This window comes from Bradyrhizobium sp. CCBAU 11434, assembly GCF_028128895.1.
GTDB lineage: Bacteria > Pseudomonadota > Alphaproteobacteria > Rhizobiales > Xanthobacteraceae > Bradyrhizobium > Bradyrhizobium zhengyangense.
This window is the reverse complement of sequence record NZ_LBJX01000102.1, coordinates 112,624-167,507: the sequence shown is the minus strand read 5'-3', so window position 1 is coordinate 167,507 and position 54,884 is coordinate 112,624. Positions and strand designations below refer to the sequence as shown.

The following is a 54,884-nucleotide window of genomic DNA, read 5'->3' as shown; positions in this document are numbered from 1 at the left end:
TTCGGCATGGCGTTCGCGCAACTGACCCTGCCGGCACTGCTGATCGTCTGCGGCGTGCTGCTGACGGCCTGCAACACAACGATGTCCTACGCCTATCACGCCTACCAGACCGAGGTGTTCCCGACCCAGATCCGGGCGCGGGCGTCCGGCCTCGTCTATTCCATGAGCCGCCTCTCCGCGACCTTCTCGGGCTTCATCGTCGCCTACATGCTGAAGGAGGCCGGCGTCATCGGCGTGTTCGGCCTGATCACTGTGGCGATGCTGATCGTGGTGATCGCGATGGCGCTGTTCGGCCCTGATGTCCGCGGCAAGGCGCTGGACACGGTGTAGGCCCGGCTGCGCCGATAGCCGGTTTGTGACCGAAAGAGAGATTGTCGTCATTCAACTATAGGTGTAATCTCACCTGAGAATTACTTCGGATACTGAACTATTATTTTAGAACGACTCTGTTTTGGCAGGTGATTGCTCTGCGCGTCTCACATCGGCCCCGAATCGGTCAATAGCCCAGACCATTCTGTGATCAAGTTTTCGATCTAAGATTGCAACCGTCGGCCTGTTTGGCCGACCAATGAAAGACGTTTGTCAAAATCAATTGGCGGAGACGAACACATGCCGGCTGACCGCAAATGGGTTGAGAGAAATCTCGGGTTCGATCCGATCACCACACCGCCGCCGCGCGAGACCTTCACAGTCAAGCGCATCGCGGATGCCGCCGTGAAGAAGACCGCGAAGGTCGCCCCCGAAGACTTCCAGCGCGAGATCATCGATTTCGACTCCGAAGGCCCCGAAGGCCGCGAGTTCATGGCCTTTTCGACTTCGACGGGGCTGTCGCGCTTCACCGACATTCCCTGGCCCAGGGGGCTTGCGCCGCAGACGGGGCCGAAGCCGGGCAATGGCAAGGGGCCGCTGCCGCGCGCCGACGTGCTGGTCGTGACCTGGACCGTCGACGAAGGTCACGCAACCAGCCGCGTGCTGACGCCGGGCAAGGATTCGCACAACGACTACGTGCCCTACACGCACAATTACGCGGCTATCTCGAAGAAGATGCGCAACGGCTGCCCTGCCAAGGAGCTGAAGCGGCTGGGCGCCTTCTGGACCACGACGATCGGCAAGAAGAAGGTCGTGGTGTTCAAATCCGACTCGCACATGTCGCAGGACGGCCCGCAGCTGCCGAACATCGACGTCTGGCGCCAGATCATCACCGAGGTGCAGCCGACGCTCGTGATCACCACGGGCACGGCCGGCGGCATCGGCAAACAGGTCGAGGTCGGCGACGTCATCGTCAGCCCAATCGTGCGTTTCGACTGCCTCTCGAAGTTCAAGAAGCAGCCGTTTGCGCAGGCGCACTACTCCAGCAAGCCGGCCAAGACGTCGAAATTTGCGAGCGCCAAGACGCTGTTCAAGGCCAATGCAGGGCAATTGCCGAAGGACAATGCGCGGCCGCCGAAGATCTTCGTGGTCAAGCCGAGCGAGCTGTCATCGTCCGTGGTGACCACCGATTTCTTCGGCTTCGACACCTCGGACAATCACTTCAAGCTCCAGGGCCTCGGCGACGTCTCCGAGATGGGCGATGCCGTCCTCGGCCTCGTCGCGCAGGAGATGGGCGACAAGGCGCCGCGCTGGCTCGCGATCCGCAACGTCTCCGACCCGCAGATCAAGGCCGAGGGCACGCTGAAGCAGCAGGAGCAGGTCGCCGCCCAGATCTACAAAGGGTTCGGCCGCTGGAGCACGGTCTGTAGCGCCATCGCCTGCTGGGCGAGTATCGTGGCGGAGCCATAGGGTATGATCCGGACCCGCAGGGCCGCGTTAGCGCAAAGTGTGACGCGGTTTTCCCTCGCGACAGACGCGGAACGCGTCTGCGCGGAGATCATGCCCAAAATATAAAGCCGCGGAAGCTGGCAGGTCAGCCTCCCTTGCCGAAGTGGCCGGGGGTGTCTACCTCTCGCTGAGTGTTTCGTGAGAGGTTCCCATGCTGGATGCCGCCGTCAAGGCGCTGTCGCAAATGATGTCGCCGCCGATGCGTTCGATCCTGTGGCGGTCGATCGGGCTCGCGCTGGTGCTGATCGTGGTGCTTGCGATCGGGTTGCAGCGGCTGCTGACCTGGTTTGCGACCTATGGCGAGGTCTGGCTCGAGGGGCTGCTTGGGCCGAGCTGGCACTCGTCACTGGAGGTGCTGGCTTGGATCATCTCGATTGCGGCCGGTTTCGGCGTCGTGTTCGGCAGCGTGTTCCTGATGCCCGCGATCACCTCGCTGGTGGCAAGCTTCTTCGTCGATGACGTCGCCGACATCGTCGAGCGTGAATATTATCCGGCCGAGCGGCCGGGCACGGCATTGCCGTTCAAGCAGGCGATCCTCGAAGGCATCAAGACCGCGCTGCTCACCATCCTGGTCTATCTCGCCGCTTTACCGCTGGTGTTTCTGGCCGGCGCCGGTTTCCTGGTCTTCTTCCTCGCTGCCGCCTGGCTATTGGGCCGCGAATATTTCGAGCTCGCTGCGATGCGCTTCCGCTCGCCGGAGGATGCGAAAGCGATGCGGCGCGATAATGCCGCGACGATCTTCACCGCCGGCCTCTTCATCGCCGCCTTCGTCTCGATTCCGGTCGTGAACCTGGCGACGCCTATTTTCGGCATGGCCTTCATGGTGCACATGCACAAGCGCCTGTCAGGCCCGCGGCCCGAGCTGATCGAGCCGGCGCGGCAGATGCGGTGAGCCCGATCAGCTCACCTGCACGCCGCATTTGCGCAGCACCCTCTTGGCGAAACCGAACGGCGCCGGCGTAAACGGACCCGGCGGGGCTCGGGTGATCAATGCGATGAAGCCGAGCCCGGCCACTGCCAGCCAGAAGCACAGCCAGAAACCATCGATATAGGCGAGCACATTGGCTTCGCGCGCGACGAAGCTTGCTAGCGTACCGACCGCGCGCGCCTGCGCTGAGCCGGCGCCGTGGGCGGCAAAGTGATCGGCGAGCTGCTTCAGCGCGCGCACCACATTGACGTCGCCGACTTCCAGGTTCTGGCCGATATAGAAGGAATGCACCTGCTCGCGGACGCGCAGCCAGGTTCCCATCAGCGCCACGCCGATCTCGGCGCCGCCGAGCCGCATGATCTGGATATAGGCTGCAAAGGCCGTGGCACGGCTGGGGTCGGAATTCGACAACAACGTGATGATGAGCGGCAGCAGCGTCAGCGACTGCGCGACCGCTTGAAGCAGAACGATGCCGATGAAATCCTCGCGCGCCCAATCGTGGGTGAGCTGAGTCCCCCAGAGATTGGCCGCAGCAAAGCAGGTAAATCCAACGACCACCACCGTCCGCGTGTCGAAATGCCGGAGCAGCCAGATCGAGATCGGCACCAGTACGGACATCGGCAACGCGCCAAAGGTGAGCAGCAGCCAGCCGCTCTGCTCCGGCCTGAGCTGACCGACGGCGCCGAGGAAATTCGGTACCAGCGACGCGTTGGATAGGCTGGTCAGCGTGTAGAGCAGGATCAGGATCAACGCCAAGCCTACATTGCGCGAGAACAGCACGTTCACATGCGCCCAGGGCTGCGCGACCCACGACTCGTTGACAAGGAAGGCCACGAACAGCACGCCGCCTCCGACCAGCAGCGCCATCACCGTGCCGGAGCCGAGCCAATCCAGGCGATTGCCCTGATCGAGCCCGGCATAGATCATTCCGACGGAGGCTCCTAGCAGCAACATGCCACCCCAATCGGCCGCCCGCAGCAGCGCGCGATTGACCGGCTCGCTCGGTGTTCCCAGATAGACCATCAGGCCCATCAGCGGCGCGATCACGACGCCCTGCCAATACAGCCATTGCCAGCCGAGATGCTCGACATAGAAGCCGACCAATGAGGACGATGAGTCCAATGCAAATCCGACGCGGATCGAATAGAGCGCAATCGCCGGCAGCCACCAGCGGATCGGCAGATTGCGGAACACGATCATCAGCGTCGCCGGCACGAAGGTGCCGAGCAAGAGGCCATGCACGACGCTGAGCGCGATCAGCGTCGGATAATCGCGCACGAAAGGAATGGTCAGCGAGACGAGCGCGTAGACGAGACTGGGAATGCCGAGCACGCGGCGCAAGCCGAACACGGTGGCAAGCCACGCCACCGCCGGGGCGATGAAGATCTGCGAGCCGATGCCGGCGGTGGAGAGCCACGCACCTTCGTCGAACGAGAGCCCGAACGCGCCGCGCAGGTCTGGCAGGCCGACGGTGGTCAGCCGGCTGTCGAAATTGGCGAGGAACGAGCCGAGCAGCACGGAAGCGACGGCAAACAAAGGCTGTCGCGCGACCCCGCCGCGCGAGATCGGTCCGTGGCCGGCATCGTCATTTGCCGCCATTCGCGCCCTTCGTGTCGATTCTGGTGACGACCGACATCCCCGGCACAAGGCGCGTCAGCAGCGGCTGATTGTCGTCGAACTGGATGCGGACGGGAATGCGCTGCACCACCTTGGTGAAATTGCCGGTGGCATTGTCAGGCGGCAGCAGCGCGACCTGCGCGCCCGTCGCGGGCGCGATGCGCTCGACCTTGCCGCGCAGCTTCTCGCGCGGAAAACTGTCGACGGTGATCTCGACCGGCTGCCCGGGCTGGACATGCGTCAGCTGGGTCTCCTTGTAATTTGCGATCACATAGACCTTCGGCAGCGGTACGACGTTGATGAGGTTGGTGCCGATATTGACGTAATCGCCCGGCTGCACCTGGCGCTCGCCGACGACGCCGTCGAACGGCGCCGTGATCCTGGTATAGCCGAGCTTGAGCCTGGCGCTTGCCAGCGTTGCCTTGGTGGCATCGAGATCGGCCGCACGCTGCTTCTTGGTGCCTTGCAGAACCTCGAGCTGGTGCTGCTGGGCGGCGATCACGGCGCGGCTGGCGCGCACGTCGGCCTGCGCCTTGGCAAGGCCCGCAACCGCCTGCTCGAGCCGCTGCCGGGTGCCGGCTTCGGTCTGCGACAGCGATTGCTGGCGCTCCTGTTCCTGCTTGGCCTCGACCTCCAGGGCTTCCGCCGACAGGCGCGCGGCCTCGGCCTGCGCGATGGTCGCATATTGCAACTCGATCTGGTTGGCGAGATTGTCGAGCACAGCCTGCGCGGCGGCCACCGCGGCCTCGGATTGCGCGACCTGGGCCTCATAATCGGCGGGATCGATCTGGATCAGCAGATCGCCTGATTTGACGCGCTGGAAATCGTCGACCGCGACGGTCAGTACCTCGCCGGAGACGCGGCTGGAGAGACGGGTCAGGTCGGCGCGGACATAGGCGTCATTGGTGGTCTGGATCACTTCATTGCCAACCCATTCGTCGAAGCGCAGCGTCGCCAGCGCGACAAAGGCGAGAGCGACGATCACGGCAAACAGCGGGATTGCGAGCCGGCTCCAGAGCGAAGTTGCAGGCCGCTGCGTTGGCTTGGATGCGACAGGCGGTGTCGGCGACGAAACTTGTTCCTGTTGACTCACGATAACCTCAAAGCCGGCTTCGCTCTTACGATCGTCATTTCGGGGCGATGCGCAGCATCGTACCCGGAATCTCGAGATCCCGGGTTCGCCTCTTCGAGGCGCCCCGGGATGACTTGGCTGTCGCTCACACCGTCTTCTCCGGCCACCGGCAGAGATCGTTGATCAGGCATACCTCGCAGCGCGGCTTCCGCGCGAGGCAGGTATAGCGGCCGTGCAGGATCAGCCAATGATGGGCATGTAGCATGAACTCGGCCGGGATCACCTTTTCGAGCCCGAGCTCGACCTCGAGCGGCGTCTTGCCCGGCGCGAGGGCGGTGCGGTTGCCGACGCGGAAGACATGCGTGTCGACCGCCATGGTGTGCTCGCCGAAGGCCATGTTGAGCACGACATTGGCGGTCTTGCGTCCCGCGCCCGGCAGCGACTCGATCTCGGCACGCGTGCGCGGCACCTCGCCGCCGAAATCGCTGAGCACTTTGGCCGACAGCGCGATCACGTTCTTGGCCTTGGTGCGGTAGAGGCCGATGGTCTTGATGTAGTCACGCAGACGCTCTTCGCCGAGGTCGAGCATTTTTTGCGGCGTATCGGCGACCTCGAACAAGGCGCGCGTCGCCTTGTTGACGCCGGCGTCCGTCGCCTGTGCCGACAGCACCACGGCCACCAGCAGAGTGAACGGGTTGACGTGCTCGAGCTCGCCTTTCGGCTCGGGATTGGCCGCGCGGAATCGGCTGAAGACCTCGCGAACCTCTGCCGGCGTCCAGGGTTTTGTAGCCTTGAGCGACCTCTTCGCGGGCTTGGGCCTCGCGCCGGCTGCCTTTGCCTTTTTCTTCGGCACCGCCGCTTCGCGCAGGGCCGGCTTGCGGGTGATTTTCGCCATGATCGGGATATACTGAGGGACGATGAGCACAGGCAACGAAATTGAGCGGGCAGAATCTGAAGGTCATGCCGAGCAGCAGATCTTCTCGGCGCTGCTGACGCCGCACCGCTCGCTGAACCGCACCGGCTTCCTCGCCGTGATGCTGTTCCTGAGCGTCGTCAGCTTCGTCACCGGAATTGTCTTCCTGATGAAGGGCGCCTGGCCGGTGCTCGGCTTTTTCGGCCTCGACGTGCTCGTGGTGTGGTGGGCGTTCAAGGTCAATTTCCGCACGGGGCGGGCCCGCGAGGAAATCACGGTCACGACATCTGAACTGCGCGTGCGGCGCGTCAGCCATCACGGGCAGGTCGCCGAATGGACCTTCAATCCGCTCTGGGTCCGCCTCGACATGGAGGTCGACGAGGATTTTGGCATCGAGCATCTCTACCTGATCTCGCGCGGCCACCAGATCCGGATCGCGCGTTTTTTGGGACCGGATGAAAAGGCAAGTTTTTACAAAGGGTTGATTGAAGCCTTAAACGCCGCCAAACGCGGCCCGACCTACAATCCGGTGACCTGACGCGCGGTCGGAAATCGGGTGGTTTCGACGCCTCCCCGCGCCTACATTTCCGGTCATGATGACACTCGCCATACATGACCAGCGCCTGGCCAAGCCGGGCCCCCAGAACGCCGCGCTGCGCGACTACGATTCCGTGCGCCGGGCCATCGCGTTCATCTCGGAGAACTGGCGCGCGCAGCCGACCATCGAGGCGATGGCCGATGCGGCCGGCGTCACACCGGATGAGCTGCACCATCTGTTCCGCCGCTGGGCCTCGATCACGCCGAAGGCCTTCATGCAGGCGCTGACCCTCGACCACGCCAAGGGACTCTTGCGGGACTCCGCAAGCATCCTCGATGCGGCGCTCGACTCAGGACTTTCAGGGCCGGGCCGTCTGCACGATCTCTTCGTCACCCACGAAGCGATGTCGCCGGGCGAATGGAAGAACGGCGGCGCGGGGCTGACCTTGCGCTATGGCTTCCATCCGTCTCCCTTCGGGACGGCCATCGTGATCGCGACCGATCGTGGCCTGTCGGGTCTCGCCTTCGCCGATCACGGCGAGGAGAAGGCCGCGCTCGCCGACATGACGCGGCGCTGGGCCAACGCGACCTATGTGGAGGATCACGAAGGCACTGCGCCGCTCGCAGCACGCATCTTCGACACGAAACTGTGGCGGCCGGATCAGCCGCTGCGCGTGGTGATGATCGGCACCGATTTCGAGGTGCGGGTCTGGGAGACGCTGCTGAAGATCCCGATGGGCCGCGCGGTGTCCTATTCGGACATCGCCTGCAACATCAACAGCCCGAAGGCCTCGCGCGCCGTCGGCGCTGCCGTCGGCAAGAACCCGGTGTCCTTCGTCGTGCCCTGCCACCGCGCGCTCGGCAAGAGCGGCACGCTGACGGGCTATCATTGGGGTATCACCCGCAAGCAGGCGATGCTGGGCTGGGAAGCCGGGCAGCTGGGGATGCAATAGGAGCTACGAACGCCACTATCGTAGGGTGGGCAAAGGCGCAACGCGCCGTGCCCATGATCTCTCTGAAATGGCGACAGGTGGTGGGCACGCTTCGCTTCGCGCACCCTACGAGACCTTCGTCAACCCGCCAGATCCAGCTTCGACGCGACCGTCGAATCCGCGTTGAGCCGGTAGATGATCGGCACGCCGGTCGCGAGCTCGCGCTTCAAAATGCCTTCGGGCGACAGCTTCTCCAGCACCATGATCAAGGCACGCAGCGAATTGCCGTGGGCCGCAACCAGCGTGCGCTTCCCGTTGAGCACGCCGGGCAGGATTTCCTGCACGTAATAGGGCAGTGCACGCGCCAGCGTGTCCTTGAGGCTTTCGCCGCCGGGCGGCGGCACGTCGTAGGAGCGGCGCCAGACATGCACCTGCTCCTCGCCCCACTTCTTGCGGGCGTCGTCCTTGTTGAGCCCGGAGAGGTCGCCATAGTCGCGCTCGTTCAGCGCGAGATCCTTTGACGTGGGCAAACCGGTCTGGCCGAGCTCGGTGAGAATGAGATCGAGCGTGTGCTGTGCGCGCGTCAGCACTGAGGTGAAGGCGACGTCGAACACCAGGCCCTGGGCCTTCAACTTGCGGCCGGCCTCCTTGGCTTCCGCGACACCCTGCTCGGTGAGATCGGGATCCTTCCAGCCCGTGAACAGGTTCTTCAGATTCCATTCGCTCTGGCCGTGGCGCACGAGCACGAGAAGACGTTCGCTCATTGAGTGCTTTCCGTTTGGTTCTTCTAGATGTCTGCGAGGCCGAGCACGTCGGCCATGGAGTAATGCCCCGGCTTCTTGCCATGCGCCCAGAGCGCCGCCTTCAGCGCGCCGTGCGCGAACAGCATGCGGTCTTCGGCGAGATGCGACAATGTCAGACGCTCGAACGGGCCGAGAAAGGTGACGCTGTGCTCGCCGGCGACGGTGCCGCCGCGCAAGGACGCAAAGCCGATCGCGCCCGGCTTGCGCGCGCCGGTGATGCCGTCGCGGCCACGTTCCGCGTTCTCCTCGAGCGAAATGCCGCGACCGGCGGCTGCGGCCTGGCCCAGCATCAGCGCGGTGCCGGAGGGCGCATCGACCTTCATGCGGTGATGGGTCTCGACGATCTCGATGTCAAAACTTTCGTCGAGCGCCTTGGCGACGCGCTTGACCACGGCGGCGAGCAAATTGACGCCCAGGCTCATATTGCCCGACTGCACCACGACCGCGCGATTGGTGACGCTCTTGATCACGGCGTTGTCGGACGCCGACAGCCCGGTGGTGCCGATGACATGGACCAGCCCACGCTCAGCCGCGATCGCGACATTAGCGATGGTCGCGGCCGGCACGGTGAAATCCAGAATGCCATCGGCATCTTTCGACATCGCCCAGAGATCGGCGGACAACTTGATACCGTTGGCCGGGAGCCCTGCGAGCACACCGGCATCCTTGCCTAAGAGCTCCGAGCCCGGCGCCTCCAGCGCGCCAGCCAATACCGCGCCTTTGCTGTCGGCAATCGCCCGCGTCAGGGCGCGGCCCATCCGGCCGCCGGCTCCCGCAACAATCAAGCGCATGTCTGACATGGTGTGATCCTCTCAGGCGCCGTTGTAGCGGCGGGATGCAGTTCCGGCAACCGAGGGGGATCAAAGGCCGTCATTCCGGGGCGCCCGAAGGCGAACTCTGGTGCGCAATTGCGCACCTGAGAATCTCGAGATTCCTGGCTCGATGCTGCGCATCACCCCTGAATGACAGAGCGTCTCAACCGTCCGCCGGCTGCGGACCGTCATAGCCCTCGATGATGATGAGGTCGGCAATCGAGTGCGGCTGGCGCACCTTGATGTTGGCCTGGTATTCCGGCGAATTGTAACAGGCGATCGCGGTTTGATAATCAGGGAATTCGATCACGACGTTGCGGGTACGGCTGGCGCCTTCGACTGTTGTGAACTTGCCGCCGCGGATGACGAAACGGCCACCCCACTTCTTGAAGATCGGACCGTTGGCGACGGCATAGGGCTTGTAGCCCTCGTCATTGTTCACGTCGACGCGTCCGATCCAGTAGCCTTTTGCCATTGTTCTTCTCCTTTTTTGATTTGTTTGATCAGCCGAGTGCCTGCGCGATCTCGGCCTGGATCGCTTCAGCGATCGCCTTGGGATCGGAGGCTTCCACCACCGGCCGCCCGACGACGAGATAATCGGCGCCCGCGGCAATTGCGCGGCCGGGCGTCATGATGCGCTTCTGATCGCCTGACGCCGCTCCCGCCGGACGGATGCCTGGTGTGACGAGGTTCATCTGCTGGCCGACGATCTTGCGCAAGGCGCCGGCCTCCTCGGGCGAGGACACGAGACCGTCGATGCCGAGCGCCTGCGCCTGCCGTGCGCGCGCCTCGACCAGCTCGGAGACACCGAGCCGGAAGCCTGCCGCATGCAGATCGTCGTCATTGTAGGAGGTCAGTACCGTCACCGCGAGAAGCTTCAGCTTCGAAGAGCCGCGACCCTCGACGGCGCCCTTCATCGTCTGCGGATAGGCATGTACGGTGAGGAAGGTCGCGCCCAGCCTGGTGATGCTCTCGACGCCTTGTGAGACCGTGTTGCCGATGTCGTGCAGCTTGAGATCGAGAAAGACCTTCTTGCCGCTGTCAGCAAGCTTGGTAACCAGCGGCAGGCCGCCGGCATAAGCAAGGCGATAGCCGATCTTGTAGAATGTGACGCTGTTGCCGAGCCTGGTGACCATCGCCTCCGCGGCATCGACGCTGGGCAAATCGAGCGCAACGATCAGGCGGTCTTTCGGGGCAATTTCGGCTGGCCTCATGTCACCTCACATCATGCGTTGGGAAATGTCGATCAACTGCCGCACCATCTGCTTCAGCCCGTCGCTATCGGCCTGGCTCTTGAGCCTGTCCATATCGTCATAGGCCTGGTCGGCAAAGGCGAGCGTGAACTGGCTGGCGATCACATTGGCGTGGCACGACGTCAAAATCAGCCGCAATGCCTGCAGCGCGCGGGCGGCGCCAAGGCGGCTCTGCGAAGCACCGGCGAGCGCGAAGGCGCGGTTGCGGAAGACGTCTCCGCGTGCCTCGTGCGGATCCTGCACGCGGCTGACCCAGTCGATCGCGTTTTTCAGCAGCGGCGGCACGGAGGCGTTGTATTCGGGCGAGACGAACAGCACGCCGTGATGCGCGCCGATCATGCGCTTGAGGTTGATGGCGTGCTTGGGCACGCCTGACTTGGCCTGGAGATCGCCGTCGTAGATCGGCAGCGGAAAATCGGCGAGCGAGATGCGGGTGATTTCGACGCCGGCCTGCGCGAATTCATAAGCGGCGACCGCCGCCAGCTTCACATTGTGCGAGCCGGTGCGCAGCGAGCCGGGAATGACCAGGATCTTCGGGGCTGACATCCTCTTCCATACGTTCGGCGAAACGAGCCCGCCGCGTAAAGGAAGACGCCAGCGGAATTAGTACTTGCGATACACCCAGACGCGGGCCGGCGGAAGGTTCATCCAGATCCGTTCCGAAGCCTCTGTGGACACGCCGGGCAGCGATTTCGGGATCGGCGGCACCACCGCATAGGTGAACTGAACGAAGGGGGCGCCGGGCGCGAGCGCCGTGAAGGCATCGCGAATCAGCCGCAGGCGCGTCAGCATCGGTTTTGTGACCAGCGGCAGGCCGGAGACCACCGCGCTGGCCGGCGCGCTCAGCACATTCCAGAGCGTGTCGCGCAGGCGATAGGCATCGCCCTGCACCACCTTGGCCTGCGGATAGCGGTCGCGCAAAAGCGCGCAGAAGCCGGGATTGTATTCGACGAGGACGAGGCGCTTTTGATCGACGCCGCGCTCGACCAGCGCCGAGGTGATGGCGCCCGTGCCGGGTCCGAGCTCGACCACCGGGGCATCCGAATTGACGTCGACGTAATGCGCCATGGTCCGCGCGAGCAGCTTGCCCGACGGCATCACCGCGCCCATGTGGAGGGGCTTTTCGATCCACGATCTGAGGAAGCGCACCTCGTCATCGAGACGGGGCTTCTTCAACGCACGCGCGGACGACGGCAATGGCATGTCTGGACCGGACGGGACGAGACCGCGTGAGCGCGGCGTGTCAGAAAATGGTCATAAAGACGTATAGGCCGAAGTCGATACGGTCAAGCCGCGTCAGTTCGCCCGATTACCGAAGAAATCCTTGACCTTGGCGAAGAAGCCCTCGGATTCCGGCTGGGTGTTGCCGGAGGAGAGTTTTTCGAACTCGGCCAGCAATTCCTGCTGCTTCTTGGTGAGATTCTGCGGGGTCTCGACCACGACCTGGACATACATGTCACCCATCTGGCGCGAGCGCAGCACCGGCATACCCTTTGATGCGATGCGGAATCGGCGGGCGGACTGGGTTCCGGCGGGCACCTTCACCTTGGCCTTGCCCTTGTCGATGGTGGGCACCTCGAATTCGCCGCCGAGCGCGGCCGTGACCATCGAGATCGGCACGCGGCAATGCAGATCGGCGCCGTCGCGCTGGAAGAACTGGTGCTGGGCCAGCGACAGGAAGATGTAGAGGTCGCCGGGCGGACCGCCGCGGACGCCGGCCTCGCCCTCGCCGGCGAGCCGGATCCGGGTGCCGTCCTCGACGCCCTGTGGAATGTTGACCGACAGCGTTCGCTCGCGCGTGACGCGGCCCTGGCCCGAGCAGGACGGGCAGGCATCCTCGATCATCTGGCCGCGGCCCTGACAGCCGGGGCAGGTGCGCTCGAGGGTGAAGAAGCCCTGCGACTGCCGCACGCGGCCGGCGCCGCCGCAGGTCGAGCAGGTCTTCGGCTTGGTGCCGGCCTTGGCGCCGATACCCGAGCAGGCCTCGCAGGTGACCGAGACCGGAATCTCGATCTGCGCGGTCTTGCCGCCAAAGGCCTCCTCGAGGGTGATTTCCATGTTGTAGCGCAGATCGGCACCGCGCTCGCGGCCGCCGCGGCCGCGCTGCCCGGCCATGCCGAACAGATCTTCGAAAATGTCGGAGAAGGAGGATGCGAAGCCCGCGCCGAAACCGGCGCCGCCGCCGGGACCGCCCTGCTCGAACGCAGCATGGCCGAAACGGTCATAGGCCGCGCGCTTGTCCTTGTCCTTCAGGACTTCATAGGCCTCGTTGATTTCCTTGAACTTGACCTCGCTGGTCTCATCCCCGGGATTGCGGTCGGGATGGAATTTCATCGCCAGCTTGCGAAACGACGATTTCAGCTTGCCCTCGTCGGCCGTGCGTTCGACTTCGAGGGTTTCGTAGTAGCAGCGCTTGGTGGACGTGGACATGTCTGACTCAGGTCTATCCGATCGCGATTCAAGTCGAAGCGAAACAACGTCGCCACACGACGACATAGGCAGCCTTCCGCATCACTGCAGCGGGCTGCATGGCAGCGTTGAGCATAACGGCTGGGAATTGATTGATCGTAACGGGACTGACTCCAAAAGAGTTGCCGCCCGTCGAGCCCGACACGAAGGCCTCCCCCCTGAAGGGGGAGGCCTTGAGAGCGTGTGGGGTCCAAGCCGTCCGCATCATGACCCTCTTGGGGCTTATGCGGACTTCTTGTTGTTCTTGTCGTCGTCGACCTCGGTGAATTCCGCGTCGACGACGTCATCCTTCGCAGCGTCCTTGGCCGCATCGGCCTCGGCCTGCTGCTTGTACATGGCCTCGCCGAGCTTCATCGACGCCTGAGCCAGCGTGTTGGTCTTGGCCTTGATCGCCTCGGCATCGCTGCCCTTCAGCGCTTCCTTGAGGTCGCTGACGGCGTCCTCGATGGCGCGGCGCTCGGTCTCGGAGACCTTCGAACCGTGCTCGGCCAGCGCCTTCTCGGTGGAGTGCACCAGCGCGTCGGCATGGTTCTTGGCATCGACCGCCTCACGGCGCTGCTTGTCGGCCGCGGCATTGGCCTCGGCGTCCTTGACCATCTTGTCGATGTCGGCTTCCGACAGACCGCCTGAGGCCTGGATGCGGATCTGCTGCTCCTTGCCGGTAGCCTTGTCCTTGGCCGAGACGTTGACGATGCCGTTGGCGTCGATGTCGAAGGTCACCTCGATCTGCGGCATGCCGCGCGGAGCCGGCGGAATGCCCATCAGGTCGAACTGGCCGAGCATCTTGTTGTCGGCCGCCATTTCACGCTCGCCCTGGAAGACGCGGATGGTGACCGCGTTCTGATTGTCCTCGGCGGTCGAGAACACCTGGCTCTTCTTGGTCGGGATCGTGGTGTTGCGGTCGATGATGCGGGTGAACACGCCGCCCAGCGTCTCGATGCCCAGCGACAGCGGGGTCACGTCGAGCAGCAGCACGTCCTTGACGTCGCCCTGGAGCACGCCGGCCTGGATCGCGGCACCGATCGCCACGACTTCGTCCGGGTTGACGCCCTTGTGCGGCTCCTTGCCGAACAGCTGCTTCACGACTTCCTGGACCTTCGGCATGCGCGACATGCCGCCGACCAGAACGACTTCACCGATCTCACCGGCAGTGACGCCGGCGTCCTTCAGCGCCTTGCGGCAGGGCTCGACGGTCTTCTGGACGAGGTCGTCGACCAGCGCTTCGAACTTGGCGCGGGTAAGCTTCATCGTCAGATGCTTCGGGCCGGTCTGGTCCGCGGTGATGAAGGGCAGGTTGATCTCGGTCTGCGTCGTCGACGACAGCTCGATCTTGGCCTTTTCAGCGGCTTCCTTCAGGCGCTGCAACGCGAGCTTGTCGTTGCGCAGGTTGATGCCCTGCTCCTTCTGGAACTCGTCCGCGAGGTAGCCCACGAGGCGCATGTCGAAGTCTTCGCCGCCGAGGAAGGTGTCGCCGTTGGTCGACTTCACCTCGAACACGCCGTCGCCGATTTCGAGAATGGAAATATCGAACGTGCCGCCGCCGAGGTCGTACACGGCGATCGTGCCGGCCTTGGTCTTGTCGAGGCCATAGGCGAGCGCGGCCGCGGTCGGCTCGTTGATGATGCGCAGCACTTCAAGGCCCGCGATCTTGCCGGCGTCCTTGGTGGCCTGGCGCTGGGCGTCGTTGAAGTAAGCGGGAACGGTGATGACCGCCTGGTCGACCTTCTGGCCGAGATGGGCTTCCGCGGTCTCCTTCATCTTCTGCAAGATGAACGCCGAGACCTGCGAGGGCGAGTAGGTCTGGCCGTCGGCCTCGACCCAGGCATCGCCGTTGGAAGCCTTCACGATCTTGTACGGAACGAGCTTCTTGTCCTTCTCGACCATGGGGTCGTCGTAGCGGCGGCCGATGAGGCGCTTCACTGCGAAGAACGTACGCTCTGGATTGGTCACGGCCTGACGCTTGGCAGGCTGGCCGACGAGGCGCTCACCGTCGTCAGTCACGGCGACGATCGAAGGCGTCGTGCGCATGCCTTCGGAATTCTCGATGACTTTGGCGTTCTTGCCATCCATTACGGCGACGCACGAATTCGTGGTGCCGAGGTCGATCCCAATGACCTTTCCCATGGTCCTGATATCCTTCTTTTTGCGGCAGGTTGGCTGGGCCCAGAAGGCACCCGAACCGAAACCCCCTAAGATCAAACATTCGCGATATTGCGATGGTTGAGGCTCATATAGGAGGGGGGGAGGGGCCCGCAAGGACCGAACGCAACTTTGGGCCGTGAAAACATTGGGTTTTGGAAGATCGTATCCGGGCTCAACCGCACTTGCGGGTGAGGAAATATTAACAGGTTCGGCGATCGAGCGGCCGCCCGCCGCGATCCGCGGCCCGGCCCTGTTACCGCCGCGCCAAACCCGCTAAAAGGCGGCCGGCCGGACGGTCTCGCCATGGGGCTGCTTCGCGCGACAAAGCGCCCGAGGGCCGACCATCGTACGGCCTCAATGTGAACCAATCAGAGTGCCCATGAAGCTGATCCGCCCCCTCGCCGCACTCGTCCTCCTCGTCGCTTCGGCGCTTCCGGCGCTTGCCGCCGACGCCGTTTACCCGCCGGGACTGCGCCTCGGCATGGTGCCTCTGGTCGGCCTCAGCAAGGCCAAGACCTTCCCGGGCTTCGAGAACGAGGACGGCAGCGTCAAGGTGCTGATCACCGAGCTGCCGCCGGCGGCCTATAACGAGGTCGTCAGTGCGTTCAACGCCAATCCGGCCGGCACCAACGGCGTCAAGCCGGACAAGATCGAGACGTCGGCAGGCCTTGCGTATTTTACCACCGAAGGCGCCAAGGTTGGCGACACGCTGGTGAAGCGCTATTCGATGATCGTGCCGGGCACCGGCTTCTCCGGCTATGTCGCGGTGCAAATTCCCGAGAACGCTGCGAAGATCTACACAGACGAAGCGGTGCGGCAGATGTTTGCGACCGCCACTATCCGCAAGGAGGTGTCGGTCGACGAGCAGATCGGGCTGCTGCCGTTCAAGATCACCGATCTCGCCGGCTTCAAGGACGTCCGTACGCTGGTGCCGGGCTCGAGCATCATCCTGGCCGACGGCAGCGAGAGCTCGGGCTATGAATCCAAGCCATTCATCATCCTCGGCCTGATCGGCGCCACCCCGCAAGCCGCCGACGACCGCGCCCGCTTCGCCCAGGAGGCGGCCCTTCAGATTCCGGGTTTGCGCGAAACCAAAATCACCATGTCGGAGCCGATCCGCATCAACAGCCAGCCCGGCTTCGAGACCCGGATCGACGGCGTCAGCGGCAAGGACAAGACCCCGGTCACGGTGGTGCAGTGGATCCGCTTCGGCGGCGGCACCTCGCTGCGCATCATCGCCAGCGCCCCGCGCGACCAGTGGTCCGATGCCTTCACCCGTTTCCGCGCCGTGCGCGACGGCATCCAGCCGAAGGGTTAGGCGCGCTCGTCCAACAAACTCGGTGTCGCCCCGGCGAAGGCCGGGGCCCATAACCACAGGGAGCGGTTATGGCGCGAAGTGGTAACTCCGAGTCTTCGCCAAACTATTACTGCGGCGTATGGGTCCCGGCCCCCCCGTGCGCAATTGCGCACTAGGCCGGGACGACAGTGATGCCGGGGCTAACAGCCCAACCAATCACCAAACCCGGCTGCATTTTCGGGCTTTCGTTCGTACACGAACGGAACTAGGCTTCCCTCCATTGGATCAGCTTGAGATCATCCTGGAGGGGAGGCGGACGATGCTTAATCGACGACAGATCTTGGCCGCGATGGGAACGACGGCGCTTGCGAGCCTCGCTCCATCGGCACTGTTCGCAGCAGCTGCGATCAAGCCGGACGACTCTTCCGCGCTGCTCGTGATCGACGTGCAGAATTGCTTCCTGCCCGGCGGCAGCCTCGCGGTGAAGGAAGGCGAGCAGGTCGTGCCCGTCATCAACAAGATGGCGAAAGCGTTCTCGAACGTGGTGATGACGCAGGACTGGCACACGCCCGGCCACGTCTCGTTCGCATCAGTGCATTCGGGCAAGAAGCCGTTCGAGACCATCGACCTGCCCTATGGCAAGCAGGTGCTGTGGCCCGACCATTGCGTGCAGGGCACCGACGGCGCCTCGCTGTCGAAGGATCTCTCGATCCCGCAGGCCGAGCTCATCATCCGCAAGGGTTTTCACAAGGACGTCGACAGCTATTCGGCCTTCCTCGAAGCCGACGGCAAGACGACGACTGGCCTTGCTGCGTATCTGAAGTCGCGCAAGATCAAGCGCGTCTTCGTTGCGGGTCTCGCGACGGATTTCTGTGTCGCCTGGACCGCGCTCGATGCGCGCAAGGCAGGCTTTGAAGTCTATGTCGTGGAAGACGCCTGCCGCGGCATCGATACGCAGGGCTCGCTGGCAAAGGCCTGGGCCGACATGGCCAAGGCCGGCGTGAAGCGGATTCAGTCTACGGATATCGCGGTCAGCGCGTAAGGCGCACACGCCGGACCTTGAGGAGACTCGCGCAAGCGCGCTCCTCAAAATCGCTCAGTTCGATTCGTTGCTGTTCGCCGCAGGCGCAGCCTTCGCGCCGCCCTTGGCGACGCCGACCAGCGCCGGGCGCAGCACGCGCTCGCCGATGGTGTAGCCGGCCTGCATGACCTGCACGACGGTGCCCGCGGGCACCGATGCGTCGGGCACTTCGTACATCGCCTGCTGGAAGTTCGGATCGAACTTCTGGCCCAAGGGATCGAACTTCTTCACGCCGTGCTTTTCCAGCGCACTGAGCAGCGATCGCTCGGTGAGTTCGACGCCTTCGATCAGCGCGGTCAGGCCGGGATCGGCGGTGGCACGCGCTTCAGCCGGAACGGCGTCGAGCGCGCGCTGGAGGTTGTCGGCGATGTCGAGCACGTCGCGGGCAAAGCCGGTGACACCGTAGAGCTTGGAATCGGCGACTTCCTTGGCGGTACGCTTGCGCAAATTCTCCATCTCGGCGAGCGTCCGCAGCATGCGGTCGCGCGCCTCGGCGGCTTCCTTCTGCAACAGCTCGACCGAACCCGGCTCGGGATCGTCGGGCATGATGTAGGGCTTCGACACCACGGGCTCGCCGGTCGGCGCGGCCGTGTCTTCGGGTTGCCGGGTTGGATCGGTCATCGGCTGCTTCTCGAACTCGCTCAGGGGGAGGTTTTCTGGCCCGGATATCGTGCTTCGGGCGCCGAAAATCAAGCGCCCGTGATCGGCTCAAATGCCGGTCAGCCCCCTACTAGCCTCCCAGCAGGCGACTGACGATGCGGGCGGCGTAGTCCACAGTCGGGATCACGCGGGCATAATTCAGCCGCGTCGGCCCGATCACGCCCAAAACGCCGACGATGCGGCCGGCGGCATCCCGATAGGGCGAGATGATGGTGGAGGAGCCCGATAGCGAAAACAGCTTGTTCTCGCTGCCGATGAAGATCCTGACACCTTCAGCGGTTTCGGCGCGCCCGAGCAGGTCGATCACGCCACGCTTGGTCTCGAGATCGTCGAACAGCAGCCTGACACGCTCGAGATCCTCCAGCGCATGCAGATCTTCCAGCAGATTGGCGTGGCCGCGGACGATGAGCTGGCGGTCCTCATTCTCGCCGCCCGACCAGCTCGCGATGCCGGCCGAAATGACCTTTTGCGTCAGCTGATCGAGCTCGGCGCGGGCCTCGCCAAGCGCGGTTTCGAGCTCCAGCCGCGCCTCTGCCAGCGTCCGGCCGCGGATCCGGGCGTTGAGGAAATTGCCGGCCTCCGTGAGCGCAGAGGATGGAACTCCGGGCGGCAGGGTCAACACGCGGTTTTCGACCTGACCATCCTCGCCGACCAGGATCACCAACGCCTTTTCGGGTTCCAGCCTAACGAATTCGATGTGTTTCAGCCGCGCATTTGATTTTGGCGTCAGCACGACGGCGGCGGCGCGCGTGAGACCGGACAGCCGCGTCAGCGCTTCCGACAGCGCCGCCTCGACGGATTGGGCGTGGCCGACGGTCGCGAGCTGGCTCTGGATCGACTGCCGCTCGGCCTCGTTGAGGTCGCCGACCTGCATCAGGGCGTCGACAAAGAAGCGCAGGCCGAGTTCCGTCGGCAACCTTCCGGCCGAGGTGTGCGGCGCATAGATCAGGCCGAGCTGTTCCAGATCGGCCATGACATTGCGGACCGAGGCCGGCGACAGCGGCATCGCGATCAGGCGCGAGATGTTGCGCGAGCCGACCGGCTCACCGGTCGCGAGATAGCTTTCGACAATTTGTCGAAAGATGTCGCGGGAACGCTCGTTGAGCTGGGCGAGGCCTGCGCGCGGCGCGATCAGATGGATCGGATCGTGATGGGCCACAGACGGCAACTCCTCTCAGATGCTTGTAATTTGGCCATCCAGGACGGTTCTGACAAGCGCGGCGTTTGCGGGGTCGATATCAGGGGGTGAAAAAGCCTTGCTGCCCACCCTGACCCCACCTACAAGCACCGCGAACAGCCCTACCCCATGAGTTCTGGAGGATTTCCCATGCGGCCAAGCCGCCGTGCGCCCGACGAATTGCGCCCCGTGACGCTGGAGCGCGGCGTGGTCAAATATGCGGAAGGCTCCTGCCTCGTGAAATTCGGCGACACCCATGTGCTGGTCACCGCCACGCTGGAAGATCGCCTGCCGCCATGGCTGAAGGGCCAGGGCCGCGGCTGGGTCACCGCCGAGTATGGCATGCTGCCGCGCGCGACCTCCGAACGCACCCGCCGCGAAGCCGCCGCCGGCAAGCAGAGCGGCCGCACCGTCGAGATCCAGCGCCTGATCGGCCGCTCGTTGCGCACCATCGTCGACCTCGAAGCGCTCGGCGAACGCCAGATCACGGTCGATTGCGACGTGCTCCAGGCCGACGGCGGCACCCGCACGGCGTCGATCACCGGCGCCTGGGTCGCGCTGGCCGACTGCATCGCTTGGATGAAGGCGCGCAACATGGTCAAGGCCAACGTGATGCGCGACAACGTCGCCGCGATCTCCTGCGGCATCTACAACGGCACGCCGGTGCTCGATCTCGACTACGCCGAGGATTCGGAAGCCGAGACCGACGCCAATTTCGTCATGACCGGCGATGGCCGCATCGTCGAGGTGCAGGGCACCGCAGAACGCGAGCCGTTCACGCAGGACGAGTTCCTGAAGCTGATCGCGCTGGCGCAGAAGGGCATCGCGCGTCTGGTGGACTTGCAGAAACTGGCTGTCGCGTAGTCAATAGACCCATGCACCGCCGAATCACCGGAAAGCTCGTCATCGCGACCCACAATCCCGGCAAGCTCGCCGAGATGAAGGAGCTGCTCGCGCCTCACGGCATCGAGGTGGTGTCGGCCGGTGAACTCGGATTGGGCGAGCCCGACGAGACCGGCAACGACTTCCGCAGCAATGCCGCGATCAAGGCGATCGCGGCGGCGCAGGCGACCGGGCTGCCGTCCTTCGCCGACGATTCCGGCATCGTGGTCGACGCGCTCGACGGCGCGCCTGGCATCTACAGCGCGCGCTGGGCCGGTCCAAACAAAGACTTCGCCGCCGCGATGGCGCAGATCGAGCGTCTGTTGCAGGAGCGCGGTGCCATCAAGCCGGACAAGCGCAAAGCCCATTTCGTCTCCGCACTCTGCGTCGCCTGGCCGGACAATCATCTCGAAGAGGTCGAGGCGCGCGTCGACGGCACGCTGGTGTGGCCGCCGCGCGGCACTGCCGGCTTCGGTTACGATCCGATGTTCCTGCCCGACGGTCACATCAGAACCTTCGGCGAGATGGAAAGCATCGAGAAGCACGGCCTGCCGCCGCTCGGCCTCGGCCTGTCGCACCGCGCCCGTGCCTTCGTGAAACTGGCGGAGATCTGCCTTGAGCCGCGCTAACAAGGATGCGTTCGGCGTCTACGTGCACTGGCCGTTCTGCCTGTCGAAGTGCCCCTATTGCGACTTCAACAGCCATGTCCGCCACGCCGCGATCGACGAGGCACGCTTTGCTTCGGCCTTCGCCCGCGAGATCGCGACGACCGCCGCGCGCGCACCCGGACGCGAGGTAACCTCGATCTTCCTCGGCGGCGGCACGCCGTCACTGATGCAGCCTTCGACCGTCGGCGCCGTGCTCGACGCGATCGGCAAGCACTGGACGGTGGCAAGCGATGTCGAAGTCACGCTGGAGGCCAATCCGACCAGTGTCGAAGCTACGCGCTTTGCCGGCTATCGCGCCGCCGGCGTCAACCGCGTCTCGCTCGGCGTGCAGGCGCTCGACGATGCCTCGCTGAAAGCGCTGGGCCGCATGCACAGCGCGCGAGAGGCGCTCGATGCCGTCGCGATCGCGCGCCGCTCGTTCGACCGTTACTCGTTCGATTTGATCTATGCCCGTCCCGACCAGACACCGGCGATGTGGGCGGACGAACTGCGCCTCGCGATCGATGAGGCGGCCGAACATTTGTCGCTCTACCAATTGACGATCGAGGAAGGCACGCCGTTCTTCGGCCTGCACCAGGCCGGCAAATTGAAGACGCCGAATGAAGCCGTGGCGCGCGCGCTCTACGACGTCACGCAGGAAACCTGCGACAAGCTCGGGCTGCCCGCCTACGAGATTTCCAACCACGCACGGCGCGGCGCCGAGTGCCGGCACAATCTGGTCTACTGGCGCGGCGAGGAATATGCCGGCATCGGCCCCGGCGCCCACGGCCGTCTCGACATCGAGGGCGTGCGCCATGCCACCGCCACCGAGAAGCGCCCGGAAGCCTGGCTGATGCGCGTCGAGACCAATGGCGACGGAATCGTCACCGACGATCTCCTCAACAGCGAAGAGCGCGCCGACGAATTCCTACTGATGGGATTGCGCTTGGCCGAGGGTATCGATCCCGAGCGCTACAAGGCGCTCTCCGGCCGCCCGCTCGACCCCAAACGTATCGCGCTGCTGCGTGAGGAGGGCGCGATCACGGTCGATGCGACGGGCCGCCTGCGCGTGACCAGCAGCGGATTCCCGGTGCTCGATGCGGTGGTCGCCGATCTCGCGGCGTAGCGAGATCTCGTAGGGTGGGGCAAAGGCGCACTTGCGCCGTGCCCACGATCTCTCTCGATCACGGAAAATGCGTGGGCACGCTACGCTTTGCCCGCCCCACGGCACCGTCGTCCTGAGCTACGCCCCAAAACTCTTCGGCGAGCCCGCGACCGCGACACCGCCACCTGTCGTCACCTTCATCACCGCAAGTCCGCGCTCATTGGTGCCGTCGGCGCGGAAGCGGAACAGGCCGTCGATGCCGGCAAAGCCTGAGGGGTTGGTGAGCACATCGGACGAGAAGCGCGTGGTGCCTTGCGTGCGCGCGAGCGCAGCAACGAGCGCGACCGCGTCATAAGCGAGCGTCGCGGTGCGGATCGGATCGGCGCCGTATTTGGTGCGATAGCGGCCGGAGAACGCGCGAAAACCCGCCGGATCGGGCGCGGCGTAGAGGCCGCCTTGCAAGTTTGGGCTGGCATAGACACGCGGACTGTCCCACAGGCCGGTGCCGAGCAGCTGGATGTTGCGCAAATTGGCGCCGGCCGCGGTCATCGCATCGGCGACCGCAACGACGGAATCGCCGTCATCGGCAATGAACAGCGCATCCGCACTGCCGAGCTGCTGCGCCACCGATCGCGCCGGCGTCGCACGATCGGCGCCGTATTTCTCGAACGCGACGACGCGGCCGCCACGCCGCGGCACGGCTGCCTTCACCGCGGCTTCGACGACATTGCCATAGGCATTATCAGGCACCAGCACGGCGACGGAGCGTTTGCCGATGCTGGCTGAGTATTCGATGATGCGATTGACGTCGGACTCCGGCAGGAAGCTCAGCAGATAGACGCCGCGGCCGGCAATGCTCGAATCGGTCGAGAACGCGATCACCGAAATGCCGCGCGTGCGCGCGACCTGCGCCACCGCCGGCACCGACTGCGCGAACAGCGGCCCCAGAATGATCTCGGCGCCTTCATCCACCGCCTGCTGCGCGCCGGCTTGCGCGCCCTGCGGGCTGCCATTGTCGTCCTTGATCAGCAGCTGGATGTTCGGGTTCTGGAACTCGGCCAGCGCCATCTCGGCGGCATTGCGCATGGATTGCGCGGCAAGCCCGGCATTGCCGGCGGCCGAGAGCGGCAGAATCACGGCAACCTTCACGCCGCCGGTGCCGGCGGTGGTCGCCTGCTGCGGCGGACCAGCCGGCTGGGCGGGCGGCGGCGAGGAGCTGGAGAAGGGATTGGAGAACTGGCTGAGGCTCTGCTGCACACCGGCGCAGGCGGACAGCAGGGGCGTGCCGAGCAGCAGGCCAAGCGCACTCCGCCGGGTCGCCCCTGACATCAGGCGCCCCGGGACGGGAGACTTCAGATCACGCGGGCCCACCATCTCAGCTTCTCTTCTGACCGGCCGCATTGCGCCAGTCACAACATTCTTTCCGCGACACAAGCCGCGGATTCAGGCATATTGTCGGCAAATAGTTAACCAAAACAAAAGGATAATGACCGCTTAACGCGACCGTCGTCCTGTCCTGGCTTGCTGTCCGCCGTCCGTCACGAAAGCATCAAGGCGCCGTTTCCGCCGTGAATATGGCGCTGACGCTCCACTCCCTCTGGAATGTGATGCCGGATGGATCACATTCCAGTCCTTCCTCGCCCCGCTTCAATATCCTGGCCAGGCATGATCTTTTTCGAGGGGCCGGTTCCCAGCCCCTGACATCATGCCTAAGTTCATCTCATTATGCGCGCAAAGCCGGCCCCGATAAATACGACTGAAGCCACGGACGCCGCCTCGCGCGGGTTCTCCATCGATGCCCACCGGCTCGTGGCGCCGAAACTCGCGGCCGGCCTCTATCTGGTCGCGACCCCCATCGGCAATCTCGGTGACATCACGCTGCGCGCCCTGCAGACGCTGGCCGCCGTCGAAATCATCGCCTGCGAGGACACAAGGATCACGCGGCGCCTGACCGAGCGCTACGACATCGCGGCGCAGCTCAAGCCGTATCACGAGCACAATGCGGAGGCCGCGCGGCCCAAGATCCTCGAGGCGCTCGCGGCCGGCGGCTCGGTCGCGCTGGTGTCGGACGCCGGCACGCCGCTGATTTCCGATCCTGGCTACAAGCTGGTGCGCGAGGTCTGCGCCGCGGGCCATGCGGTCTATGCCCTGCCCGGCCCGTCCTCGGTGCTGGCGGCGCTGTCCGTCGCCGCGCTGCCGACCGATCGCTTCTTCTTCGAAGGTTTTCTGCCGTCCAAGTCCGCCGCGCGAAAATCGCGCCTGGCCGAGCTCGCCCGCATCGATGCGACGCTGGTGATGTTCGAATCCGGCAATCGTGTGCAGGATACGCTCGCCGAGCTCGCCGAGATCATGGGCACGCGCGAGGCCGCGATCTGCCGCGAGCTGACCAAACTGCACGAGGAGATTTCACGCGCGACGCTGAGCGAGCTCGCGCGCGAGGCGGACACGCTGGAGACGCGCGGCGAATTCGTGCTGGTGATCGCTCCGCCCGCCGCCGATGCCGATGTGCTGACAGCGGATGCGCTGGACGATCTCCTGCGCACGCAGCTTTCCACGAACAGCGTCAAGGACGCGGTCGCGCATGCCGTCGCACTCTCGGGCCGGCCGCGCCGCGAGGTCTATGCCCGCGCACTCGAACTCGCCAAAGATTTGCGGGGCGGCGATGGCGAAGACTAAAGCGCCGGCCGAACCGAAGATCGCCTCGCCCGAGCGCGTCGCCGCGTTTCGCACCGGCATCTCCGCCGAGAGCCGCGCCGCTGCCTATCTGATGGCGAAAGGCTACCGCATCCTCGCCAAACGCTACCGCACGGCGCATGGCGAGATCGACCTCGTTGCGCGCCGCCGCAACCTGATCGCCTTCGTCGAGGTCAAGGCGCGCGCCAGCCTCGACGAGGCCGCCTATGCGGTGACGCCGCGCCAGCAGCAACGCATCATCGATGCCGCGCAGGGCTGGCTGATAGCGCATCCCGAGCATGCGGAATTCGAATTGCGATTCGACGCCATGCTGATTGCGCCGCGCTCACTTCCACGCCATGTGTTGGCGGCATTCGACGCCTCGACCTGAAAGGCAGACCATGAAACTGAACATCGCCGTCCAGATGGACCCCATCGCCCGCATCAACATCAAGGGCGACTCCACCTTTGCGCTGCTTCTGGAGGCGCAGAAGCGCGGCCACGGCCTGTCCTATTACACCCCCGACAAGCTCTCGATGGTCGGCGAGGAGATCGTGGCGCCGGTCCAGCTGCTGACGGTGCGCGACGAGCCCGGTGATCACTTCACCCTCGGCGAGCCAAGGCGCGAGGCACTGAACGGCTTTGACGTGGTGCTGCTGCGCCAGGACCCGCCGTTCGATCTCGCCTACATCACCTCGACGCATCTGCTCGAACGCATCCATCCGAAGACGCTGGTCGTCAACGATCCCGCCTCGGTGCGCAACGCGCCGGAAAAACTGTTCGTGATGAACTTTCCGCAGCTGATGCCGCCGACCCTGATCTCGCGCGATCTCGACGAGATCAACGCGTTCCGCGACAAGCATGGGGCCGTGGTGATGAAGCCGCTGCACGGCCATGGCGGCGCCGCGGTATTCCGCGTGATGCCGCAGGACATGAATTTCGGCTCGCTCTACGACATGTTCTCGGTGACGTTTAAAGAGGCCTGGGTGATCCAGCAGTTCATCCCCGAGGTGAAGCACGGCGACAAGCGCATCATCCTGGTCGATGGCGAGTTCGCCGGCGCCGTGAACCGCGTGCCTGCGGCCGACGACCTCCGCTCCAACATGGTGCGCGGCGGCGCGGCCAAGGAGACCGAGCTGACGCCGCGCGAGCGCGAGATTTGCGCCACCGTTGGACCTGCGCTGCGCGAACGCGGCCTGCTCTTCGTTGGGATCGACGTCATCAACGGCAACCTCACCGAGATCAACGTCACCTCGCCCACCGGCATCCGCGCCATTGCACGACTTGGCGGGCCTGACGTCGCGGCCAAGATCTGGGACGTGATCGAGCGGAAGCGGGCGAAGTAGGGGTTGCGTCACGCGCTCTGCCAAGAGAGCGCGCGATCTCTCCCAGTGTCCCGGCGCACCGCGCGCAATTGCGCGCTAGGCCGGGACGACACTGATGATGTGGTGCGCTGCGTCTTATCTCACTACCAAGATCAGGCGCCTCCCGGCCACCCCTCCACTAACCACCCGTTCACCATGACGCCCCGCGTTATCATCCGGACGCGGGAGCGCACCCGCGTGTTTCTACGGGGCCAACGGCCGAGCGACTAACGCGGCATTCACCATCTGCCCAAAACTCGCTTCGTCACTGCCCATCACACTCGGCCTCGCAACACCCCTTATACTTTTACTCCCTACTCATCGATGCGGGGGAACCCGCCACGTGCGGTTCGAGTGCCCCGCGTAAGAGTAGAAGCGTATGAACACCGCACGCATTGTCGTTCTCGTCATTGCGCTCGGCGCCGGCGGCGTCGCTGCGTATCTCGCCAGCGGTTACGACAACAAGCCCGCACCCGTCGCCCAGGTGGTCGAGAAGCTGCCGACGGTCGAGGTGCTCGTCGCCAAATCCGACATCCAGCTCGGCCAGGCCGTGAAGGCCGAGGATCTGCTATGGCAGACCTGGCCGCAAGCGACCGCCAGCAGCGCCTTCATTCGCCGCGACAGCCGGCCCGACGCACAGACCCAGATCGCCGGCTCGATCGCGCGCGTGCCGTTGATGCAGGGCGAGCCGATCCGCGAGCAGAAGCTCGTCAAGGCCGACGGCTCCGGCTTCATGGCCGCGATCCTGCCGTCCGGCATGCGGGCCGTTTCCACCGAAATCTCGGCCGAGACCGGCGCCGGCGGCTTCATCCTGCCGAACGACCGCGTCGACATCGTCCTGACGCGTCGCCTGAAGAATCCCGATGGCCCCAACGGCCAGACCGGCGGCAATGACCTGATCCTGTCGGAAGTCGTCCTGACCAACATCCGCGTGCTCGCGATTGATCAGGCGCCGAAGGAAAAGGACGGCCAGAACGCCGTGCTCGGCAAGACCGTCACGCTCGAGCTCCGGCCCGACCAGGTCGCGACGCTCTCGGCCTCGCGCCAGGGTGGCACGCTGACACTCGCACTGCGCAGCATTGCCGATGCCAGCGCCTCCGACGGTGGACCGGAAGAGCAGGCACTCAAGCAGCGCCAGACCGGCGTGAACGTGATTCGCTACGGCGTACAGGCGCGACAGCTGACGTCACAGAAGTGATGGGGACATGATGAACTACGGGGATGATCGGACGGGCGTGCGCATTCGGGGGAAGCGCGCAAGCTCGTTCTGGGCAGGGGCCATGTTGCTGCTGGGGCTGGTCGCAGCTCCCGATCTCGTCCGCGCCGCGGATGCACCGGTCGGAGACCAGGCGCCGATGCAGGCGCCGGACCTCGGCGTGGCGCCTGTTGCAACCATCGCGCCGGCCAGGATGCGCTCGCTGTCGCTTGGCGTCGGTAAGTCGGTCGTGATCGACCTGCCGCGCGAGGTGAAGGACGTGCTGGTGGCCGATCCCAAGATCGCCAATGCGGTGATCCGCTCGTCGCAGCGCGCCTATATCATCGGCGCCCAGGTCGGCCAGACCAACGTGGTGTTCTTCACCGCCGACGGCCAGCAGGTCGCCTCCTACGACATCGCGGTGAAGCGCGATCTCAACGGCATGCGCACGGCGCTGCGCCAGTCCCTGCCCGGCGTGCAGATCGAAGGCATCGGCGACAGCGTGATGCTGACCGGCTCGGTGTCGAGCCCGGTCGAGGCCCAGCAGGCCGGCGACGTCGCCGCCAAGCTCGTCGGAGGCCCCGACAAGGTGGTCAACAACATCATCGTGCGCGGCCGTGACCAGGTGATGCTGAAAGTCGTGGTCGGCGAAGTTCGCCGCGACATCGTCAAGCAATTGGGCGTCGACCTCAGCGCCAGCCTGAATGCCGGCACCGCGGTCGTGAACTTCAACAATTCGAACCCGTTCTCGGTCTCCGGCGGCCCGCTGGTTAGCAGCAACGGGCTCGGCGTCACCGGCCTCGCCAAGGGCGTTGCCACCGTCAACGCCACCATGCGCGCGATGGAAACCGCGGGTGTGATGCGCACGCTGGCCGAGCCGAGCCTGACCGCCATCTCGGGTGAATCCGCGACCTTCGTCGCCGGCGGCGAATTCCCGATCCCCGGGGGCTATGCCTGCGATCCGGTCACCCATGTCTGTACCACCCAGGTCACCTACAAGAAGTTCGGCATCTCCCTGAACTTCACCCCGGTCGTGCTGAGCGAAGGACGCATCAGCCTGCGCGTGATGACCGAGGTCTCGGAGCTGTCGAATACGAACTCGATCACATTGACCCAGGCGGTGTCCGCGACCTCCAACAACTCGATCACCATCCCCTCGCTCCAAACCCGCCGCGCCGAGACCACGCTGGAAATCCCGTCGGGCGGCTCGATGGCGATGGCCGGCCTGATCCAGCAGCAGACAAAGCAGGCGATCAACGGCCTGCCCGGCCTCGACCAGGTGCCGATCCTCGGCGCGCTGTTCCGCAGCCAGGACTTCGTCAACAACGAGACCGAGCTGATGGTCATCGTGACGCCCTATGTGGTGCGCGCGGTCGCCCAGAAGGAATTGTCGCGGCCCGACGACGGTTTTGCGCCCTCCTCGGATGCGCAATCGGCGCTGCTCGGGCGCATGAACCGGCTCTACGGCATCGCGCGCCGCGTCGATCCGATCGACGGCGACAGGGGCGATTTCGGCTTCATCATCGACTGACACCAACGGTTTTGGGGACCGGGGCGAGAAACGGGCAAGAGGGGACCAGGCGATGACGAGGACAGCAGATCGACGTCGCAATTTGCGCATCGCGCTCGCGCTGACGGGGCTCTCCGTCATGCTCGGGGCCTGCAACACCACAGGCGACGTCGTCACCACCCAGACGGTGCCGACCGACTACCGCATGCGTCATCCGATCGCGGTGCAGGAAGGCAAGCGCTCGATCGTGATCTTCGTCGGCAAGTCGCGCGGTGGTCTGTCGGCCGCGCAGCACGCCGACGTGATGGGGATTGCCCAGGACTGGGTCCGCGAAGGTACCGGCTCGGTCGTCGTCGACGTGCCGATCGACACTGCAAATTCGCGCGCGGCCGCTGCGACCTATCACGAGATCCGCGGCGTTCTGGGCAGCGGCGGCGTGCCGTCGCGCGCCATCGTGCAGCATCCCTATCGCCCCGAGGATCCCGGCCTGCTGCCGACCATCCGCCTGAGCTATTCCAAGATCACTGCGGTCGCCGGCCCCTGCGGGCTGTGGCCCGAAGATGTGGGGCCGTCGATCCTCGATCCCGGCTACAACGAGAACCGGCCCTACTTCAATCTCGGCTGTGCCAGCCAGCGCAACCTCGCGGCCATGATCGACAACCCCGCCGATCTCGAGCAGCCGCGCGCGGAGACGCCGGTCTATACGGCACGGCGCGACATCGCTTTCGACCGCTACCGCAAGGGCAATCCAACCGCGACCACCTATCCCGAGGCTGACAAGGCCAAACTCAGCGAAATAGGCAAATGACGGGCATCGACGACGAAGAAGCGGGTGATCCGCAGCACCCCGACGAACACATTGCGCCGGTTCCCCGCATCTCGGTGCAGGCCTTTTGCGAGACCGAGAGGACGCTCGCCGCGGTGACCGCGGCCGGCCAGGATCGCCGTCTCGCCAAGGCGCATCTCACCGCCAAGAGCGGCGGACTTGCCGCGGCCATCGAAGTCTATGACACGATGCCGACGCCGAACGTCATCGTGCTCGAATCCGACGGCACGCGCGATATCCTCGAAGGTCTCGACGACCTCGCCGGCGTCTGCGATCCCGGCACGCGCGTGGTCGTGATCGGCAATCCCGGCGATACCGCGCCCTATCGTGAGCTGGTGCGGCGCGGCGTCAACGACTACGTGGTCGGCCCGGTCGAGACCATCGACGTGGTGCGCTCGATCTGCAGCCTGTTCTCGGCCTCGGAAGCCATCATCACCGGCCGCATCATCGCGGTGGTCGGCGCCAAGGGCGGCGTCGGCGCGTCCACGGTCGCGCACAACGTGGCCTGGACCATCGCGCGCGACCTCGCGCTCGATTCCGTCGTGATCGATCTCGACCTCGCCTTCGGCACCGCCGGCCTCGACTACAACCAGGATCCGGCGCAGGGCATCGCCAATGCGGTGCTGTCGCAGGACCGGCCGGACACGGCGCTGATGGAGCGCCTGCTCGCCAAATGCACCGAGCACCTCAGCCTGCTTGCGGCACCCGCGACGCTGGATCGCGTCTATGATTTCGGCGCGGAAGCGTTCGATGCGATCTTCGACACGCTGCGCATGACCACGCCCTGCATCGTGCTCGACGTGCCGCATCAATGGTCGGCCTGGACCAAGCGCGCGCTGGTCAACGCCGACGACATCGTCATCGTGGCCGAGCCTGATCTCGCCAATCTGCGCAACACCAAGAACATGCTGACGGTGCTGAAAACGGCGCGGCCGAACGACCGGCCGCCGCTCTACTGCATCAACCAGGTCGGCATGCACAAGCGGGCCGAGATCGAGGTCAAGGCGTTCGCCAAGACCATGGAAAGCCAGCCGCTCGCGGTGATTCCGTTCGACTCGAAACTGTTCTCGACCGCGGCCAACAATGGCCAGATGATCGCGGAGGTCTCCAAGAGCCACCGCACCACCGAGCTGTTCCAGAACATGGCCAACCGGCTCGCCGGGCGCGGCGAGGTGAAAAAACCGAAGCGCTCGCTGCTCGGACCGCTGCTGAAGCGGCTGAAGGGCAAGACGGGGCGCGGATCCGCGCCGCATCGCAAGGCGTCGTAAACAGCCGGCAACGGCGGTGGATTATTTCTCCGCCCGCTGCTGCTGCTTCTTCGCCAGCAGCTGCCGCAGCGCCGTGATCTTGGCCGCGGCCTGGTCGGGAGGCAAATCTGCCTTCACGAGGATTTCAGCCTCGGTCTCGCGGCCCTGCAATCCCAACACCAGCGCGAGATTGGCACGGATCCGCGCATTGCTCTGATTGCGTTGATAGGCGCGGCCGAGCACCTGTTCGGCCTTCGGCAGATTGTTCTGCAGCATGTATGACAGGCCGAGATTGGACAGCACCGTCGGCTCCTCGGGCACGATCTTCAGTGCCGTGGCGTAATATTGCTGCGCTTCCTCGTTGCGGCCGAGCTGGTCGAGCGCCGCGCCCTGCGCCGACAGGATTCGCCAATCGGGATCCTCGGGCGTATGCGCGCGGCCCAGCACGTCAAAAGCCTGCTGGAAATTTCCATTGTCGGCGAGCGCACGGCCGTAACCGGCGAGCAGCGCCTTGTTGCTGGGATGGGCGAGCACGGCCTGCTCGAACACGGCGACCGCCTGGGCGTGCTGGCCGCCGTCACGCAGCGCCTTGCCATATTCGAGGACGATATTGGGATCGTTCGGCTTGGCACGATAGCGCTCGCGCAAGGCGCCCATATCCGGCTTGCCATCGGCCGCGGCGACAGGCTCGGACCGGCCGCCGAGCGCGCCGGTCACGTCGTCCAGGCTCGTGGTCTGGCAGCCGCCGAGGGCAAGCACCGCGAGCGCGGGAAGCAGGAATCTCGCCGGGGACGAGGCAAGGGACGAACGCTTGGACATACTCTGATCACCGCCGGCGGACTGATCAGAGATGCTTTGCCGATTAACGCTAAAGTCCGGTTAAGGACGCGTCCTTATGTGACCTAGTCGGTAAATTCCGCACCGAATTCGCAGCCGATGCGCCAGCGCAGGCGGCATTGGCGGGAGTAATCCGGCGCGAAGATGATGGTGAACTGCGGCGGCACTTCCAGGAATTCCGCCACCACTTTCACGCCCCCGTCCGAGATATCGGTGATCGTGCAGTCCCGCGGCAGCGAGCCCGCGCCAAGATGAATCTTGGCCAGCCGGCTGCACACCCGTCGTTCGCTTCTGCGGCGATTTGCAAGCATTTGAATTGTTCACCCGTTAGATCACGGCCCATCCCGCACCTCTAGGAGTAGCGGACATTCGTTGGGATGTGCTGAGGAGAGCCGTTCGCATTCGAGGCGTAGTCGAAGCTTAGTGTCCTGGTCCCGTTTACCTGATGTTAGGAACCGCCGGGGCCCTCATCCATGTTCCCGTATTGTTCTTGTCAAATCAGTCCCGCTCTGCTACCCCTAATTGTGCAAGGGGGGCAGCATGGTCCAGCGGGTTTCGACAGTCGCCTTTGAGGGAATCGAGGCCCGCGCGGTCGATGTGCAGGTGCAGGTCGCGCCGGGTCTGCCGGCCTTTGCCATCGTCGGCCTGCCGGACAAGGCGGTGTCGGAGGCGCGCGAGCGCGTCCGATCGGCGCTGATCGCTTCGGGGCTGGCGCTGCCGGCGCGTCGGATCACCGTCAATCTCGCACCCGCCGACGTCCCGAAGGAAGGCAGCCATTACGACCTGCCGATCGCGCTCGGACTGATGGCGGCGATTGGTGCGATCCCGCCGGATGCGCTGACCGGCTTCACCGTGCTCGGTGAGCTCGGCCTCGACGGCTCGATCGCACCAGTCGCTGGCGTATTGCCCGCCGCGATCGGCGCCAACACGCGCGAGGAAGGCTTGATCTGCCCCGCCGCCTGCGGCTCTGAGGCAGCTTGGGCGAGCCCCGACATCCAGATCGTCGCCGCGCACTCGCTGATTCAGATCGCCAACCATTTCAAGGGCTCGCAGGTGCTGTCGCGGCCCCTGCCGAAAGTGCATGAAGCCGCAAGCTCGCTGCTCGATTTGCGCGACATCAAGGGCCAGGAAAGCGCCAAGCGCGCGCTGGAGATCGCAGCCGCGGGCGGACATCACCTCTTGATGATCGGCGCGCCCGGTGCCGGCAAATCAATGCTGGCCGCGCGCCTGCCCTCGATCCTGCCGCCGCTATCGCCCGGCGAACTGCTCGAGGTCTCGATGATCGCCTCCGTCGCCGGCGAGATCGAGGGCGGCGCGCTGACATCGCGGCGGCCGTTCCGCTCGCCGCATCATTCCGCCAGCATGGCCGCACTCACCGGCGGCGGCGCGCGCGCAAAGCCCGGCGAGATCTCGCTGGCGCATCAGGGCGTGTTGTTCCTCGACGAGCTGCCCGAGTTCGATCCGCGCGTGCTGGATTCGCTGCGCCAGCCCTTGGAGAATGGCGAGGTGTCGGTGTCGCGCGCCAATCACCGCGTCACCTACCCTGCCCGCTTCATGCTGGTCGCCGCGATGAATCCCTGCCGCTGCGGCAATGCGTTCGAGCCCGGCTATGCCTGCAAGCGCGGCCGCATCGACCGCTGCACCGGCGATTATCAGGCGCGCATCTCCGGCCCGCTGATGGATCGCATCGACCTGCGCATCGAAGTCCCTGCTGTCACCGCAGCCGATCTGATCCTGCCGCCAGCGACCGAAGGCTCCGCTGAAGTCGCCGCGCGCGTGGCGGCGGCGCGCGATATCCAGCTCGCGCGTTACGCGGAGGCGGGCCTGCCGCAGGTCCGCACCAATGCCGAAGCGCCGGCCGCGGTGCTCGAGGACATCGCCAAGCCCGACGCGCAGGGGCAGAAACTGCTGCGCGATGCTGCCGAGACCATGCGGCTGTCGGCGCGCGGCTATCACCGGGTGCTGCGGGTGGCACGCACGCTCGCCGACCTCGATGGCGCGGACAGGATCGGCCGGCTGCATCTCGCCGAAGCGCTGTCGTACCGCGCACTCGCGGAGGATGTGCGCCAGCTCGCCTGATCATCCCGCGCATCAACCCGGTGGTAACGAGTTTCCTTTACGCTCTGCAAACCATAAGGCCCATCAGTTCCATCAGGGCCTGGCGAGTAGCGTGTCATGTTGCGTTTCAAGATCCTGGCCTCAGTGGTTCCCCTGTTGGCGGCTGCGGTGTTCGCCCGCAGCGAGATCGGATCGGTCTCGCAGCCCTGCATCGCCCTCGGCGACACCTCGGTCGAGCTGACCTCCCTGTTCTGGACCGCCGGCGTCCATGTCGCCTTCACCGACGATCTGTCGCGCGCCACGGTCCGGGTTCAGATCACCGATGACCCAGATACTGCGGACTTCGCGGTCGTGGACGATGGTCTCGGTTCTGAGCCCGATTCCTGCCAGGCCAATCCAGCGAACCGCCTCATCACCATCGCAGCGCAACCTGTCGATGGTGGCCCGGTGATCTATCTTTCCACTGACGGCCCGGCCGATTACCGCATCTTTGTCCGCTCGAAGACGTTCTCGCCGCGCGAGGCCGCAGCCCTGATCGTCGGTGCTCATGGCGACCACAAGTGGCCCCTCCAGGCCGCCTCGCTCTGACGCATTAATACCTCGTCAACCCTGTTTCGAGGCCACCTCGAAGCCTCAAGCTGTTCGCAAGGTCGGCAGGACATCGTCGCGCACGGCGGTGGCAGGTTTCGGGCAAGAGTCGGGGTCGGTGGCGATGGATCGGACGTTCCGGATCAAGGTGCGCATGCGCCGCTTCAGGCGCCGCCACCCGAAGGTCGCCTTTGCCATCCGCTCCTTCATGATCTTCTCGGCCACGTTCGGCGGCGCCTATGGCTTCGTCACCGGCAGCCGCGCGCCGAATTCCGGCTACGATCCCAACGCGTTTGCGATCGGTGCGAGCTTCCTCTTCGCGCTGGCTTGCCTTGGGCTTGCCACGCTGAGCATGCGGCTGCGTTTCGTTGCCAGGCGGATGCGCAAGCTCGCCGCTCACAACGAGGCGCTGATCGACCGCAATTGGGAGCTGAAGGAAGCCGAAGAGCGCGCCCGCAGCCTGTTCGAATCACAGGGCGACCTCATCGTGCTGCGCGATCATCAGGGTCGTATCACCTTCGCCAACGACGCCTATTGCGCGCTGGCCGGGCAGGCGCGCAGCGCACTGGTCGGCACGCGGTTCGATTTCGACGTGCTGGAGCAGGGCGACAGCGCGCGCGAAGCGAGCGGCACGCGCATCCATGACCAGAAGATATCAACTCCGCTCGGCGCGCGCTGGATCGCCTGGCGCGAGGGCCTTGTCCGGCACGATGCCGGTCGGCCCGCCGAGCTGCAAAGCGTCGGACGCGACGTCACCGACCGCACCGAGACCGAGCGTGCGCTGTCGGATGCGCGCGACCAGGCCGATGCCGCCAATCGCGCCAAGTCGCGCTTCCTCGCGATGGCCTCGCACGAGATCCGCACACCGCTCAACGGCATCATCGGCATGGGCGGACTCCTGCTCGACACCAATTTGACGCCGGAGCAGACGACCTACGCCAGGGCGGTGAAAACATCGGGCGAAGCGCTGATGGCGCTGATCGAAGAGCTGCTCGACTATTCCAAGATCGAGGCCGGCAAGCTCGATCTCGAGCAGCGTCCCTTTGCACTCTCGACCCTGATCGAGGAAGTTACCGAACTGCTGGCGCCGCGCGCGCAGGCCAAGAAACTCGAGATCGCGGCTTATGTTGACGAGCGGCTGCCGCTTGAAGTCAGCGGCGATGCCGCACGGCTGCGCCAGGTGCTGCTTAATCTTGCCGGCAATGCCATCAAGTTCACCGTATCAGGCGGCGTAGCGCTGATCGTCGAGCCCGGCATCTGGCCGAACGAGATCAGCTTCCTGGTCCGCGACACCGGCATCGGCATTGCGCCCGAGGCGCAATCGCGCATCTTCCGCGAATTCGAGCAGGCCGACGACCGCGTTGCCCGCACCTACGGCGGCACCGGGCTTGGCCTTGCCATCAGCGAGCGCATCGTCAAGCGCATGGGCGGCCGTATCACGCTGGAGAGCGCGCCCGGCAAGGGCTCGACCTTCGAGGTCGCCATTCCGCTCGCGCCCTCGCAAGGCGAGGCCGGACAAACGGCATTTCCGAGCCCTGATCTATCAGGCAAATCCATCCTGCTGATCGCCGACGGCATCGAAGCGTCCCTGATCGCGCGGCGGCTGGAGCGCTGGGGCGGCCAGACCTGCCTGGTCGCAGACGCAGCGGTGGCCGAAGCGCTGCTGCCGGAGCGCTCCTGGCATGCGGTGCTGGTCGACCATGCGCTCGGCGCGACCATTGCCGATCGCGTGGGCGAAGCCGCCCGCGCCCATGCGACGCAGCGCCTCGTGCTGCTGACACCGAGCTCGCGTCACGAAGGACTCTCGCCTGCTTTCACCGGCTTCCTGGTCAAGCCATTGCGTGCAGCCTCGCTCGCCGCGCGCCTCGCGCTGACGCCGGAGGTCGCATCACCCGATCTCGCACCCGAGCCCGTCGAGCCGACGGCAGTCAGAGCGCCCACGCACGGCCTCTCGATCCTTGTCGCCGAGGACAATGAGATCAACGCGCTGCTGATGCGGTCGCTGCTGACCAAGCTCGGCCACCGTGTCGTCATCGCGGTTCATGGCGAAGCGGCCTTGGAATCCTGGCTTGCGGCCAGCTCTGCCGGCACGCCTTATGACCTGGTGTTGATGGACATCCAGATGCCGCAGCTCGACGGCATCGAGGCAACCAAACGCATCCGTGCCCATGAGGCCGTGAGCGGCGGCCATCACACGCCGATCCTCGCTCTCACCGCGAACACGCTGGTGGAAGATCGCTACGCCTGCTTCGAGGCAGGCATGAACGGATTTCTGATCAAGCCGCTCGATCGCGAGAAGCTGGACGAGGCGCTCGCGGGCTTGGCGGCGGCACGGCAGCTGGCGGTGTAGCCCGCGCTCTCTCCCCGTGGTGACGGGCGCGCCTTGCCCGGCCGACAATCTGCAATTGAAATCGAACCTGCTGTGCGTCATCATCCTGCGGGGGCTCGGTTTCCGTAGAGGATATCGCGCATGAATGTGCTTTGCCGCCTCTTCGTCATTGTCCTTCTCGCCGCTAGCGCCCAGGCTGCCGTCGCAGCGGATACGACGGAGCTCATCGCCTCGCTAAAGCAGGGCGGCTACGTTCTGGTGTTTCGGCACACCGCGACCGACGACAGCCAGAAGGACGTCTATCCCTTCAAGTTCGACGACATGAGTGCCCAGCGCCAGCTGAGTGAAAAGGGCAGGGATATGGCGCGTCAGATCGGGGTGGCAATCCGGGAACGCGCGATTCCGATCGGGAATGTCTACACAAGCCGCCTGAACCGCGCGATCGAAGCCGGCAAGCTGATCACCGGCAAGGAAGGCCAGGCAGTCGACGCATTGACGGACAGCAGCAACGCCAGCGCATCGGGAATGGCAAACCCCAGTGCCGCGAACACAAAGGCTGGAGCGGCCGTGCGCCAGCTCGTCGATCAATCGCCGGCATCAGGCACGAACACCGTCCTCGTCACGCACAAGACGAACCTTGCCGATGCCTTCGGCAAGGACGCCGGAGACGTTCAGGAAGGCGAAGCCTTTGTCTACAAGGCCAGCGGCTCCGGACCCGCGACTTTCGTGGCCCGCATCAAAGCCGCGGATTGGACGGCGAAGGCCGGCCAATGATGGGCGGCGAAGCTACAGCCTTCTGAGCGCCACGCTCTCCACCGCGTGATCCGCGGCCTTCTTCAGGATCAGCGTCGCCCGCGGGCGCGTCGGCAAGATGTTGTCCTCGAGATTGGCGAGGTTGGTCCGCTCCCAGATCGCGGTGGCGGTGGCGATCGCCTCCTCGTCCGACAACAGCGCATAGCGGTTGAAGTAGGACTTTGGATTGGTGAACGCGGTGTCGCGCAGTGCCAGGAAGCGCTTGATGTACCAGTGCCGCAGCGCCTCTTCGTCGGCGTCGATATAGACCGAGAAGTCGAAGAAGTCGGAGACGACGGGCACCGCCTTGCCGTCACGCGGCAGCTTGCCGGTCTGCAAGACATTGACGCCCTCGACGATCAAAATGTCGGGCTGGTCGATCTCGGCCCATTCATTCGGCACGATATCGTAGGTCAGATGCGAATAAACCGGCGAGCGCACGTGCCGGCGGCCCGACTTGATGTCGGACAGAAAGTTGAGCAGCAGCTGCAGGTCGTAGCTCTCCGGAAAACCCTTCTTCTGCAAAATGCCTTGCTGCTCGAGCAGCGCCTTCGGGTAGAGGAATCCGTCGGTGGTGATCAGATCGACTTTCGGACGCGGCGACCAGCGCGCCAGCAGCGCCTGCAGCACGCGGGCTGTGGTCGACTTCCCGACCGCGACGGAACCGGCAACGCCGATGATGTAGGGCACCTTGCGGTCGCGGATATTGAGGAACTGCCGCTCGGCGTAATACAGGCGCTGCATCGCATCGACATAGATCGAGAGCAGGCGCGACAGCGGCAGATAGATGTCCTCGACTTCCTTGAGATCGAGACGGTCGTGCAGCGAACGCAGCCGGTCGAACTCGCCCGGCTCCAGCGTCATCGGCGTATCGTCGCGCAACCGCGCCCATTCTTCGCGCGTATAGACGCGGTACGGATTATATAGCTGCTCGGGTGCGCGGATATCCATGACGCGACCTTTCCGTTGGGACTCTTTAGTTGAGCATGATCTTTTCGGAAAACCGCTTCACACTTTTCCGGATCATGCTCCTAACCCTTACGCGACGCTTTCTCTTCCAACCCAGACATGTTCGTACGCTTGTCGAGGGCGGCTTCCACCTCTTCCAACTTTACGCCGCGCGCCTTGAGCAGCACAAGGAAGTGATAGAGCAGGTCGGCACTCTCGGCGATCAGATGCGCGCGATCGTTTTCGACTGCTGCGATTACGGTTTCGACTGCTTCCTCACCGAACTTCTTGGCGCAATGTTCGGCACCCTTGTCGAGAAGCTTGCGGGTATAGGAGGCCTCTCCACCGGAGGCCGCGCGGGCGTCGATGGTCTCGGCGAGGTCATGGATCGTGAAACGCGGCATCGGAATTACTCAGAAACATATCCGGCCAGACAGGCCTTTTCCCACCGGCCAGTGTAGCATTTTTACGAACGGGAGTCGTCAGGCATCCATGCGCATGGGCAAGCCCCGCCGCGTCATGTGCTCCTTGGCTTCACGGATGGTGAATTCCCCGAAATGGAAGATGGAGGCGGCCAGCACGGCCGTGGCGTGCCCGTCGCGAATACCCTCGACGAGGTGATCGAGATTGCCGACGCCGCCCGAGGCGATCACGGGAACGGGAACGCTGTCGGCAATCGCCCGGGTCAGCGGGATGTCAAAACCCTGCCTGGTGCCGTCGCGATCCATCGAGGTGAGCAGGATCTCACCAGCGCCGAGCGAAACCACTTCCTGGGCGTATTCGACGGCGTCGATGCCGGTCGAGTTGCGGCCGCCATGGGTAAAGATCTCCCAGCGGTCGCCGCCCGGGCGCTTGACCCGCTTGGCGTCGATCGCGACCACAACGCACTGCTCGCCGAATTTTTCGGCGGCTTCCTTGACGAACTCGCGCCGCGACACCGCAGCGCTGTTGATCGAGACCTTGTCCGCGCCGGCGCGCAGCAGCGTCTTGATGTCGTTGACCTCACGCACACCGCCGCCGACGGTGACAGGCATGAAGCAGGCTTCCGCCGTGCGCCGGACGACATCCAGCATGATGCCGCGATTCTCATGGGTCGCGGTGATGTCGAGGAAGGTCAGCTCGTCGGCGCCGGCGGCGTCGTAGGCAATCGCGGCCTCGACGGGATCGCCGGCATCGCGCAGATCGACGAAATTGACGCCCTTGACGACGCGGCCGTCCTTGACGTCGAGACAGGGAATCACGCGCACCTTGAACATGTGTCAGCTCCTGGGCGCGTTGCGGATCAAGGCGAGGGCGGCGGCGGGATCGAGCCGGCCGTCATAGAGCGCGCGGCCGGCGATCGCGCCGGCGAGCTTTTTCGCACGCGGCGTCAGCATCGCCTTGACGTCCTCGATCGAGGCGAGACCGCCCGAGGCGATCACGGGAATCGAGATCGCATCCGCCAACGCGATGGTCGCGTCCAGGTTCAGGCCCTTGAGCAGGCCGTCGCGCGCGATGTCGGTGAAGATGATTGCGGCGACGCCGGCATCCTCGAACCGCTGCGCGATTTCCAGCACCGTCACCTGCGAAGTCTCGGCCCAGCCTTCGACCGCAACCTTGCCGTCGCGGGCGTCGAGCCCGACAGCGACGCGGCCGGGGAATTTCTTCGCCGCCGCCTTCACGAGCTCCGGATCGCGCACCGCAGCGGTGCCGATGATGACGCGGGTGATACCTTTTTCCAGCCAGGCTTCGACGGTTTTGAGATCGCGAATGCCGCCGCCGAGCTGCACCGGGATCTTGATCGTCTTCAGCATCGCTTCGACGGCCTGCGCATTGACCGGCTTTCCGGCAAAGGCGCCGTCGAGGTCGACGACGTGGAGATATTCAAAACCCTGCGTGACAAAGCTCTGCGCTTGCGCCGCGGGATCGAGATTGAAGACAGTGGCGCGCGCCATGTCGCCTTGCTCGAGGCGCACGCACTGGCCGTTCTTGAGGTCGATGGCAGGAAAGAGGATCACGGTTTCCATCGCAAAAAGTTCGAGATCAGGGCCAGCCCAAAACGCTGGCTCTTCTCGGGGTGAAACTGCGTGCCGATGGCGGTGTCCCTGCCGACGATTGCGGTGACGGGCCCGCCGTAATCGGCGCGCGCGAGGACATCAGCTTCATTGGCCGCGTTGAGGTGGTAGGAGTGCACGAAATAAGCGTGCTGGCCCTTGGGGCCGAGCGGCAGCTTGTTCAGCACCGGGTGCTCCTGCAGCAGCTCGAGCGTATTCCAGCCCATGTGCGGGATCTTCAGGCTCTCGTCACGCGGCTTGATCTTCTCGACGTCGCCGCCGATCCAGTTCAGGCCCTCGGTGATGACATGCTCCTTGCCGCGGCTCGCCATCAGCTGCATGCCGACGCAGATGCCGAAGAACGGCCGCGCCTTGACGCGCACCGCTTCCGTGATCGCCTCGACCATGCCGTTGACCGCATCGAGCCCGCGCCGGCAATCGGCGAAGGCGCCGACACCCGGCAGCACCAGGCGATCGGCTTCATAGGCCTGATCGGGATCGCTGGTGACGAAGACCTTCTGACCGTTCTCCAGGCTGCGCGCGGCGCGCTCAAAGGCCTTGGCGGCGGAATGCAGATTCCCGGAACCGTAATCGATGATGGCGACGCTCATCTTGACCCTCCCGGTTCTGGAAACAATCCAATGATGCCGCCGGCCGGAATCGGCGGCGGGTTCGAAAATGGCTGACCCGGCACGTTGCGGGTCGGCGGCGGGCCGCCGCGATCGACGGCCCATTGATCGTTGACGATGCCGCGCTGTGACTTGCTCCAGCGCTCGAAGAAGCGGCGCTCCGCGGTGTCCTCGTCATCGGCGACGACGACGTCGAGCTGCCGCCACTTGCCGCGCGACAGCGTCCAGCGACGCAGGCTGGAGGCCTCAATGCCCATCAGCAGCGCGACGATGCAGTTGGCGAGGAAGATCGAGCGGCGACCGACACCGAGGCTGTGCAGCCCCCCATCGAACGCGGCGAGGAAGACGATCCAGCCGATCAGCGCCAGCCACAGCCTGTTCCAGGCCAGCCAGAACGGACCAAGGATCATCGCCCAGAAATGGAAGCCGTCGCGCACGAACACGAACTTGTCGGTCGCGCGCAGATCGGCGCCGCCGGGGAAGGGAGCATGAACTGTGTAGACAGGCATTTTCGATGCCCCGCTCTCGAGAATGAAGTCGATGCCGCCGGCGGCGCTTGGCCACCGAGACGGAGAGGTCAGCCGCCAAGCGAGCCCTTGGTGGAGGGGATTTCGCCCGCCGCCTTGGGATCGATCGCAACCGCGGTGCGCAGCGCCCGCGCCAGGCCCTTGAAGCAGGACTCGGCGATATGGTGGCTGTTATCGCCATATAGGGTCTCGACGTGGAGAGTCACGCCGGCGTTGATGGCGAAGGCCTGGAACCACTCGCGCACCAGCTCGGTGTCAAACTCACCGATCTTGTGGCGGGGAAATTCGGCCTTGAACACCAGGAACGGGCGGCCCGAGATGTCGATGACCACGCGCGTCAGCGTCTCGTCCATGGGCATGTGCACGCCGGCATAGCGGGTGATGCCCGCCATGTTGCCGAGCGCCTGCTTGACCGCCTGGCCAAGCGCGATGCCGGTGTCTTCGGTGGTATGGTGATAATCAATGTGCAGGTCACCCACCGCCTTGACCGTGAGGTCGATGCGGGAATGGCGGGCGAGGAGATCGAGCATATGGTCGAAAAAGCCGATGCCGGTCGCGATATTGGCCACGCCGGTGCCATCGAGGTTCACGGAGACCTCGATGTCGGTTTCCTTGGTCTTGCGCTTGATCGTCGCGGTGCGCATTGAGAGCTTTCGCTATGGTTCGGTCCGAAAACGCCAGTCTCTTAACAGCCAAATGACGCCTTCGCTACTGCGGGAACGGCTGGCCGGGCCTCTACTTCTGCCTATGGTGAGCGAAATTCGGCCCGGAACGGCCCGTTGTGCCGTTAGCTCCGACCGCCTAAATCAGGCGGGACAATGAGGGTTACGATGCAGGATTCCCAGAACAGCTCGCCGGTCTGGCACGGCACCACGATTTTGACGGTCCGCAAGGGCGGCAAGGTGGTGATCGGCGGTGACGGCCAGGTCTCGATCGGCCAGACCGTGATCAAGTCCAATGCCAAAAAGGTCCGGAAACTCGGCAAGGGCGACGTGATTGGTGGCTTTGCCGGTGCCACTGCGGATGCTTTTACCCTGTTTGAGCGGCTGGAGAGCAAGCTCGAGCAATATCCGGGGCAACTGACCCGGGCCGCGGTGGAGCTTGCCAAGGACTGGCGCACCGACCGTTACCTCCGCCGGCTGGAGGCCATGATGATCGTGGCCGACAAGGACGTCTCCCTGGTCCTGACAGGCACCGGCGACGTGCTCGAGCCCGAGTCGGGCGTGATGGCGATCGGCTCCGGCGGCAATTACGCGCTGGCCGCGGCCCGCGCCCTTGTTGACACCGACAAGGACGCCGAGACCATCGTCCGCCGCTCCCTCGACATCGCCGCCGACATCTGCGTCTACACCAACCGCAACATCACCATTGAAGCGCTGACGGCCGGCTAAGGGATGAGTTCGGCTCACAGCGCCAGCCCGCCCCGAACCGCAATACCGCCGCTCGCCTGGGTCGGCATCGCGCTGCTGCTGCTGGCGTTGCAGGCCTCGATCCTGTTCGCGATGGGGCGGGTGCCGATCTGCACCTGCGGCTACGTCAAGCTGTGGCACGGCGTGGTGAACAGCTCGGAGAACTCCCAGCACATCGCCGACTGGTACAGTTTCTCGCACGTGCTGCACGGCTTCCTGTTCTACGGATTGACGTGGCTGTTGTTCGCGCGCCTGCCGTTCCTGTCTCTTTCCTGGCCGGCACGGCTGATCATCGCGATGCTGATCGAGGGCGCCTGGGAGATCGTCGAGAACTCGCCTTTCATCATCGAGCGCTACCGCGCCGGCACGATCTCGCTGGATTATTACGGCGACAGCATCGTCAATTCGGTCTCGGACACGCTGTTCATGGTGCTGGGGTTCCTCACCGCGCGCGTGCTGCCTGTTGGCGCAACCGTCGCGCTCGGTCTTGCCTTCGAGATCATGCTGGCGCTGCACATTCGCGACAATCTGACGCTGAATATCCTGATGCTGATCCATCCGATCGAGGCCGTGAAGCAATGGCAATCCGGTCCGCCGATCATCTGATGACCTAAAAAGCGGCTTGTCCCCGCCGGTTTCCAATCCTAGCTAAGGTGCCATGACAGACTTCTCTCCCCGCGAAATCGTATCCGAACTCGACCGTTTCATCGTCGGCCAGGGTGACGCCAAGCGCGCCGTCTCGATCGCGCTGCGCAACCGCTGGCGCCGGCAGCAGCTCACGGGCTCGCTGCGCGAAGAGGTGCTGCCCAAGAACATCCTGATGATCGGACCCACCGGCGTCGGCAAAACGGAAATCGCGCGGCGATTGGCAAAACTAGCCAACGCGCCGTTCCTGAAGGTGGAAGCCACGAAATTCACCGAGGTCGGCTATGTCGGCCGCGACGTCGAGCAGATCGTGCGCGACCTCGTCGAGGTCGCGATCGCCCAGGTGCGCGAACGCAAGCGCAAGGACGTGCAGGCGCGGGCCCAACTCGCTGCCGAGGAGCGCGTGCTCGATGCGCTGGTCGGCGCCAATGCGAGCTCGGCAACGCGCGAATCCTTCCGCAAGAAGCTGCGCGCCGGCGAACTGAACGACAAGGAAATCGAGATCGAGACCCAGTCCTCAGGCTCCGGCATGCCGATGTTCGAGATTCCGGGCATGCCGGGCGCACAGATGGGCGCCATCTCGATCGGCGACATCTTCGGCAAGCTGGGCGGCCGCAGCAAGACGCGGCGGCTGACTGTCGAGGGCTCGCACGAGATCCTCGTCAACGAGGAATCGGACAAGCTGCTGGACACCGATCAGCTGACGTTGGAGGCGATCAGCGCGGTCGAGAACAATGGCATCGTCTTCCTCGACGAGATCGACAAGATCTGCGCCCGCGAAGGCCGCGCCGCCGGCGACGTCTCGCGCGAGGGCGTGCAGCGCGACCTGTTGCCGCTGATCGAGGGCACTACGGTCTCGACCAAGCATGGCGCGGTCAAGACCGACCACATCCTGTTCATAGCCTCGGGCGCCTTCCATGTCGCAAAGCCGTCCGACCTGCTGCCGGAATTGCAGGGCCGCCTGCCAATCCGCGTCGAATTGCAGGCGCTGACCCGCGACGACATGCGCCGCATCCTGACCGAACCCGAGGCCTCGCTGATCAAGCAATATGTCGCCTTGATGCAGACCGAGGGCGTGACCCTCGACATCACCGACAGCGCCATCGACGCGCTTGCCGACGTCGCGGTCGCCGTCAACTCGACGGTCGAGAATATCGGCGCGCGCAGGCTCCAGACCGTCATGGAGCGGGTGCTGGACGAGATCTCCTTCACCGCCCCCGACCGCAACGGCGAGACCGTTCGGGTTGATGCCGATTTCGTGCAGAAACACGTCGGCGACCTCGCCAAGAACGCCGATCTGAGCCGGTTCATTTTGTAATTCCGGCAAGCCCGCGCTATTCATTCCGGCGTTGTCCCGGCCTGGTGCGCAATTGCGCACGGGGGCCGGGACCCATACTCACCGGCAGTCCTTGTTGGAAATGATAGCGGCCCTAGCGTTGGCTCAACACGACCTTTCGTGGTTATGGGTCCCGGCCTTCGCCGGGACGACGGCAGAGCTTTGTGCGCATCGAGTGCCACATGCTCGCTGACATCAAGAAAAACCCCTGGCGGCTGCTGCTCGCCATCAACGCGGCTGTCATCGTCGGCGTCTTCATTCACAAGGTGAAGCTGCCGCCTTACGTTCCCTACATCCACCTCCTCGTCGACTACCATTTCGGCTTCATCAAGCGCGCCCTGATCGGGGCGATCGTTGCGCTGTTCACCGACAAGGTGCCGGTGTGGCTGGTGTTCGCGATATCAGGAACGGCGTGGCTGGTGACGCTGGCGCTGTTCGTGCGGCTGTTTCAGAAAACCTTCGGCTTCAGCGCGAAGACGCTGCCGCTGTTCGTCTTCATCGCGGGCTCGCCGTATTTCCTGAAGAATTTCATGCACACGCTCGGCCATTTCGACATCTATGGCTGCCTCTTCGCGCTGGTCCTGCTGCTGATGCCGGCGGGCTCGTTGCTGTTCGTGGCGACGGCCGCGTTGTTCTCGATCATCCTCGTGCTGATCCACCACATCCATCTTCTGATGTATGTGCCGACGATCATCACCATTGTCGTCATCAGGCATTATCTCACCCACGGCATCACCAGAACCAATGTCGCCTTTGGCCTCGTGGCATTGCTCTGCGTCAGCGCACTGTTCTTTGCCGCGCAATTCCTCGGGACCATGCCGATCCCGCAGGCTGATTTCTTCGCCTATCTCAAAACCCGGATGGCCGATCCGTCACGCGAGGACCTGCTACAATTCGCCTACATCTGGTATCAGCCGCTCTCGAAGGAAATCTCCGACACCTGGGCCTGGCTGCCGCACAACAGCCTCGGCCTTCCCGTGTTCGCACTGCTGCTCTGGCTGCACACGCCGGTGTGGCGCTATTTCGCCGACCTGATCCGCGCACTCGCGAGCGACCTCCACCGCCAGCTCGTGATCGCGGCCCTGATCGGCGTCAGCCTCGCCTATCTCGTGATGTTCGCGATGGTGTTCGACTATTCGCGCTGGATGTCGAGCTGGGCGGTCTGCATGTTCCTGATCCTGCACGCCGTGAAGATGCTGCCGGCGAAGCACGAGACGCCGCTGATTCCGGCGGAGGACAAGAAGACAAACATCTTCGGCCTGATCATCACGCTGATCCCGCGCGTCGGGATCGTCCGGCCCTTCTAATATCTCGCCCGCCTGATCCGCACATACAGCGCGCCCTCGCCGCCATGGCCGATGCCGGCTTCCTCAAATCCGACCACAAAGGCGCGGAATTCCGGCAGGCTCAGCCATTCCGGCACCTGGCGGCGAAGCACGCCGCTCTCGCCGCCGCTGCGGCCCTTGCCGGTGATGACGAGCACGAAAGTCAGGCCATCGTGATGGGCGCGATGCAGGAAGCCGCTCAGCGCGCGGTGGGCGCGCATCTGGGTCATGCCATGCAGATCAAGCCGCGCCTCGATCTCGCTGCGACCGCGCGACAGTTTTGTGCGTTCGCGCTTGCCGAGCGGGGCGAGCGGCGGCATCGATGGTTTCGGCGGCCGCGGGGCCGGGGCCGCAGCCAGGGGTCGCGGCGACGACGCTTGCCTGGCGACGGGCGCTGCCGGCGAGAGCTCGGCACGCGGCGCGGCGTGCGGCTTGGTCGCACGGTGCTTCCGCAGCGGCTTGACCTGCTTTGCAACGAGATCCCACAGCTCGCGATCTTCTTCGCTTAAGCCACGACGGCGCGGCGAAGGACGCGGATCCAGCACGGGCGGACGAGACGATCGCTTCATTGCTGGTGGGAACGGTTTTTCATGTGCCTGCGCGGTTCGCGGACCGGTTCTATCACAGGACGCGGCGCCGGAAGCGGCACCGGGTTCGCAACGGCAACAGTCTCATCCTTGCCAGACGTTGCGGCTGATGCGACCGGCTTCGCTGCCGGCGGCTGCGGAAACAGCCTTGCGATCTTCTCCGACGGCCGCGGATCCGGCACCGGCAGCCTGGCCGCGCGCATGGCGGGATCGAGGCTCTTCGGCACCAGCATCACGAAATGCATGGGGTGGCGCAGCCGGCCCGAAACACGGCCGGCATCAGCCCCCGCACCAAAATAAAGATCCGCGCGGGCCGGCCCGATGATGGCGGAGCCGGTATCCTGCGCGATCATCAAACGATGGAACGGCGTCTTGGCGCGATCGGACTCGATCGGCAGCTCGCCTTCGATGAAGAACGGCGTGCCGTAGACATGCAGCGATTTGTCGACCGCGATCGAGCGGCCGGCGGTCAGCGGGATGCCTTGCGCACCGACAGCCTCGTCCTTGTCGGACAGATTGACCTCGTGGAAGAAGATGTAGGAGCGGTTCTGCCGCCGCAGTTCCTTGGCGCCGTCAGGGTTTTGCGCCATCCACTCCCTGATCTTCTGCATCGACATCTCCTCCTTTGGAATGATGCCGCGCTCGATCAGGATGCGCCCGACCGCCGTGTAGGGATAGCCGTTATAGGAATCGTAATTGAGCCTGATGGTCGCGCCGTCGTCGAACTTGATCCGCGCCGAACCCTGGATCTGGGCGAACAAGAGATCCGTCGGATCCTTCAGCCAGGCGATCTCCAGCCCGCGGCCGGCGATCTTGCCGTCCTCGATCTCGCCGCGATCATAGTAGGGCACGAGCTTGCGGCGGCCGATCTTGCGGTAAACCGGCCCCTTGTTGGGCAGGCTGACGGAGGCCTGATTGAAGCCGCGCACGAACAGGTTCGAGGGGCGGCGGTAGACCGGCACGTTGTAGATTTCGGTCTGCGTGCGCGATCCGTCCAGCACCGGCTCGTAATAGCCGGTGACGAAGCCATCGGGCTCGCCGAGGCGTGAGATGCGCAGCGGCGAAAAGTTTTCTTCGAAGAAAGTCTTTGCACTGGCATCGTCGGTCGGCTCGCGCGACTTGGCGGCGCGGCAGGGTTCGCTCAGCGAGCCGCCCAAGGCCTTTTGTTCAAGAGCCTTGGGTTCAGAAGCGCCGGTCTGCGCATTGATCGAGCGGCAGCTGGCACGAAACGTCTTGTAGGCGGCGAGATGATCGTCGTCGCTCCAGCCCTTCACGTCGACCCACGCCAGCGGCAGATACTGCGCGCCGGGAATTTCGAACGGAAGCGGGAGCTGGGGATAGGGCAGCGCACGCGGCGGGACCGCGGCGACTTCGGGGGCGTGATGATGATGGCTGCGGTAGTGACGCCTTGCAGCCTCGGCGCCAAGCGAAAACGAAGCCAGCACGACGAGACCTGCGCAAAGCGCCGTCGCGCTGTTCTTCAGAAAGATCTTAATTCGCGCTTCCGGTGCCAACCAACTTCCAGTTCGGATCGCGAGAGGTGGTGTCGCGGGCGAAAGTCCAGATGTCAGTGATGTCGGCGACCTTGTCAGCGTTGCCGTCGACAATATTGCCGGCCTTGTCGCGGGTGACCGAAATCATTTGCGAGACGAAACGCACGGTGAGCTGCGCCGTACGGTCGCGCAGCTCGGCACCGACAAGCTCGGCCTTGTCGATCGAGACGAAGCGCGTCTCGGTCTTCTGATCGTTCTTCTCGCGGTCCTTGATCGCGGTATCGAAGCTTTCATAGACCTCCGACGAGAGCAGGTCGCGCAGCGAGCGGCGATCGCCATTGGCAAAGGCAAGCACGATCATCTCATAGGCGCCGCGGGCGCCGGAGAGGAAGTGACGCGGATCGAAGGTGGAATCCCGCTCGACGATGGCGTCGAGACCCTGGGCCAGTGCGGTGCCCGGCTCGGTCAGACCTTTCCAGCGGTCAGACGGCGGTGCCGGCTCGGCCGTCGGCGCCAGCGGAGCTTGATCGATCACCTTGCCCGGCATGGTCACGACGTTCTTGTCCGGAGCACCCCCCAGCGCATTGCGGGCGGTGCGGTCGAACGGCGGGCGCTCGTTACCCGTCCGCTGCCCCAGCACGCTACGCAGCCGCAGGAAAATAAAGACCGCCAGCGCAAGGAAGATGATGGTGTAGATGTCCACGTCGTATCGCTTTCTGGTCTTTACCCAAGTCTTTTTGGGCCAAGGCTTCTTCGGGATCGCTGCCGGGAAAATCAATCCGGCCAGTAGACCGTTCCATACCGGAACGGCAAGATGACATCACCATTTTTGGCCCGCGCGTCTCGTCCGCGGGATGTAGGCACGAAATCTGGCCCGGCCAATGGCGCCTTTTGGCACAGTGGCAAGTGTAGCGCGTTTTATGCTTAAGGGGAAACCCGATCGTAGGCGGAAATCACGCATTTTCAAGCGTTTAACGTTCGATTTGGTGTCCCGGTCGGGTCAAACGTCACAGTTGTGAGCGGAGCCAGGATCGGCGCTCCGGGGCCGTTCGTCCTTGTGGAATGAGGCGGCCCTATGTTAGCCAACCGCCGCGAAATTCAGCCCCAATCGGGTAAGGAGAGACTTTGATGACCAACGGTAACGGCACCCCTCCCGAGGCGGCCCAGGCTCCCCAGCTCAATGTGCTGGCGCAATATACCAAGGACCTGTCGTTCGAAAATCCGAACGCGCCGAGCTCGCTCCAGCAGCAGAGCCAGCCGCCCCAGATCAACATCCAGATCAATGTCAGCGCCAACAATCTCAGCGAAACCGAGTTCGAGGTGACGCTGTCGGTCGAGGGCAAGGCCGAGACCGCCGGCAAGGTGATGTTCTCGTTCGAACTGGCCTATGCCGGCGTGTTCCGCATCGCCAATGTGCCGAAGGAGAATTTGCACCCGCTGGTCATGATCGAATGCCCGCGGCTGCTGTTCCCGTTCGCCCGCGAGATCATCGCAACCGCCGTGCGCGACGGCGGGTTCCCGCCGCTGATGCTGGACCCGGTCGACTTCGTCGGTCTCTATCGCCAGAACATGGAGCGGCAGATGGCCGCCCAGGGCCAGGCCGGTCAGGCCTGATCTGCTAGAGCATGATCCGGAAAAGTGTGAAGCGGTTTTCCGAAAAGACCATGCTCAAACGTAGAGCTTAAGCGCGATGACGATTCAACCAAATCTCGTCGCGCTTTAGCCAGCCGGAGAGGCGACTGGAGCGGCGAGATATTCGTTCCAGATCGCCTTTTCGCCCATCGTTGCGATGAAGGTCCGATGGGCCTCCCGTTCGGCATCCGACAGCCGCGGAGCAAGCGGCACCAGGCGCTGCCGCCGCGGCGCATCGCCGGCGGAATTGACGCGAATTTCCTGGGTCTCCGACGCGAGAAGCAGCTGCGACTGCCGCGCCCCGACCAGATCGACATAAACCTCAGCCAGAAGTTCGGAGTCGAGCAACGCACCGTGCTTGGTGCGGTGTGAATTGTCGATCGAATAGCGCGAGCAGAGATCGTCGAGCCGGTTCGACACGCCAGGATGTTTGCGCCGCGCCAGCAGCAGCGTATCGACCAGCCGCTCACGCGGAATCGGCTCGCGCTTGATCCGATCAAGCTCGGCATTGATAAAGCTGATGTCGAACGAGGCGTTGTGGATCACCAGCGGTGCATCGCCGATGAATTCCAGAAACTCCTCCGCCACCTCGTGGAACAACGGCTTGGTCGAGAGAAACTCGGCCGACAGCCCGTGCACAGCGAAGGCTTCCGCCGGCATGTCCCGCTCGGGGTTGATATAGACGTGATAGGTCTGACCCGTCGGCATGCGATTGAAGATCTCGACGCAGCCGATTTCGACCAGACGATCGCCCCGCAGGGGATCGAGGCCAGTGGTTTCGGTATCGAGAACGATTTCGCGCATGATTTCGAGGTGCCGTGCAGGAAGCCGTGGAAGTCGGCGAATCAGGCCCGCCGCTGCGGCATCTTAACGACCTCGGCCAGGATGTGGGTGATTTGCGCGCGCACAGGCTCGAGTCCGTGCGAGGTATCCACGACGAAATCCGCCCGCTTGCGCTTTTCGGCATCGGGCATCTGCTTGGCAATGATGGCCTCTAACTTGGCCTCGTCCATGGTTCCCCGCGCCAGCACGCGCTCGCGCTGTATCTCGGGCGAGGTCGAGACCACGACGACGGCGTCGACCCGCTTCTCGCCACCAGTTTCGAACAGCAGCGGGATATCGAGAACCACGACCGGCGCCTTGGCGGCTTCCGCGTCCGCAAAGAACTTTTGCCTGGAAGCACCGAGCATCGGATGGACGATCTGCTCGAGCTGCTTGATCGCGGCGGGATCATGCACCACACGGGCCGACAGTTTGGGCCGGTCGACCTTGCCATTGGCGGTGGTGCCGGGGAAGGCGGCCTCGATCGCCGGGGCTGCCTCGCCTTCGTAGAGCTGATGGACGGCCGCATCGGCGTCGTAGACGGGCACACCCGCCTCTGCGAACAATTTCGCAGTGGTGGATTTGCCCATCCCGATCGAGCCGGTCAGTCCGAGGATTCGCATCAGCGCGCAGTCATCCTTGTCCGTCACATCGCAACTAGCCGCTCGCGCCGCAGGAACGCAAGCAGCGGCAACAGCGGCAGGCCGAGAATGGTGAAATGGTCGCCCTCGATGCGCTCGAACAGGTGGATGCCGAGCCCTTCGAGCTGATAGGCGCCGACGCTGGTTGTTACCGCATCGCCGGCCGCGTCGAGATAGGCCAACAGCTCGGCCTCGGTCATCGGCCGCATGGTCATGCGGGCAACCGAGACATCCTCGAAGACAATCTTGCCATCATGGGCCACAGCCACGGCCGAATTCAGCTCGTGCGTGCTGCCCGCAAGATCTTGCAATTGTGCCAAAGCCTGGGCACGGCCTGCGGGCTTGTTGAAGAGACGATGGCCGAGCGCCAGCGTCTGGTCGGCACCAATCACGTAGCTTCCGGGACGATTGACTGAGACTGCTTTCGCCTTCTCGCGCGCCAGCAGCAAACCGATCTCGCGCGGGTTCGAAAGCTTTGACGCCGCCTGAATGCTGCGTTCGTCGATATCGGCGGTGACAGCTTCGAAGTCGAGCCCGGCGTTCGCGAGCAAGATTTTACGCGCGCTGCTTTGAGACGCCAGGATCAACGGAGTTTTGCCGCGCCAAAGACCCATGTCGAAAGTTATTCCGAGGGCCGGTTGCGCTGGCGATCGCTGTAGAGCTTCATGATCGCGGCCGCGGTTTCCTCGATCGAGCGCCGCGTCACGTCGAGCAGCGGCCAATCATGCTTGGCGCTCAGCTTGCGCGCAAACGCGACCTCCTCGGTGACCGACTGCCTGTCGGTATAGGTGTCGCTGCCGGATCCGGATTCGGCGCCCATCGAGAGCAGGCGGTTCTGCCGGATCTGGATCAGGCGTTCCGGCGTTGCATGCAGGCTCACCACCAGCGGCCTTGTCAATGTCTCCAGCTGGGACGGCACGGGAATGCCCGGAACCAGCGGCACATTGGCGGTGCGGATGCCGCGATTGGCAAGATAGATCGAGGTCGGCGTCTTCGAGGTGCGGGACACGCCGACGAGCACGACGTCGGCATCGTCGAGCCCTTCGACGTGCTGGCCGTCGTCATGGATCATCGTGTAGTTCAGCGCATCGATGCGCTTGAAATATTCCGCATTGAGCACATGCTGCGCGCCGACGCGCCCCGTGGTCGCAGCCCCGAGATAGGCTTCGAACAGCTGCATCACCGGACCGATGATCGACAGGCTCGGTACATTGATTCCCTTGCACTTGTCCTCGAGCCGCGAAACCAGATCCTTTTCAAGCAGCGTGAACAGCACGATTCCGGGCGCTTCCTCGATCTCGTCGAGCACGCGGTCGAGCTGCTTCTGGCTGCGCACCAGCGGGTAGACATGCTCGACGGGCGTGACATTCGCGTACTGCGCGGCGACGGCGCGCGCGACCGTAATCAGGGTCTCACCGGTGGAGTCTGAGACGAGGTGCAGATGGAAATAATTGCTCGAGGTCGGCACAAAAACTCTTTGTATGGGGGCGGTGTGATTTGTGGATTTCTGTGGAGCTTAACCGCTCGGAAAGGGTTGCGCGACACCAGGGGCGGGACAAGTGCCAATTTTCTTCACACCACTGCCCGTCAGAACAAGTCCAGCCGCCTGTCGAGATGGAAGCGGGATTGCGCGGACAACTCCCTTGATAGGTTGCGGATCAAAATGCGCAAGCCTTTGAGCTCGGAGCATTTATCCGGCCAGACGGGAACCGGCCCGGACATGTTGATGGATGTGAACAAGCATAGGTGAACGCGCGGACGGCGTTGTGTGAGTCCAATCCACGGTCACTCAGACTCAAACCTTTAAGAATCTAAGATTCTTTATTGGAGAAGGGCGCTCCAGAGAGATATGTGTGCAGGTGAGACCTTAACGAGTTCTTACTATCCCCAGATCGCCAAGCCGCTGGCCGTAAAGTTGGACGCCTGACATGTTTGAAGACGTCTATCTCTGGATCAAAGCGCTCCACGTGATCGCGGTCATCTCCTGGATGGCCGGCATGCTCTATCTGCCCAGGCTGTTCGTCTATCACTGCGAGGCCGAGATCGGCTCGAAACAGTCGGAAACCTTCAAGGTGATGGAGCGCCGCCTGCTCAAGGCGATCATCAACCCTGCCATGATCGTCACCTGGCTTGCCGGGCTTTATCTCGCCTGGGCCGGCCATTGGTTCACGTTCGGCTGGCTGCACGTAAAACTGGCAATGGTGCTGGCGATGTCCGCGGTCCACGGCTTTTTTTCCCGCTGGCTCAAGGACTTCGCCGCCGACCGGCGTCCGCACAGTCAGAAATTCTTCCGGATTATCAATGAGGTGCCGACCGTCCTGATGATCATCATCGTCATCATGGTGATCGTGAAGCCGTTCTAGGCAAGATTTGAGGCAGGAAACGTGAATGATCGCTCAGAGCTTCGGCTTGCGGAGTGGAAAGCGATTTTCTATATTGTCGACATCCCACCCAACGCAGGCGGATGTGGTTGTGTCCGAGCTTTTTGAAGGCCGGACACCGCATCAGGTTTGAAGCCCCCACCGGCACTTAACCTTGCCAGACCTGCGGACCTTACCTTCTCGCGTCCGCATTTCAGAGCCTCCTCGCACCCCCTCCCAAGGTTACCCCACAGGACCACCCCAATGCGGGAAATCAAACTCGAAGACCTCAAATCCAAGACGCCGGCCGAGCTCGTCTCGTTCGCGGAGGAGAATGGGGTCGAGAATGCCAGCACCATGCGCAAGCAGGAGCTGTTGTTCGCTATCCTCAAGCAGCTCGCGCTCGCCGAGACCGATATTGTCGGACAGGGCGTCGTCGAAGTGCTCTCCGACGGCTTCGGCTTCCTCCGCTCGCCCGATGCCAATTATCTTCCGGGGCCGGATGATATCTACGTCTCGCCGTCGCAGATCCGCCGTTTCGGCCTGCGTACCGGCGACACCATCGAAGGCCATATTCGCAGCCCGAAAGAGGGCGAGCGCTATTTCGCGCTGCTGAAGGTCAACACGCTCAATTTCGAGGACCCGGAAAAGGCCAAGCACAAGGTCAATTTCGACAACCTCACGCCGCTGTTTCCGAATCAGCGTTTCCGCATGGAAATCGACGATCCGACGCGGAAAGACCTGTCTGCACGCGTGATCGACATCGTAGCCCCGATCGGCAAGGGTCAGCGCGCTTTGATCGTCGCGCCGCCGCGTACGGGTAAGACCGTGCTGATGCAGAACATCGCGCATTCGATCACGCACAACCATCCCGAATGCTATCTGATCGTCTTGCTGATCGATGAGCGTCCGGAAGAAGTCACTGACATGCAG

At 64.2% G+C, this 54,884-nt stretch carries 58 protein-coding genes (2 of these 58 only partly in view); 28 read left to right on the top strand and 30 right to left on the bottom strand.

Annotated elements, in window-relative coordinates; genetic code table 11:
* The 3 genes from XI06_RS38060 to XI06_RS38050 form a co-directional block, all read left to right on the top strand.
* Positions 1 to 330, top strand: the 3' end of a protein-coding gene (locus XI06_RS38060; RefSeq protein ID WP_237860823.1) for an MFS transporter. The gene continues 1,086 nt to the left of window position 1, outside the view; the window shows 330 of its 1,416 coding nt (coding positions 1,087-1,416); the start codon falls outside the window, past its left edge; it ends in the stop codon at positions 328 to 330.
* A 279-nt stretch (positions 331 to 609) separates the two neighbouring features.
* Positions 610 to 1,779: a phosphorylase family protein gene (locus XI06_RS38055; RefSeq protein WP_237860825.1), complete on the top strand. Its 1,170-nt coding sequence runs from the start codon at positions 610 to 612 to the stop codon at positions 1,777 to 1,779.
* Between the two features lie 190 nt (positions 1,780 to 1,969).
* Positions 1,970 to 2,710, top strand: coding sequence for a sulfate transporter family protein (locus XI06_RS38050; RefSeq protein WP_237860827.1), 741 nt, complete (start codon positions 1,970 to 1,972; stop codon positions 2,708 to 2,710).
* A gap of 6 nt (positions 2,711 to 2,716) precedes the next feature.
* Here the strand turns inward: XI06_RS38050 and XI06_RS38045 are convergent, their stop codons facing one another.
* The 3 genes from XI06_RS38045 to nth all read right to left on the bottom strand — a co-directional run bounded on the left by XI06_RS38045 (position 2,717) and on the right by nth (position 6,330).
* Positions 2,717 to 4,345: an MFS transporter gene (locus XI06_RS38045; protein ID WP_237860831.1), complete on the bottom strand. Its 1,629-nt coding sequence runs from the start codon at positions 4,343 to 4,345 to the stop codon at positions 2,717 to 2,719.
* Positions 4,332 to 5,456, bottom strand: coding sequence for an HlyD family secretion protein (locus XI06_RS38040; RefSeq protein ID WP_237860833.1), 1,125 nt, complete (start codon positions 5,454 to 5,456; stop codon positions 4,332 to 4,334). The genes XI06_RS38045 and XI06_RS38040 overlap by 14 nt, the downstream gene beginning before the upstream one ends.
* Positions 5,457 to 5,580: 124 nt before the next feature.
* A complete protein-coding gene (nth, locus tag XI06_RS38035; protein ID WP_237860835.1) occupies positions 5,581 to 6,330 on the bottom strand; it encodes an endonuclease III in 750 nt (249 codons plus the stop codon).
* A gap of 22 nt (positions 6,331 to 6,352) precedes the next feature.
* On the opposite strand from nth, the gene XI06_RS38030 reads away from it, so the two are divergent.
* Both XI06_RS38030 and XI06_RS38025 read left to right on the top strand, forming a co-directional pair.
* Positions 6,353 to 6,886 (top strand): DUF2244 domain-containing protein, encoded by a 534-nt coding sequence (locus XI06_RS38030; RefSeq protein ID WP_237860837.1) that lies wholly within the window; start codon positions 6,353 to 6,355, stop codon positions 6,884 to 6,886.
* Between the two features lie 55 nt (positions 6,887 to 6,941).
* Entirely contained in the window at positions 6,942 to 7,838 is an 897-nt protein-coding gene (locus XI06_RS38025) for a methylated-DNA--[protein]-cysteine S-methyltransferase (RefSeq protein WP_237860839.1), read from the top strand.
* A 119-nt stretch (positions 7,839 to 7,957) separates the two neighbouring features.
* Here XI06_RS38025 and XI06_RS38020 read toward each other — a convergent pair whose 3' ends face one another.
* The 8 genes from XI06_RS38020 to dnaK form a co-directional block, all read right to left on the bottom strand.
* Complete coding sequence (locus XI06_RS38020) at positions 7,958 to 8,581, bottom strand: 2,3-bisphosphoglycerate-dependent phosphoglycerate mutase (protein WP_237860841.1); 624 nt, start codon at positions 8,579 to 8,581, stop codon at positions 7,958 to 7,960.
* Between the two features lie 23 nt (positions 8,582 to 8,604).
* The gene (gene dapB, locus XI06_RS38015; protein WP_128948833.1) at positions 8,605 to 9,420 is read right to left on the bottom strand and encodes a 4-hydroxy-tetrahydrodipicolinate reductase; all 816 of its coding nucleotides are present in this window, start codon (positions 9,418 to 9,420) and stop codon (positions 8,605 to 8,607) included.
* A gap of 175 nt (positions 9,421 to 9,595) precedes the next feature.
* Positions 9,596 to 9,907 carry a DUF1330 domain-containing protein gene (locus XI06_RS38010; protein WP_237860843.1) on the bottom strand — a complete coding sequence of 104 codons (312 nt, stop codon included), beginning with the start codon at positions 9,905 to 9,907 and terminating at the stop codon, positions 9,596 to 9,598.
* 28 nt (positions 9,908 to 9,935) lie between these two features.
* A complete protein-coding gene (gene pyrF / locus XI06_RS38005) occupies positions 9,936 to 10,646 on the bottom strand; it encodes an orotidine-5'-phosphate decarboxylase (RefSeq protein WP_271607676.1) in 711 nt (236 codons plus the stop codon).
* Positions 10,647 to 10,652: 6 nt separating this feature from the next.
* Positions 10,653 to 11,231, bottom strand: a complete 579-nt coding sequence (locus tag XI06_RS38000) for an NADPH-dependent FMN reductase (RefSeq protein ID WP_237860847.1) — start codon at positions 11,229 to 11,231, stop codon at positions 10,653 to 10,655.
* Positions 11,232 to 11,288: 57 nt separating this feature from the next.
* Positions 11,289 to 11,888, bottom strand: a complete 600-nt coding sequence (locus XI06_RS37995; RefSeq protein WP_237860849.1) for a class I SAM-dependent methyltransferase — start codon at positions 11,886 to 11,888, stop codon at positions 11,289 to 11,291.
* 93 nt (positions 11,889 to 11,981) lie between these two features.
* Positions 11,982 to 13,115: a molecular chaperone DnaJ gene (gene dnaJ, locus XI06_RS37990; RefSeq protein ID WP_237860851.1), complete on the bottom strand. Its 1,134-nt coding sequence runs from the start codon at positions 13,113 to 13,115 to the stop codon at positions 11,982 to 11,984.
* Positions 13,116 to 13,376: 261 nt separating this feature from the next.
* A complete protein-coding gene (dnaK, locus tag XI06_RS37985; RefSeq protein WP_237860853.1) occupies positions 13,377 to 15,278 on the bottom strand; it encodes a molecular chaperone DnaK in 1,902 nt (633 codons plus the stop codon).
* Positions 15,279 to 15,675: 397 nt separating this feature from the next.
* On the opposite strand from dnaK, the gene XI06_RS37980 reads away from it, so the two are divergent.
* Entirely contained in the window at positions 15,676 to 16,614 is a 939-nt protein-coding gene (locus XI06_RS37980; RefSeq protein ID WP_237860855.1) for a hypothetical protein, read from the top strand.
* A 298-nt stretch (positions 16,615 to 16,912) separates the two neighbouring features.
* Complete coding sequence (gene pncA, locus XI06_RS37975; protein WP_271607675.1) at positions 16,913 to 17,635, top strand: bifunctional nicotinamidase/pyrazinamidase; 723 nt, start codon at positions 16,913 to 16,915, stop codon at positions 17,633 to 17,635.
* 54 nt (positions 17,636 to 17,689) lie between these two features.
* Here the strand turns inward: pncA and grpE are convergent, their stop codons facing one another.
* Both grpE and hrcA read right to left on the bottom strand, forming a co-directional pair.
* On the bottom strand, positions 17,690 to 18,295 hold the full coding sequence (gene grpE / locus XI06_RS37970; RefSeq protein WP_237860859.1) for a nucleotide exchange factor GrpE: 606 nt from the start codon (positions 18,293 to 18,295) through the stop codon (positions 17,690 to 17,692).
* Positions 18,296 to 18,404: 109 nt separating this feature from the next.
* Positions 18,405 to 19,493, bottom strand: a complete 1,089-nt coding sequence (gene hrcA, locus XI06_RS37965; protein ID WP_237860861.1) for a heat-inducible transcriptional repressor HrcA — start codon at positions 19,491 to 19,493, stop codon at positions 18,405 to 18,407.
* 168 nt (positions 19,494 to 19,661) lie between these two features.
* Here hrcA and rph point away from each other — a divergent pair, with 168 nt between their 5' ends.
* Genes rph through hemW form a run of 3 tightly spaced genes read left to right on the top strand, consistent with a single transcriptional unit; the run spans position 19,662 to position 22,166 of the window.
* Positions 19,662 to 20,375 carry a ribonuclease PH gene (gene rph / locus XI06_RS37960; protein WP_237860863.1) on the top strand — a complete coding sequence of 238 codons (714 nt, stop codon included), beginning with the start codon at positions 19,662 to 19,664 and terminating at the stop codon, positions 20,373 to 20,375.
* An 11-nt stretch (positions 20,376 to 20,386) separates the two neighbouring features.
* Positions 20,387 to 21,022: an RdgB/HAM1 family non-canonical purine NTP pyrophosphatase gene (gene rdgB, locus XI06_RS37955; protein ID WP_237860865.1), complete on the top strand. Its 636-nt coding sequence runs from the start codon at positions 20,387 to 20,389 to the stop codon at positions 21,020 to 21,022.
* Positions 21,009 to 22,166, top strand: coding sequence for a radical SAM family heme chaperone HemW (gene hemW / locus XI06_RS37950; protein WP_271607674.1), 1,158 nt, complete (start codon positions 21,009 to 21,011; stop codon positions 22,164 to 22,166). The genes rdgB and hemW overlap by 14 nt, the downstream gene beginning before the upstream one ends.
* Before the next feature lie 117 nt (positions 22,167 to 22,283).
* On the opposite strand, the gene XI06_RS37945 is transcribed toward hemW, so the two are convergent.
* A complete protein-coding gene (locus XI06_RS37945; RefSeq protein WP_271607673.1) occupies positions 22,284 to 23,519 on the bottom strand; it encodes a penicillin-binding protein activator in 1,236 nt (411 codons plus the stop codon).
* Positions 23,520 to 23,870: 351 nt separating this feature from the next.
* Here XI06_RS37945 and rsmI point away from each other — a divergent pair, with 351 nt between their 5' ends.
* The 7 genes from rsmI to XI06_RS37910 all read left to right on the top strand — a co-directional run bounded on the left by rsmI (position 23,871) and on the right by XI06_RS37910 (position 30,981).
* Complete coding sequence (rsmI, locus tag XI06_RS37940; protein WP_237860871.1) at positions 23,871 to 24,821, top strand: 16S rRNA (cytidine(1402)-2'-O)-methyltransferase; 951 nt, start codon at positions 23,871 to 23,873, stop codon at positions 24,819 to 24,821.
* Positions 24,808 to 25,209 (top strand): YraN family protein, encoded by a 402-nt coding sequence (locus tag XI06_RS37935; protein WP_237860873.1) that lies wholly within the window; start codon positions 24,808 to 24,810, stop codon positions 25,207 to 25,209. The genes rsmI and XI06_RS37935 overlap by 14 nt, the downstream gene beginning before the upstream one ends.
* 10 nt (positions 25,210 to 25,219) lie before the next feature.
* On the top strand, positions 25,220 to 26,164 hold the full coding sequence (gene gshB, locus XI06_RS37930) for a glutathione synthase (protein WP_237860875.1): 945 nt from the start codon (positions 25,220 to 25,222) through the stop codon (positions 26,162 to 26,164).
* Positions 26,165 to 26,561: 397 nt separating this feature from the next.
* Positions 26,562 to 27,380 carry a Flp pilus assembly protein CpaB gene (cpaB, locus tag XI06_RS37925; protein WP_237860877.1) on the top strand — a complete coding sequence of 273 codons (819 nt, stop codon included), beginning with the start codon at positions 26,562 to 26,564 and terminating at the stop codon, positions 27,378 to 27,380.
* Positions 27,381 to 27,390: 10 nt separating this feature from the next.
* Positions 27,391 to 28,908 (top strand): type II and III secretion system protein family protein, encoded by a 1,518-nt coding sequence (locus tag XI06_RS37920; RefSeq protein ID WP_237861310.1) that lies wholly within the window; start codon positions 27,391 to 27,393, stop codon positions 28,906 to 28,908.
* A gap of 52 nt (positions 28,909 to 28,960) precedes the next feature.
* Complete coding sequence (locus XI06_RS37915) at positions 28,961 to 29,695, top strand: CpaD family pilus assembly protein (protein WP_237860879.1); 735 nt, start codon at positions 28,961 to 28,963, stop codon at positions 29,693 to 29,695.
* Positions 29,692 to 30,981 (top strand): AAA family ATPase, encoded by a 1,290-nt coding sequence (locus tag XI06_RS37910; RefSeq protein ID WP_237860881.1) that lies wholly within the window; start codon positions 29,692 to 29,694, stop codon positions 30,979 to 30,981. Before XI06_RS37915 ends, XI06_RS37910 begins: the two co-directional genes overlap by 4 nt.
* 21 nt (positions 30,982 to 31,002) lie before the next feature.
* On the opposite strand, the gene XI06_RS37905 is transcribed toward XI06_RS37910, so the two are convergent.
* The gene (locus tag XI06_RS37905; protein ID WP_237860883.1) at positions 31,003 to 31,779 is read right to left on the bottom strand and encodes a tetratricopeptide repeat protein; all 777 of its coding nucleotides are present in this window, start codon (positions 31,777 to 31,779) and stop codon (positions 31,003 to 31,005) included.
* A gap of 83 nt (positions 31,780 to 31,862) precedes the next feature.
* The gene (locus XI06_RS37900) at positions 31,863 to 32,108 is read right to left on the bottom strand and encodes a PilZ domain-containing protein (RefSeq protein ID WP_237860885.1); all 246 of its coding nucleotides are present in this window, start codon (positions 32,106 to 32,108) and stop codon (positions 31,863 to 31,865) included.
* A gap of 229 nt (positions 32,109 to 32,337) precedes the next feature.
* Between XI06_RS37900 and XI06_RS37895 the strand changes: the two genes are divergently transcribed.
* The 4 genes from XI06_RS37895 to XI06_RS37880 all read left to right on the top strand — a co-directional run bounded on the left by XI06_RS37895 (position 32,338) and on the right by XI06_RS37880 (position 37,546).
* A complete protein-coding gene (locus tag XI06_RS37895) occupies positions 32,338 to 33,876 on the top strand; it encodes a YifB family Mg chelatase-like AAA ATPase (protein ID WP_271607672.1) in 1,539 nt (512 codons plus the stop codon).
* A gap of 96 nt (positions 33,877 to 33,972) precedes the next feature.
* Positions 33,973 to 34,443, top strand: a complete 471-nt coding sequence (locus XI06_RS37890; RefSeq protein ID WP_271607671.1) for a hypothetical protein — start codon at positions 33,973 to 33,975, stop codon at positions 34,441 to 34,443.
* A gap of 124 nt (positions 34,444 to 34,567) precedes the next feature.
* Positions 34,568 to 36,793, top strand: coding sequence for an ATP-binding protein (locus XI06_RS37885; RefSeq protein WP_271607670.1), 2,226 nt, complete (start codon positions 34,568 to 34,570; stop codon positions 36,791 to 36,793).
* Between the two features lie 120 nt (positions 36,794 to 36,913).
* Positions 36,914 to 37,546, top strand: coding sequence for a histidine phosphatase family protein (locus XI06_RS37880; RefSeq protein ID WP_271607669.1), 633 nt, complete (start codon positions 36,914 to 36,916; stop codon positions 37,544 to 37,546).
* A 12-nt stretch (positions 37,547 to 37,558) separates the two neighbouring features.
* On the opposite strand, the gene coaA is transcribed toward XI06_RS37880, so the two are convergent.
* From coaA to hisB, 7 genes are all read right to left on the bottom strand, one after another.
* Complete coding sequence (gene coaA, locus XI06_RS37875) at positions 37,559 to 38,515, bottom strand: type I pantothenate kinase (protein ID WP_237860894.1); 957 nt, start codon at positions 38,513 to 38,515, stop codon at positions 37,559 to 37,561.
* Between the two features lie 80 nt (positions 38,516 to 38,595).
* A complete protein-coding gene (locus XI06_RS37870) occupies positions 38,596 to 38,916 on the bottom strand; it encodes a phosphoribosyl-ATP diphosphatase (protein ID WP_237860896.1) in 321 nt (106 codons plus the stop codon).
* A gap of 78 nt (positions 38,917 to 38,994) precedes the next feature.
* Positions 38,995 to 39,768, bottom strand: a complete 774-nt coding sequence (gene hisF / locus XI06_RS37865; protein ID WP_237860898.1) for an imidazole glycerol phosphate synthase subunit HisF — start codon at positions 39,766 to 39,768, stop codon at positions 38,995 to 38,997.
* Positions 39,769 to 39,771: 3 nt separating this feature from the next.
* Positions 39,772 to 40,518, bottom strand: coding sequence for a 1-(5-phosphoribosyl)-5-[(5-phosphoribosylamino)methylideneamino]imidazole-4-carboxamide isomerase (gene hisA, locus XI06_RS37860; protein WP_271607668.1), 747 nt, complete (start codon positions 40,516 to 40,518; stop codon positions 39,772 to 39,774).
* A complete protein-coding gene (gene hisH, locus XI06_RS37855) occupies positions 40,506 to 41,156 on the bottom strand; it encodes an imidazole glycerol phosphate synthase subunit HisH (protein WP_271607667.1) in 651 nt (216 codons plus the stop codon). The genes hisA and hisH overlap by 13 nt, the downstream gene beginning before the upstream one ends.
* Positions 41,153 to 41,683, bottom strand: coding sequence for a DUF2628 domain-containing protein (locus XI06_RS37850; RefSeq protein ID WP_237860904.1), 531 nt, complete (start codon positions 41,681 to 41,683; stop codon positions 41,153 to 41,155). The genes hisH and XI06_RS37850 overlap by 4 nt, the downstream gene beginning before the upstream one ends.
* A 68-nt stretch (positions 41,684 to 41,751) precedes the next feature.
* Positions 41,752 to 42,345 carry an imidazoleglycerol-phosphate dehydratase HisB gene (hisB, locus tag XI06_RS37845; RefSeq protein WP_237860906.1) on the bottom strand — a complete coding sequence of 198 codons (594 nt, stop codon included), beginning with the start codon at positions 42,343 to 42,345 and terminating at the stop codon, positions 41,752 to 41,754.
* A gap of 186 nt (positions 42,346 to 42,531) precedes the next feature.
* On the opposite strand from hisB, the gene hslV reads away from it, so the two are divergent.
* The 4 genes from hslV to XI06_RS37825 all read left to right on the top strand — a co-directional run bounded on the left by hslV (position 42,532) and on the right by XI06_RS37825 (position 46,398).
* A complete protein-coding gene (hslV, locus tag XI06_RS37840; RefSeq protein WP_237860908.1) occupies positions 42,532 to 43,092 on the top strand; it encodes an ATP-dependent protease subunit HslV in 561 nt (186 codons plus the stop codon).
* 3 nt (positions 43,093 to 43,095) lie between these two features.
* A complete protein-coding gene (locus XI06_RS37835) occupies positions 43,096 to 43,716 on the top strand; it encodes a DUF2585 domain-containing protein (RefSeq protein ID WP_271607666.1) in 621 nt (206 codons plus the stop codon).
* 52 nt (positions 43,717 to 43,768) lie between these two features.
* Positions 43,769 to 45,073, top strand: coding sequence for an ATP-dependent protease ATPase subunit HslU (hslU, locus tag XI06_RS37830; RefSeq protein ID WP_237860912.1), 1,305 nt, complete (start codon positions 43,769 to 43,771; stop codon positions 45,071 to 45,073).
* A 200-nt stretch (positions 45,074 to 45,273) separates the two neighbouring features.
* Positions 45,274 to 46,398 carry a hypothetical protein gene (locus tag XI06_RS37825; protein WP_271607665.1) on the top strand — a complete coding sequence of 375 codons (1,125 nt, stop codon included), beginning with the start codon at positions 45,274 to 45,276 and terminating at the stop codon, positions 46,396 to 46,398.
* Here the strand turns inward: XI06_RS37825 and XI06_RS37820 are convergent.
* From XI06_RS37820 to XI06_RS37810, 3 genes are read right to left on the bottom strand one after another with little or no spacing between them, the layout of a single operon-like run.
* The gene (locus XI06_RS37820) at positions 46,395 to 46,985 is read right to left on the bottom strand and encodes a Smr/MutS family protein (protein WP_237860916.1); all 591 of its coding nucleotides are present in this window, start codon (positions 46,983 to 46,985) and stop codon (positions 46,395 to 46,397) included. The genes XI06_RS37825 and XI06_RS37820 overlap by 4 nt on opposite strands.
* Positions 46,982 to 48,517 (bottom strand): murein transglycosylase A, encoded by a 1,536-nt coding sequence (locus XI06_RS37815; RefSeq protein ID WP_271607664.1) that lies wholly within the window; start codon positions 48,515 to 48,517, stop codon positions 46,982 to 46,984. The genes XI06_RS37820 and XI06_RS37815 overlap by 4 nt, the downstream gene beginning before the upstream one ends.
* On the bottom strand, positions 48,495 to 49,199 hold the full coding sequence (locus XI06_RS37810) for a Tim44/TimA family putative adaptor protein (RefSeq protein WP_271607663.1): 705 nt from the start codon (positions 49,197 to 49,199) through the stop codon (positions 48,495 to 48,497). The genes XI06_RS37815 and XI06_RS37810 overlap by 23 nt, the downstream gene beginning before the upstream one ends.
* 425 nt (positions 49,200 to 49,624) lie before the next feature.
* Here XI06_RS37810 and secB point away from each other — a divergent pair, with 425 nt between their 5' ends.
* Entirely contained in the window at positions 49,625 to 50,110 is a 486-nt protein-coding gene (secB, locus tag XI06_RS37805) for a protein-export chaperone SecB (protein WP_271607662.1), read from the top strand.
* A gap of 105 nt (positions 50,111 to 50,215) precedes the next feature.
* On the opposite strand, the gene dnaQ is transcribed toward secB, so the two are convergent.
* The 4 genes from dnaQ to XI06_RS37785 are packed head-to-tail and all read right to left on the bottom strand — an operon-like array spanning position 50,216 to position 53,059.
* Complete coding sequence (gene dnaQ / locus XI06_RS37800; RefSeq protein WP_271607818.1) at positions 50,216 to 50,935, bottom strand: DNA polymerase III subunit epsilon; 720 nt, start codon at positions 50,933 to 50,935, stop codon at positions 50,216 to 50,218.
* A gap of 38 nt (positions 50,936 to 50,973) precedes the next feature.
* On the bottom strand, positions 50,974 to 51,573 hold the full coding sequence (gene coaE, locus XI06_RS37795) for a dephospho-CoA kinase (protein WP_271607661.1): 600 nt from the start codon (positions 51,571 to 51,573) through the stop codon (positions 50,974 to 50,976).
* A gap of 23 nt (positions 51,574 to 51,596) precedes the next feature.
* Positions 51,597 to 52,205, bottom strand: coding sequence for a Maf family protein (locus XI06_RS37790; protein WP_271607660.1), 609 nt, complete (start codon positions 52,203 to 52,205; stop codon positions 51,597 to 51,599).
* Positions 52,206 to 52,213: 8 nt separating this feature from the next.
* A complete protein-coding gene (locus XI06_RS37785; protein ID WP_271607659.1) occupies positions 52,214 to 53,059 on the bottom strand; it encodes a pyruvate, water dikinase regulatory protein in 846 nt (281 codons plus the stop codon).
* Between the two features lie 460 nt (positions 53,060 to 53,519).
* Between XI06_RS37785 and hemJ the strand changes: the two genes are divergently transcribed.
* Positions 53,520 to 53,954: a protoporphyrinogen oxidase HemJ gene (gene hemJ, locus XI06_RS37780; protein WP_237860931.1), complete on the top strand. Its 435-nt coding sequence runs from the start codon at positions 53,520 to 53,522 to the stop codon at positions 53,952 to 53,954.
* 261 nt (positions 53,955 to 54,215) lie between these two features.
* A protein-coding gene (gene rho, locus XI06_RS37775) for a transcription termination factor Rho (RefSeq protein ID WP_008133567.1) crosses the window boundary here: on the top strand, positions 54,216 to 54,884 show its 5' portion. Its footprint extends 597 nt past the window's final position; the window shows 669 of its 1,266 coding nt (coding positions 1-669); it begins with the start codon at positions 54,216 to 54,218; the stop codon falls past the right edge of the window.

Excerpts from the sequence above, each read along its gene's own strand:
- gshB (WP_237860875.1), top strand. The coding sequence starts at position 25,220 with ATGAAACTGAACATCGCCGTCCAGATGGACCCCATCGCCCGCATCAAC.
- XI06_RS38020 (WP_237860841.1), bottom strand. The coding sequence starts at position 8,581 with ATGAGCGAACGTCTTCTCGTGCTCGTGCGCCACGGCCAGAGCGAATGG.
- rdgB (WP_237860865.1), top strand. The coding sequence starts at position 20,387 with ATGCACCGCCGAATCACCGGAAAGCTCGTCATCGCGACCCACAATCCC.
- XI06_RS38010 (WP_237860843.1), bottom strand. The coding sequence starts at position 9,907 with ATGGCAAAAGGCTACTGGATCGGACGCGTCGACGTGAACAATGACGAG.
- dnaK (WP_237860853.1), bottom strand. The coding sequence starts at position 15,278 with ATGGGAAAGGTCATTGGGATCGACCTCGGCACCACGAATTCGTGCGTC.
- XI06_RS37850 (WP_237860904.1), bottom strand. The coding sequence starts at position 41,683 with ATGCCTGTCTACACAGTTCATGCTCCCTTCCCCGGCGGCGCCGATCTG.
- XI06_RS37870 (WP_237860896.1), bottom strand. The coding sequence starts at position 38,916 with ATGCCGCGTTTCACGATCCATGACCTCGCCGAGACCATCGACGCCCGC.
- hisF (WP_237860898.1), bottom strand. The coding sequence starts at position 39,768 with ATGTTCAAGGTGCGCGTGATTCCCTGTCTCGACGTCAAGGACGGCCGC.
- XI06_RS37885 (WP_271607670.1), top strand. The coding sequence starts at position 34,568 with ATGGATCGGACGTTCCGGATCAAGGTGCGCATGCGCCGCTTCAGGCGC.
- XI06_RS37820 (WP_237860916.1), bottom strand. The coding sequence starts at position 46,985 with ATGAAGCGATCGTCTCGTCCGCCCGTGCTGGATCCGCGTCCTTCGCCG.
- hisH (WP_271607667.1), bottom strand. The coding sequence starts at position 41,156 with ATGAGCGTCGCCATCATCGATTACGGTTCCGGGAATCTGCATTCCGCC.
- cpaB (WP_237860877.1), top strand. The coding sequence starts at position 26,562 with ATGAACACCGCACGCATTGTCGTTCTCGTCATTGCGCTCGGCGCCGGC.
- XI06_RS37910 (WP_237860881.1), top strand. The coding sequence starts at position 29,692 with ATGACGGGCATCGACGACGAAGAAGCGGGTGATCCGCAGCACCCCGAC.
- XI06_RS37895 (WP_271607672.1), top strand. The coding sequence starts at position 32,338 with ATGGTCCAGCGGGTTTCGACAGTCGCCTTTGAGGGAATCGAGGCCCGC.
- XI06_RS37880 (WP_271607669.1), top strand. The coding sequence starts at position 36,914 with ATGAATGTGCTTTGCCGCCTCTTCGTCATTGTCCTTCTCGCCGCTAGC.
- hisA (WP_271607668.1), bottom strand. The coding sequence starts at position 40,518 with ATGGAAACCGTGATCCTCTTTCCTGCCATCGACCTCAAGAACGGCCAG.
- nth (WP_237860835.1), bottom strand. The coding sequence starts at position 6,330 with ATGGCGAAAATCACCCGCAAGCCGGCCCTGCGCGAAGCGGCGGTGCCG.
- XI06_RS37835 (WP_271607666.1), top strand. The coding sequence starts at position 43,096 with ATGAGTTCGGCTCACAGCGCCAGCCCGCCCCGAACCGCAATACCGCCG.
- grpE (WP_237860859.1), bottom strand. The coding sequence starts at position 18,295 with ATGACCGATCCAACCCGGCAACCCGAAGACACGGCCGCGCCGACCGGC.
- XI06_RS37900 (WP_237860885.1), bottom strand. The coding sequence starts at position 32,108 with ATGCTTGCAAATCGCCGCAGAAGCGAACGACGGGTGTGCAGCCGGCTG.
- hslU (WP_237860912.1), top strand. The coding sequence starts at position 43,769 with ATGACAGACTTCTCTCCCCGCGAAATCGTATCCGAACTCGACCGTTTC.
- dapB (WP_128948833.1), bottom strand. The coding sequence starts at position 9,420 with ATGTCAGACATGCGCTTGATTGTTGCGGGAGCCGGCGGCCGGATGGGC.
- XI06_RS37980 (WP_237860855.1), top strand. The coding sequence starts at position 15,676 with ATGAAGCTGATCCGCCCCCTCGCCGCACTCGTCCTCCTCGTCGCTTCG.
- XI06_RS37905 (WP_237860883.1), bottom strand. The coding sequence starts at position 31,779 with ATGTCCAAGCGTTCGTCCCTTGCCTCGTCCCCGGCGAGATTCCTGCTT.
- XI06_RS37920 (WP_237861310.1), top strand. The coding sequence starts at position 27,391 with ATGAACTACGGGGATGATCGGACGGGCGTGCGCATTCGGGGGAAGCGC.
- XI06_RS37915 (WP_237860879.1), top strand. The coding sequence starts at position 28,961 with ATGACGAGGACAGCAGATCGACGTCGCAATTTGCGCATCGCGCTCGCG.
- XI06_RS38025 (WP_237860839.1), top strand. The coding sequence starts at position 6,942 with ATGATGACACTCGCCATACATGACCAGCGCCTGGCCAAGCCGGGCCCC.
- XI06_RS37890 (WP_271607671.1), top strand. The coding sequence starts at position 33,973 with ATGTTGCGTTTCAAGATCCTGGCCTCAGTGGTTCCCCTGTTGGCGGCT.
- XI06_RS38030 (WP_237860837.1), top strand. The coding sequence starts at position 6,353 with ATGAGCACAGGCAACGAAATTGAGCGGGCAGAATCTGAAGGTCATGCC.
- XI06_RS38000 (WP_237860847.1), bottom strand. The coding sequence starts at position 11,231 with ATGTCAGCCCCGAAGATCCTGGTCATTCCCGGCTCGCTGCGCACCGGC.
- XI06_RS37995 (WP_237860849.1), bottom strand. The coding sequence starts at position 11,888 with ATGCCATTGCCGTCGTCCGCGCGTGCGTTGAAGAAGCCCCGTCTCGAT.
- pncA (WP_271607675.1), top strand. The coding sequence starts at position 16,913 with ATGCTTAATCGACGACAGATCTTGGCCGCGATGGGAACGACGGCGCTT.
- XI06_RS38050 (WP_237860827.1), top strand. The coding sequence starts at position 1,970 with ATGCTGGATGCCGCCGTCAAGGCGCTGTCGCAAATGATGTCGCCGCCG.
- XI06_RS37935 (WP_237860873.1), top strand. The coding sequence starts at position 24,808 with ATGGCGAAGACTAAAGCGCCGGCCGAACCGAAGATCGCCTCGCCCGAG.
- pyrF (WP_271607676.1), bottom strand. The coding sequence starts at position 10,646 with ATGAGGCCAGCCGAAATTGCCCCGAAAGACCGCCTGATCGTTGCGCTC.
- XI06_RS38045 (WP_237860831.1), bottom strand. The coding sequence starts at position 4,345 with ATGGCGGCAAATGACGATGCCGGCCACGGACCGATCTCGCGCGGCGGG.
- secB (WP_271607662.1), top strand. The coding sequence starts at position 49,625 with ATGACCAACGGTAACGGCACCCCTCCCGAGGCGGCCCAGGCTCCCCAG.
- rph (WP_237860863.1), top strand. The coding sequence starts at position 19,662 with ATGCGGCCAAGCCGCCGTGCGCCCGACGAATTGCGCCCCGTGACGCTG.
- XI06_RS37945 (WP_271607673.1), bottom strand. The coding sequence starts at position 23,519 with ATGGTGGGCCCGCGTGATCTGAAGTCTCCCGTCCCGGGGCGCCTGATG.
- coaA (WP_237860894.1), bottom strand. The coding sequence starts at position 38,515 with ATGGATATCCGCGCACCCGAGCAGCTATATAATCCGTACCGCGTCTAT.
- dnaJ (WP_237860851.1), bottom strand. The coding sequence starts at position 13,115 with ATGTCCACGTCCACCAAGCGCTGCTACTACGAAACCCTCGAAGTCGAA.
- hisB (WP_237860906.1), bottom strand. The coding sequence starts at position 42,345 with ATGCGCACCGCGACGATCAAGCGCAAGACCAAGGAAACCGACATCGAG.
- rsmI (WP_237860871.1), top strand. The coding sequence starts at position 23,871 with ATGCGCGCAAAGCCGGCCCCGATAAATACGACTGAAGCCACGGACGCC.
- hemJ (WP_237860931.1), top strand. The coding sequence starts at position 53,520 with ATGTTTGAAGACGTCTATCTCTGGATCAAAGCGCTCCACGTGATCGCG.
- XI06_RS38055 (WP_237860825.1), top strand. The coding sequence starts at position 610 with ATGCCGGCTGACCGCAAATGGGTTGAGAGAAATCTCGGGTTCGATCCG.
- XI06_RS37790 (WP_271607660.1), bottom strand. The coding sequence starts at position 52,205 with ATGGGTCTTTGGCGCGGCAAAACTCCGTTGATCCTGGCGTCTCAAAGC.
- coaE (WP_271607661.1), bottom strand. The coding sequence starts at position 51,573 with ATGCGAATCCTCGGACTGACCGGCTCGATCGGGATGGGCAAATCCACC.
- XI06_RS37825 (WP_271607665.1), top strand. The coding sequence starts at position 45,274 with ATGCTCGCTGACATCAAGAAAAACCCCTGGCGGCTGCTGCTCGCCATC.
- hslV (WP_237860908.1), top strand. The coding sequence starts at position 42,532 with ATGCAGGATTCCCAGAACAGCTCGCCGGTCTGGCACGGCACCACGATT.